Source organism: Pseudomonas sp. microsymbiont 2 (genome assembly GCF_054788395.1).
Genome location: NZ_CM139112.1, coordinates 171550 through 226483, shown reverse-complemented (window position 1 = coordinate 226483; position 54934 = coordinate 171550). Strand labels below are relative to the sequence as shown.

Below are 54934 nucleotides of genomic sequence, written 5' to 3'. Positions count from 1 at the left end.
TAACCCACGTGCCCGGTGCTATCCTCGCCGGCATGACTACATCACTCCCTCTCAGCCTGATCGCGGCGTTCGCCGAGAACCGTGTGATCGGCATCGACAACTCCATGCCCTGGCACCTGCCGGGGGACTTCAAGTACTTCAAGGCCACGACCCTGGGCAAGCCGATCATCATGGGGCGCAAGACCTGGGATTCGCTGGGCCGGCCACTGCCGGGGCGCCTGAACATCGTCGTCAGCCGCCAACCGGGCCTGGTCCTGGCCGGCGCCGAGGTGTTCGCCTCGCTGGAGGCCGCGCTGGCCCGCGCCGAGCAGTGGGCCCGCGAACAAGGTGTCGAAGAGCTGATGCTGATCGGCGGCGCGCAGTTGTACCGGCAGGCCCTGGAAAAAGACCTGGTGAGCCGCATGTACCTGACCCGGGTCGAGCTGTCCGTGCCAGGCGATGCGTGGTTCCCCGAGTTCGATCGGCAGCACTGGCGACTGGCCTCGAGTGAGCCGCAACCGGCGCAAGACGATAAGCCGGCCTACCACTTCGAGGTGTGGGAAAAGGTCTGAGACGACCGGGGTCGCATGGCAGGAATGCGCTGTTCATCGTGGCCCGCTGCGCTATGATCTGACTCGCCCCCCAGCACCGAGTCAGATGCATGGAGCCTATGACCATTCCGAGCGCCACCCTGGACACCAGCCAGCAACCCTCCCGCCTGCGCATCGTCGGCGACTGGACCCTGGCCCACTACGCCAGCCTCAAGCGCGAATGCGAGCGACTGCAGGGCCAGTACGGCAACGACACCCTCGCCGACCTCAGCCAGCTTGGCCGGCTGGACACCGCTGGCGCCTCGCTGCTGGCCGAGTTGCTGGGGGCCGAACGCCTGTCGCACTGCACCGACGCGCTCCCCGAGGCCGACCGCGCCCTGCTCTGCAACGTCTACCGCTCGGTGCAGGACTACTGCATTCCGCTGCGCGAACCCGAGCGTCCGGTGCTGATCCTGCTGCTGGCGCGCATCGGCTGCGCCGTCGACCAGCTGTGGCAGGACACCCGGCAGGTCCTGGGTTTCATCGGCCTGATCCTCGAAACCCTTTTGCTGCGCCTGTTCCAGCCGCACCGCTGGCGCATCACCCCGGTGGTCGCCCACCTCGAGCAGACCGGCCTGGATGCCGCGCCCATCGTCGCCTTGCTGACCTTCCTGGTAGGCGCGGTGGTGGCTTTCCTCGGCGCGACGGTGCTGGCCGACTTCGGCGCGACCATCTTCACCGTCGACCTGGTGGCGTTCTCCTTCCTGCGTGAGTTCGCCGTGCTGCTCACGGCCATCCTCATGGCCGGCCGCACCGCCAGCGCCTTCACCGCGCAGATCGGCTCGATGAAGGCCAACGAAGAGATCGACGCCATCCGCACCCTGGGCCTGAACCCCATCGAGCTGCTGGTGGTGCCAAGGGTGCTGGCGCTGCTGATCGCACTGCCGCTGCTGACGTTCATCGCGATGCTCTGCGGCATGATCGGCGGCGCGGTGGTCTGCGCCCTGACCCTGGATATCTCGCCGGCGATGTTCCTGTCGCTGCTGCAGAGCGACATCGGCGTGCAGCACTTCCTGGTGGGCATGGTCAAGGCGCCGTTCTTCGCCTTCCTGATCGCCACCATCGGCTGCCTGGAGGGTTTCAAGGTCAGCGGCAGCGCCGAATCGGTCGGCGCCCACACCACCTCCGCGGTGGTCCAGTCGATCTTCGTGGTGATCGTGCTGGATGCGGTAGCCGCGCTGTTCTTCATGGAGATGGGCTGGTGACCGGTCGGCAAGCGGTGATCGAGGCACGGGGCATCTGCAACCGTTTCGGCAGCCAGGTGGTACACGAGAACCTCGACCTGGACCTGTACCGTGGCGAGATCCTCGCCGTGGTCGGCGGCTCGGGCAGCGGCAAGTCGGTGCTGCTGCGCAGCATCATCGGTCTGCGCCGCCCCGACGAAGGCCAGGTCAAGGTCTTCGGCCAGGACCTGGCCACGCTCGACGAGGCGCAGCGCTCCAAGGTCGAACAGCGCTTCGGCGTGCTGTTCCAGAGGGGCGCGCTGTTCTCGTCGCTGACCGTCACCGAGAACGTCGCCCTGCCGCTGATCGAACACGCCGGGCTGTCGCGGGCCGACGCGGAACACCTGGCCGGGGTGAAGCTGGCCCTGGCCGGCCTGCCGATCAGCGCCGCCGACAAGTACCCGTCCTCACTGTCCGGCGGCATGATCAAGCGCGCCGCCCTGGCCCGGGCACTGGCGCTGGACCCGGACATCCTGTTCCTCGACGAGCCCACCGCCGGCCTCGATCCGATCGGCGCCGCCGCCTTCGACCAGTTGATCCTCACCCTGCGCGACGCCCTGGGCCTGTCGGTGTTCCTCATCACCCACGATCTGGACACGCTGTACACCATCACCGACCGGGTGGCAGTGCTGTCACAGAAGAAGGTGCTGGTGGCCGGCCCGCTCAGCGAAGTCGAGCGCACCGACGACCCCTGGATCCACGAATACTTTCACGGCCCGCGCGGCCGGGCGGCCGAAGACGCCGCCCTGCGCGCCCGCCAGGAGCGCTGAACGATGGAAACCCGAGCTCATCATGTCCTGATCGGCCTGGTCACCGTGCTGGTGGTGGCCGGTGCCATGCTGTTCGGCCTGTGGCTGGCCAAATCCAGCGTCGACGACGCCTTCAAGGACTACGAAGTGGTGTTCAACGAGGCCGTCTCGGGCCTGTCCCGAGGCAGCCCGGTGCAGTACAACGGCATCAAGGTCGGTGACGTCAGCAGCCTGCGCCTGGATCCGCAGGACCCGCGCCGGGTGCTGGCCCGGGTGCGCCTGAACGGCGACACGCCGGTCAAGGAGGACACCCAGGCCAAGCTCACCCTCGCCGGGGTGACCGGCAACTCGTTCATCCAGCTCAGCGGCGGCACTCCGCACAGCCCCGAGCTCAAGGGCAAGGGCGGCAAGCTGCCGGTGATCGTCGCCTCGCCCTCGCCGATCTCGCGCCTGCTCAACGACAGCAGCGACCTGGTGACCAACATCAACCTGCTGCTGCACAACGCCAACCAGATGTTCTCCGAGCGCAACATCGAGCACTTGAGCAACACCCTGGCCAACCTCGACCAGACCACCGGCGCCTTCGCCAGCCACAAGGGCGGGATCGCCGAGGCCATCGAACAGCTGTCCCTGGTCGGCAAGCAGGCCAATGCCACCCTCGCCGAAACCCAGGCGCTGATGCGCAACGCCAACGGCCTGCTCGGCAACCAGGGCAAGCAGGCCATCGGCAGTGCTGAGCAGGCCATGCAGTCGCTGGCCGAGAGCACCGCCACCATCAACAGTCTGCTGCAGGACAACCGTCAGTCCCTGGACGACGGCGCCCAGGGCCTGAACCAGATCGCCCCGGCGATCCGCGAACTGCGTGAGACCCTCAACTCGCTCAAGGGCATCTCCCGGCGCCTGGAAGCCGACCCCAGCGGCTACCTGCTGGGCCGCGACAACAACAAGGAGTTCCAGCCATGACCCCGTCGCTGCGCCTGACCTTCGCCGCCGCCACGCTGAGCCTGGTTTCGGCCTGTTCGATCCTGCCACAGAGCGAGCCTGTGGATATCTATCGCCTGCCCGTGAACCAGCCGGCCCGCGCCGCCGCGCCGCTGGACTGGTCGCTGCGCCTGAACAAGCCGCTGGCCAGCGAAGCCTTGGCCGGGCCGCGTATCGCGGTAGTCCCCCAGGGTGACGTGATCAGCAGCTACAAGGGCGCGCGCTGGAGCGACCCGGTGCCGATGCTGGTGCGCAACCGCCTGCTCGACGGCTTCCAGCGCGATGGCCGGGTGCCGCGCCTGAGCGCCGATGACAGCAACCTGCAGGCCGACTACGAACTGGGCGGCGAGCTACAGGCGTTCCAGAGCGAATACCGGACCGGTGGGGTGGTGGAGGTGGTGATCCGCTACGACGCCAGGCTGGTGCAGGGCCGCAGCCAGCGCATCCTCGCCAGCAAGCGCTTCGAGGTGCGCCAGCCATTGACCGAGCAGAAAGTGCCGGCGGTGGTCGCCGGCTTCGGCGCGGCCAGCGACCAGCTGGCGCGGCAGGTGATCGACTGGACCGTCAGCCAGGCTCAGGCGAAGAACCAGTAGCAGACCAGGATCGCCGCGATCACCCCGGCCAGCTCGGCCAGCAGGGCACAACCCACCGCGTGGCGCACGCGCTGGATGCCCACCGCGCCGAAGTACACCGCCAGCACGTAGAAGGTGGTCTCGGTGCTGCCCTGCACGGTCGCCGCCACCAGCGCCGGGAAGCTGTCCACGCCTTGGGTCTGCATGGTCTCGATCAGCATGGCCCGCGCCGCACTGCCGGAGAACGGCTTGACCAGCGCGGTGGGCAGGCCCTCGACGAAGCGGGTATCCAGGCCCATCCAGGTCACCGCGTGGCGAATGCCGTCCAGGGCCAGCTCCAGGGCGCCAGAGGCGCGCAGCACGCCGACCGCCACCAGCATCGCCACCAGGTAGGGCAGCAGCCCCTTGGCCACGTCGAAGCCCTCCTTGGCGCCCTCGACGAAGGCCTCGTACACCTGCACCCGCCTCAGCGCGCCGATCACCAGGAACAGCATGATCACGCCGAACAGCGTCAGGTTGCCGAGGATCGACGACAGGCTGGCCAGCGCGGCCGCCGACAGTGTGCCAAGGAAGGCCATGAAGCCACCCAGCAGCAGGGCGCCCGGAACCAGGTAGGCGAGCACCACCGGGTCCCACAGGCGCAGGCGCTGCATCACCGCCACCGACAGCAGGCCGACCAGGGTCGAGCAACTGGTGGCCAGCAGGATCGGCAGGAACACCATGGTCGGGTCCGGAGCGCCTTGCTGGGCGCGGTACATGAAGATGGTCACCGGCAGCAGGGTCAGCGACGAAGCGTTGAGCACCAGGAACAGGATCTGCGCGTTGCTCGCCGTGGTGCTGCTGGGGTTGAGCTCCTGCAGCGAGCGCATGGCCTTCAGGCCGATGGGCGTGGCGGCGTTGTCCAGGCCCAGGCCGTTGGCGGCGAAGTTCATGGTGATCAGGCCCAGGGCGGGGTGGCCGGGTGGCACTTCCGGCATCAGCCGGGCGAACAACGGGCCGAGCACCTTGGCCAGCCATTCGACGATGCCGGCCTTCTCGGCGATCTTGAGAAAACCCAGCCACAGGGTCAGGGTGCCGAACAGCAGGACCATGACCTCCACCGACAGCTTGGCCATGGCGAAGATGCTCTCGACCATCGCGGCGAAGATGCCAGCGTTGCCGCCAACCAGCCATTGGGCCAGGGCGGAGATGGCCGCCACCAGGAAAAAGCCGAGCCACAGGCCGTTGAGCATCCGTGTGTTCCCCCGTGAAAAATGCCCGAATGATAGCGCATGCCGGTGCCTGGCTGGAGGCCGCGCACCTGTAGGAGCGGCCTTGTGTCGCGATGGGGCGCGTAGCGGCCCCAGGATCTCAGCGCCAAGGCAGAAATAGCTGGGGCCGCTTTGCGGCCCTTTCCGACCGGTCCGACGCCTCGGCAAGGCCGCTCCTACAGGGGGCGTGGTCGCCTATAAAACAAAAAGCCCCGACAAGTCGGGGCTCTTCGTTCAGCTCAAGGCCTTACTGGTTGACGGTCTTGCCCGCCACCACGGCTTCTTTCTTGCCTTTGTCCAGCACCAGCGACTGGTAGTACGCCGCGCCTTTCTCGGCGTCGTACATGCCCTGCCACTTGGCGATGACCACCGCCGCCAGGGCGTTGCCCACCACGTTCAGCGCGGTACGGGCCATGTCCATGATGCGGTCGACACCGGCGATGAAGGCCAGGCCTTCCAGCGGAATGCCCACGCTGCCCAGGGTGGCCAGCAGCACCACGAAGGACACGCCCGGCACGCCGGCGATACCCTTGGAGGTGACCATCAGGGTCAGCACCAGCAGCAACTGCTGGCTCCAGGACAGGTCGATGCCGTACAGCTGGGCGATGAAGATCGCCGCGATGCTCTGGTACAGGGTCGAGCCGTCGAGGTTGAACGAGTAGCCGGTCGGCACCACGAACGAGCAGATCGACTTCGGCGCGCCGTACTTCTCCATCTTCTCGATCACGCGCGGCAGCACGGTCTCGGAGCTGGAGGTGGAGTAGGCGAGGATCAGCTCGTCCTTCATGATGCGCATGATCTTGATGATCGAGAAGCCGAACACGCGCGCCACCAGGCCCAGCACCATGAAGGCGAAGAAGGCGATGGCGAAGTACACCAGCAGCACCAGCTTGGCCAGCGGCAGCAGGGAGGCGAAGCCGAAGTTGGCGACGGTGGCGGCGATCAGGGCGAACACGCCGATCGGGGCGTAGTTCATGATCATGTGGGTGACCTTGAACATGGTCTCCGACACGCCCTGGAAGGTGCGCACCAGCGGCTCGCGCAGGTCGGCGTTGAGGCTCGACAGGCCCATGCCGAACATCACCGAGAAGAAGATGATCGGCAGCATCTCGCCACGCATCAACGCCGCGAAGATGTTCGACGGGATCAGGTTGAGCAGGGTCTCGATGAACGCGTGCTCATGCTGCACCTCGGCCGCGGTGGCCTGGTACTTGGAGATATCGACGGTGCCCAGGGTGCTCATGTCGATGCCGGCGCCCGGGTGGAACACGTTGGCCAGGACCAGGCCGACGACGATGGCGATGGTGGTCACCACCTCGAAGTAGATGATGGTCTTCAGGCCGATGCTGCCCAGTTTCTTCGCGTCGCCTACCCCGGCGATGCCCACGATCAGCGACGAAATCACGATCGGGACGACGATCATCTTGATCAGGCGAATGAAGATGTCGCCGGCGGGCTGGAGAACGTTGCTGATCCACCATGCCTTTTCTGCACTGAAATGATTCAGTAGCGCGCCGACTGCAACGCCCAGCAACAGACCGATGACGATCTGCCAGGCGAGGCTCAGTTTTGCCTTCTTCATGTCATTACCCTTTGTTGTAGTGGTCACGGGCGTCGACCGAAAAGGCGCATTCCAGAGCGGCTTGTAGCCATTCCGGTTGCGCCTGGTCCGTTCGACGTCCCACTGTAAGGACACCGCGAGCGAGCATTTCTGGCGCTCGGGCCGAGAAAAAAGGCGGCAACTATTGCGACGCGGGGAGGGGCAGTCTAATGCCGGAAACGACTACCCTATGCACAATCGGCATGAGAGCAAAAGCCAGAATCAGCCATCGGCAAGCCCTTGATTTTCAACGTTCGGATTTCCGAACATGGCCAAAGCGCCATTTTTCGGCAGATCTAGCAGGGGGACGGATGGGTGTTGGATGGCATGTTCGACAATCCGAATGGCTGAAATGCCACGCGAGCTGACCTGTCGGACAGGTAAAAATATTTCGATATACGGTCGCGACAAAATGTGTCCAGAAGGAAAGTCGCGCATATATAAGGAAGGATTCCCACATAAGGCGCTTCGGAAGCCAGATCGGTCACACGATTTCGAGCGAACCTGGCCGACCTGCAACTTCCGATGCCACCCTCTCCTGACCTGGCCCGTCGCGGAGGTACTCCCTGTACCCCTAGGCCACTCCGACCCTGCAACAGTCAGAACGGCCCGGCCCCCTGGTCATGCACGGCCCCTCCTCGGGGCCGCGCATCATAGAAGCCTGAAAGATAAAAAGGTTCAGCTTCTATTGCGTTACAGCGCGCGACCGTTGGTCAGTACCAGTTCGGGTCACGCTTGAGCTGCTCCTGCAGCAGGGCTTTCATGCCCTCGTCCGGCTTGCCCAGCCAGCGATAGTCCGCATGGCGGGTCGGCGACTTGTCGGCGGGCAGCCCCTCGGGCACCTCCACGAGCATGCCGTAGGCTTCGTCCTTGTCCCAACTGAACGCCACGATCAGGCGCTTGTAGGTGCAGTTGCCTTCGGACTCGCACAGCGGCCCGACAAGGTACTGGTCACCGTCCTCGGTCAGCGCCGACATCTGTTGCGCCGAGCTGCCGCTCAGGTTGATCACCCATTCAGGCAGTCGTTCTTCGTTCTTGATGGTCTTCTGCCAGGTTTCCCGGTACTGCGGGTCCGAGCCAAGCAACTGGTTGGCTCGGACCTGTCCGTCATTGGCAGCCATCGCCGTCGCGCCACTGCCCAGCAGCAGGGCAACGACCAAGGCCTTGGAGAGCATCCTGCTCATGGTCTTCAACCCCTGCCGCGTCCGAAGAAGAAGGAGGCAACGAACAGCACCAGGAAGATGATGAACAGAATCTTCGCGATACCCGTCGCTGCACCGGCGATACCACCGAAGCCCAGGACCGCAGCGATGATGGCGATGATCAGGAAGGTGATGGCCCAACTCAGCATGATGTTTCTCCTTTTCTCGTGCGAAATCGGTCGTGTGCTTCGGCGTCAGAACACCCAGCGCTCCTGGGGCACGGTACGCTCGAGCACGGCAGGGGCGGTGTCAGCGGACGGCAACGGCTCCGCCGCCTTTACCAACGTGCTGGCATGGCTCGTCCTCAATTGCGTCAACAGAGCGGTCTGTGCCGCCACCTGCTCGGCGAGGCGGGCGGTCTGCCAGCTGTAGTGGAACAGGCCGACCGCCAGGGTGAGCAGCAATGCCATGCCGAGGAACAGCAGCTGATGCACGGGCAAAACGGCGGACTGCGTGCGGTTGACGTGCTGGCGATTCATGCCGGTTCCTCCTGCTGTACTTGTTATGCAAACCTGGAGGGGCTGTTGCAGCCTGTGTGCCAGCATTTTTGATTCTAATTAATCGTTTAAAATCAATAACATACAAAAAACAAAAGGTTCTACGGGGACGCATACTGCACGATGCCTCGTGGATTACCGTGCGATTTGCACGATCAGGCCGGCTTCTTCGTCGGCTCCAGGCCAGTGAATCCTGGGAGGCTATCGCTGTCTGCCTTTCGGCTAGCATGCATCGCGTCGAATCAATCAGAATCAGCCATGCAACTTGCCCGATTTTTCCGACACTAATTGAGATTCACCCCAAAGGAGCGTAGGAAATGGAATCAGCCCCGGACAACCAAGGCCGCATTCTGCTGGTGGACGATGAGTCCGCCATCCTGCGCACCTTCCGCTACTGCCTCGAGGACGAAGGCTACAGCGTGGCCACCGCCAACAGCGCCACCCAGGCCGAGACCCTGCTGCAGCGCCAGGTGTTCGACCTGTGCTTCCTCGATCTGCGCCTGGGCGAGGACAATGGCCTGGACGTGCTGGCGCAGATGCGCATCCAGGCCCCCTGGATGCGGGTGGTGATCGTCACCGCCCACTCGGCGATCGATACCGCGGTGGACGCGATCCAGGCCGGCGCCGCCGATTACCTGGTCAAGCCCTGCAGCCCCGACCAACTGCGCCTGGCCACGGCCAAGCAGCTGGAAGTGCGCCAGCTGTCGGCGCGACTGGAAGCCCTCGAGGGCGAAGTGCGCAAGCCCAAGGACGGCCTGGACTCCCACAGCCCGGCAATGATGGCGGTACTGGAAACCGCCCGTCAGGTGGCCACCACCGACGCCAACATTCTCATCCTCGGCGAATCCGGCACCGGCAAGGGCGAGCTGGCGCGGGCCATCCACGGCTGGAGCAAGCGCGCGCGCAAGGCCTGCGTGACCATCAACTGCCCGTCGCTGAACGCCGAGCTGATGGAAAGCGAGCTGTTCGGTCATACCCGAGGCGCGTTCACCGGTGCCAGCGAAAGCACCTTGGGGCGCGTGAGCCAGGCGGACGGCGGCACGCTGTTTCTTGACGAGATCGGCGACTTTCCCCTCACGCTGCAACCAAAATTGCTGCGCTTCATCCAGGACAAGGAATACGAGCGGGTCGGCGATCCGATCACCCGCCGCGCCGATGTGCGCATTCTTGCGGCGACCAATCTCAACCTCGAGGAAATGGTCCGCGAAAACCGCTTCCGCGAAGACCTGCTGTATCGCCTCAACGTCATCACCCTGCACCTGCCGCCGCTGCGCGAACGCAGCGAGGACATCCTGACCCTGGCCGACCGCTTCCTGGCCCGCTTCGTCAAGGAGTACTCGCGGCCGGCCCGAGGCTTCAGCGACGAAGCCCGCACCGCGCTGCTCAACTATCGCTGGCCGGGCAACATCCGCGAACTGCGCAACGTGATCGAACGGGCCAGCATCATCTGCCCACAGGAACGGGTGGAAATCAGCCACCTGGGCATGACCGAAGCCCCGACCAGCAACGCCCCCAGGGTAGGCGCGGCGCTGAGCCTGGACGAGCTTGAGCGCGCCCACATCGCCGCGGTACTGGCCGCCAGCGACACCCTCGACCAAGCCGCCAAGACCCTCGGTATCGATGCCTCGACGCTGTATCGCAAGCGCAAGCAGTTCAACTTGTGAGGTGGCCGATGAAGCTGCGCACACGGTTGTTCCTCAGCATCTCGGCGCTGGTGACGGTGGCGCTGCTCGGCCTGTTGCTGGGGCTGATCAGCGTGCTGCAGATGGCAACGGTGCAGCAGCGCCTGGTGCAGGACACTTCCCACACCCTGGAGCTGGGCCTGAAGCTGCGACAGAACCTGGGCGAGCAACTGAACCTCATGCTCGACGATGGCACCGACCCGAAGAACCTGGTCACCCTGCAGAACCAGTTCCAAAGCCTGCTCAACCAGGGGCTGGAGCAAGGCGGTGAGCGCACCGGTTTCAGCAAGGCCAGCAGCAACTACCAGGCGTTCATTCAAGCGTATCGGGAGAGCCCGACACCGGCGCTGAGCATGGGCGTTGACCAGCCCCTGGGCGCCGCGTTCAACCAGGTCCGCACCGACCTGCTCGACTCTCACCGCCAGGCGCTGGAACACATCGTGCGCAGCGAAGAGCAATCCCGCCACCACGCCCTCATGGTCGGCGGCGTGCTCGGCCTGGTGGGCTTGGCCGTGCTGGTGCTGGGCTTCGTTACCGCGCACAACATCGCCCGGCGCCTCGGCCAACCGATCGAGGCGCTGGCCAAGGCCGCCGACCAGGTGGGCCAGGGCAATTTCGAGGTGACCTTGCCGATCACCCAGGCGACCGAGCTCAACCAGCTGACCCGCCGCTTCGGCCTGATGGCCGATGCCCTGCGCAAGCACCAAGCGACCAATGTCGACGAGTTGCTCGCGGGCCAGCAGCGCCTGCAGGCCGTGCTCGACAGCATCGACGACGGCCTGCTGATCATCGATCGCCAGGGCCGCCTGGAACACCTCAACCCGGTGGCCCAGCGTCAGTTGGGCTGGGACCCGAGCCGCCTCGGCGCAAGCCTGGCCGAGGCCCTGCAGCGCCCGGAACTCGAACAGCAGCTGCGCCAGGTCCTGCGCGGCGGCGGCCTGGACCGCCCGCCCGAAGACCTGAGTCTGGAGGTGGACGAGGAAACCCGCCTGCTGACCTACAGCCTGACCCCGGTCAGTCATCCCCAAGGCCCCATTCTTGGCGCGGTGATGGTGCTGCACGACGTCACCGAACAGCGCGCCTTCGAGCGGGTGCGCAGCGAGTTCGTGCTGCGCGCCTCCCACGAGCTGCGCACACCGGTCACCGGCATGCACATGGCCTTCGGCCTGTTGCGCGAGCGGATCAGCTTCCCGCCCGAAGCGCGGGAGAACGACCTGCTGGACACCATCGGCGAGGAAATGCAGCGCCTGACTCAGCTGATCAACGACCTGCTCAACTTCTCCCGCTACCAGAGTGGCCTGCAGAAGCTGGAGCTGGCGCCATGCGCGCTCGACGAGCTGTTCGAGCGCGCCGTGTCACGCTTCGCCGAGCAGGCGGCGGCCAAGCAGATCGAGCTGCTCAGTGAACTGGAGCCGCCGCTGCCGCGCATCCAGGCCGATGTTGCCCAGCTCGACCGGGTACTCGACAACCTGTTGCACAACGCCGTGCGCCATACCGCCAGCGGCGGGCACATCCGCCTGCATGCCCGGCGCCATGCCGAACGCGTGATCATCAGCGTCGAGGACAACGGCGAAGGCATCGCCTATGGGCAGCAGGGGCGGATCTTCGAGCCCTTCGTACAGGTGGGGCGCAAGAAAGGCGGGGCCGGTCTGGGCCTGGCGCTATGCAAGGAAATCGTGCAGTTGCACGGTGGGCGCATGGGCGTGTTCTCGCGTCCGGGGCAAGGCACTCAGTTCTACATGACATTGCCGGCCTGACGTCACGGGACAAGCCCTGCCTTCAGGGCTCGTCATCGATCCGTCGCCTCGACACCCGCCGCCCACGCGTGATCAGCTCGGCGAACTGACGGGCGTTCAGCGGGTGGGCGAACAACCAGCCCTGCCCGTAATTGACCCCTTCGGCATTGAGCAGCACGGCCTGGTCCTCGCATTCGATGCCCTCGGCGATCACCCGCAGGTGCAGGTCGTGGGCCATGCGGATGATGTGCGGCGCCACGCCGCTGCTGGCCGCGTCATGGCCCAGCGCGTCGATGAACGACTTGTCGATCTTCAGGCAGTCCACCGGCAGGGTCTGCAGGTACGCCAGGCTGCTGTAGCCCGTGCCGAAGTCGTCGATCAGCACCTGGTGCCCCACCGCCCGCAGCGCCTGCAGGTTGTCCCGGGCCACCACCACATCGATCAGGCCGCGCTCGGTCACCTCGAAGGCGATCTGGCTGGCAGCCACCCGATGGTGGGCGAGCAGACGCGCGGCCACCCGGCCGATACGCGGCGCCATCACGTCGCAGGCCGCCAGGTTCACCGAGATGTACAGCTGGCGGTTGGCCCGCAGCAGCGCCCCCAGTTGCTCCAGCACCCGCTGCAGGACGAAGTCGGTGATCTGGCGGATCTGCCCGGTGTTTTCCGCCAGTGGGATGAACAGCTCCGGGCTGGTCAGGCTGCCGTCCGGGCGACGCCAGCGCACCAGGGCCTCGGCACCGACACAGCGGCGGCTGTCCAGTTCGAAGATCGGCTGGTAGAGCACCTGCAACTCACCACGGCGCAGTGCCTGCTGCAGCTCCGAACTCATCGAGCGCCGTTGCAGGATCAGTTGCAACACCAGCCAGCCGATGCAGCAGGCCAGCACCAGGCTGCCCGGGAACAGCAGCCAGAGCATGCCGTTGAGCTTCAGCGGCAAGCTGGCACGGGGCGCGATCAGGACCAACTGGTAGTCCGGCGACTTGGTCGCCATGCGATAGACCAGCCGGTCAGGTAGTTCGATCAACGACTTGTGCGAAGGTGGCGGCCAATCGGTGACCGGGGGCCAGGCCTGAGTCGGCCCAAGTACCGGAATGGCCCGAGTGCCGCGATCCAACAGCACCAGCAAGCTGCCGCCGGGCGGCAGGTCGACCACATCACTGAGATGACCGCGGGACGTGGACACCAGGAAGTTGCCGCGCCCCAGCATCAGCGCCGCCAGGTTTTCATTGGGTTCAGTGGTGGTGTTGAGCCAGTAGCTGTAGGTCGGCCCCTGGATATCCGGGGCACGCAGCGGCTCGATGACCCGCCCGCCGCCACGATTTGAGCAGGCCAGCGTACCGTTCACGTAAGCCGCCTCGTAGATGAACCGCGATTTCAGGGCGACCTGCTGCAGCTCGGCCAGCATCGACGCGTCACAGCCACGCAAGGGTTGCGCCTGAAGCTGGTCGACCGCCTCGCGCAGCTGGCCGAAGACCTGCTCCAGTCGCTCGAGAAAGCGCTCGCCCTGGGCGTTCATCTGGTCGCTTTCGCTGTGTTTCATCTGCTGCAACGTCACGCCGACGCTGGCTGCGAGCAACAGCGAGGCGCTGGCCAGGGCCGCGATTGCGGCCATCAGCCAGGGACGGTGAAAAAATTGACGCAATGTAGCGAGCAGGGCAGACATGCGCGGCATCCAGTTGAATACAAAAGGTATAGCAACGGAATGAACGATTGGCGCGGCCGTTGGGCGCTAAAGCGCCCTGGGGCCTATACAGGGCTTAACCCTTGCGGTTGAGCACCTGCAGCATCGCGGCGGTCTGCGCATCCGGCATGCCGTCGAAGCGCTGAGGACGGAAACGCATCTGGAAGGCGCCAATCACATGCCGCGTGGCCACATCCAGCTCGCCGGTCTGCTCGATGGCATAGCCGAAGCGCGCCAGTTGCTGCTGATACCAGCTGATGGTAGGCGGGTTGACCTCGAAGTAGGCCTGCTGCCGCGCCACGGCGGCGGCATCCGGCCATATACCCAGCCCGGCGTCGGCCAGGCGCTTCCAGGGGAACAGCGGCCCCGGATCGAGCTTGCGCAATGGCGCGATGTCGCTATGGCCGATGATATGGCGCGGATCGATGTGGTTACGCTGGACGATGTCCCTGAGCAGGGCGATCAGCGCCTGGACCTGCGCTTCGCTGTAGGGATGCCAGACCCGGCCAGTCGGCGTGTCGGTATAGCCCGGGTTGACGATTTCGATGCCGATGGAGCTGGAGTTGAGCCAGGTACGGCCCTGCCATTGGCTGTCGCCGGCGTGCCAGGCGCGACGGCTTTCGTCCACCAGCTGGTAGACCGTGGCCGGTCCGTCGCCGATCAGGTAGTGGGCGCTGACCTCGCCGTGGGTCAGCAGCGCGAGCGACCGCTCGAGCGAAGCGTTGGTGTAATGCACGACGACGAACTGGATACGGCTGTCCTGGTTGGCCGAAGGGTGGCTGCGATCGATGCGCAAGCCACTGGAGCAACCAGCCAGGGCCAGCAGGAACAGGGCGGTGAGGAGTTTTTTCATTGCACAGAGCACGTCATTGAGTAGGCGACAACAGCGCTACAGTATAACGTGCTCTGGGCCTGTCGTTGACGATCGGCTATCGACTCAGCGCACGCACATCACCAGAAACTCCAGCGAGTTGTCGCCGCTCGGGCCTTTCTTGTCCACCAGCTGGGTCATCACGGTCACCTGCTCGGCCAGCGGCTTGCCGATCACCTTGGCCTGGCCGTGCATCTGCCGGTCGTAGCTGCTGGCATCGATCGGCGACACCGAGCAGAAGCCTGGATCCTGATGCACGATGCGGGGATTGAACTTCAGCTTGTACTGGGTGAAGTAGTTGGCCTGCGGTTGGCGCTCGACCTGGGCGATCCACTCAGGCCACTGGCGCAGCACGCTGCCATCGGCACTCACGTGGGCGGTGAGGATCATGTCCTTGGCCATTGCACTTGCCTGGAACGCCAGGCCCAGCAGCAGTGGCATGATCCACTTGGTCATTTTCATTCTGTAGCTCCTTTCAAGATCGATCTGTTGGCGATGCGCTGCGCAAGCAGCGCTCGCCATCAGTGTCGAGCCCTCGGGAGCCGAAGAGGCGGTAACTATTTATGCCTGCACGACGCGATTGCGCCCCTGGTCCTTGGCTCGGTACAGCGCCTCGTCCGCACGCTTGAGCACCTGATCACCACGCTCGCCGGAACGGAAGGCGCTGATGCCAATGGACGTGGTGATCACCACCCGTTCGCCCTTGAAGTGAAACGGACAAGCCTCGACCGCCGCGCGCAACGCTTCTGCCACCTGTGCCGCCGCGGGAGGCGAGGTCTGAGGCAGCAGCAGCACGAACTCCTCGCCGCCGAAACGGGCGATGAAGTCACGGCCACGCAGGCGCTTGCGCAGTTGCTCGGCGACGATCTTCAGCACCTTGTCGCCCGCCAGGTGACCGTAGCCATCGTTGATTCGCTTGAAATGGTCGAGGTCGAGGATGGCCATGGCCAGGTGGCCACCGTTCTCCTGCCAGTCGAGCATTTCGCGCTCGACCTGCTCGCTCCAGGCCGCACGGTTCGGCAACCCGGTCAGCGGGTCGATCATCGCCTTTTGCCGCTGTTCCTCGAGGTGCTCGCGGTAGCCAAGCGCCTCCTGCTCCATGCTCGCCACGCGGGCCGCTAGCCCCTGCAGGCGACCGGCCAGCTCCTGCTCGCGGCGGTCGCGCTCATGCTGGTGCTCGTCCATGGTCACCAGCAGGCCTTCGAGGCGGTTTTCCAGGATGTGCTTGAGGCTGTCCACATCGACGGCGCCCTGCACGCTGTTCTGCAGGCCATCGACCTGCTCGCGCAACTGGCTGTCGAGCTCGCGGGCGGCGGAGCTGTTGTCGGCGTGGCCGGCGCTGGCTTCGTGCAGGTGGCTCTGGAAGGTCTCCAGGCGCACGTTGAGCTGTTGCAGGTAGGCTTCGAACTCATGCTGGCCACTGTCGGTGATCGCCAGCATGAGCACGGCCAGGTCATCCAGCACCGGAATCAGTTCGTACCAGTTCAGGCCGCGGGCAACCCGCTCGCGCATTTCCAGGGCTTGGGCCTTGTGGCGCTCGGGCAGGCTGAGGTCGTCGAGCAGGCCGATCAGGGTTTGCTCGATATGGGCGGCGACCTGGCTGTAAGGCGGTTCGAGGGCGTCGGGGAGGGCGTAGGGGCCTTCTTCCTCGACAGCCACCACGGACTCGGGCTCCTGGAGATCCTGCAGGGCCTGCGTATCCTCGGTCATCGCCGCCAACTCAGGGGCGGTCTCGCTGTCCTCTTTCGGCACTGCCACGGGAGGCGCCTCAGGCAGCGGCTCAACGACGGGCAACGGAGTGGTATCGACCAGCGCCGGCCCCGGTGCTTCGACCTCAGGCGCTGATACGGCCTCGTCCACATGCCGGATCGGCTCATGCTCGGCCTGGGCAGCAGGGGCAGGCAATACCTGCAACTCGTCGGCATCCCGTGCCTCGGGCGCGCTGGCTTGCACGGCGGGTGCTTTCTGCGCTGGCGCAGGCGTCTCGTCGCCCACTGCCTCACCCTGGGGCTCGTCGCGCCCACCGAACAGGCGCTGCAGGAACCCTGGGCGGGCCTCCTCAGTGGGTCTGTGCAGTGAGCTCAAGGCTTGCCCCTGCAAGCCACTGAGCTCGCCCAGCAAGGGCGGAAGCTCCCGCGACTGACTGACGCCACCGTCGAGTTTCTTCGCCAGTTTCTTCAGGGGCCGCGATACATCGCCAGGCAAGGGCAAGGTCTGCAGCTGGGAGACCAGCGCAGTGAGCGCCTCGCTGACCTGGTTCATGCGGGTCTCACGGCGCTGCTCGGAGTCGAGCACGGCTTTTTCCAGGCGCGGAATCAGCCCGGCGAGGCCGGCGTCCATGTTGTCGCTGCGGATCACCTCGCGCATTTCCTTCATGCACTGATCGACGGTCTTGTCACTGCCCTCCGCCGCCAGGGTGCTGCGCACCAGGCCACGGCGCAGCAAGTCGAGGCGGGCTTCCCAGCGCCGCTCGAGCTTTTCCTGGCGCTCGATGCTCTTGAGGTATTTTTCTTTCCAGCGCTCGGCTTCTTCGGTCATGCCTGGATCCGCGACGGGTGATGGCATCTAGCCCTGTGATGACTGGGTTTCGGCGGAAAACTCGAACACTTGAGTGCCCGGTTCGCGCCAGCAGGCCTAGCTCAGGACCGGCAGCGTATCCACAGTCAGGGCGTCAGGCAATCGGATCTCGACGGCGACGGGGAGGTGGTCCGAGATTGGCTGGGCCAGCACCTCGACACGCTCCAGCGTCAGGCTCGGGCTGAGCAGGATATGGTCCAGGCAGCGCTGCGGACGCCAGCTGGGGAAGGTGGCCTCGACCTGCGGGGCGATCAGGCCAAGGTCGCGCAAGGGCGAGTGGTCGAGCAGGTCGGTGGCATGGGTGTTCATGTCGCCCATGAGGATCTGGTGGCGGTAACCACCGATGAGCTCGCGGATGTAGGCCAGTTGGCGGGCCCGGGTCTTGGCGCCAAGGGCCAGGTGCATCATGACCACGATCAGCGCGTCCTCGCCTTCGCCGAAGCGCACCAGGATCGCCCCACGACCGGACGGGCCGGGCAGCGGGTGGTCTTCCAGGCGCTGGGGCTTGAGGCGGCTGAGCACACCATTGCTGTGCTGGGCGAAACGCCCGAGGTTGCGGTTGAGCTGCTGGTACCAGTAAGGGAAGGCGCCCAGCTGGGCCAGGTGCTCCACCTGGTTGACGAAGCCCGAGCGCAGGCTGCCGCCATCGGCCTCCTGCAGGGCCACCAGATCGAAGTCGCCGAGCAAATCGCCGATCTTCTGCAAGTTGCCGGCACGCCCGTTGTGCGGCAGCAGGTGCTGCCAGCTGCGCGTCACATAGTGGCGGTAGCGCTCGGTGCTGATGCCGACCTGGATATTGAAGCTGAGCAGCCGCAGGCGACCATCTTCCGGCAGGCCGGGGGCCCGCAGGTGATGCTCGTTGACCTGCGGCTGGTGCAGGCCGATGCCTCGCGTGGCACGCAAGCGCATGGCGGTCGCCGCTTACTTAGCGGCGCGCTCCTTGGCGATCAGCTGGTCGGCGACGTTCAGCACGCCTTCCGGACCACCTGCGGTACCCAGGTCGAAGCGGTACTTGCCGTTGACCACCAGGCTTGGAACACCGGTGATTTCGTACTTCTTGGCGAGCTCCTTGGCCTGCTTGACCTGGCCCTGGATAGCGAAGGAGTTGTAGGTGGCCAGGAACTTGTCCTTGTCCACGCCCTGGGTGGCCAGGAAGTCGGCCATTTCCTCAGGCTCCATCAGCTTCATGCGCTTGTTCTGGATGGCGTCGAAAACGGCGTTGTGGACGTTGTGCTCGACACCCATGGCTTCCAGCGTCAGGAACATCTGACCGTGTTTATCCCACGGGCCGCCGAACATGGCAGGGACGCGCTTGAAGTTGACGTCCTTCGGCAGCTTCTCAGCCCAAGGGTTGATGGTCGGTTCGAAGTGGTAGCAGTGTGGGCAGCCGTACCAGAACAGCTCGACGACTTCGATCTTGCCTGGCACGGATACCGGGACGGGGTTGCTCAGCTCGATATATTCCTTGCCGGCGGTTGCAGGCTCTGCGGCCTGTACGGCGGCCATACCGAATACGCTGGCGGCGACCAGCGCAGCGCTGAGAATCAGTTTACGCATGCTTTACTCCTGAGCAGTCTTTGGTCGCCTCGACGCGACCTGCGTAGGACAGGCCGGGAAGGGCTCGAGTTCTGTAGTGTAACGGCTATGGACAGAAAAAAGGGCAGCCTGGGCTGCCCTTTTCATCTTTAGCGCTGATGCATTAACCGAGTGTTAACGCGTGGTGTTGCGGTGTTGGCGCGGGCCTCATCGCGGGGCAAGCCCGCTCCCACGGCTCAGTGCAGGCCCTGGATGTAGCTGGACAGGGCTTCGATGTCCTTGTTGCTCAGCTTGCCGGCGATGGTGCGCATGGTCATGGCATCGCCGTCGTTGGTGCGGTTGCCTTCGCGGAAGTCGGTCAGCTGCTTGCTGACGTACTGCGCGTGCTGGCCGCTCAGGTGCGGGAATTTCGCCAGGGCGATGCCCGCGCCGTTGGGCGAGTGGCAGCCGGTGCAGGCGGGCATGCCTTTCTCGAGGTTGCCGCCATTGAACAGGGCACGGCCGCGCTCGACCAGTTTCGGGTCGGCGGCGCCCACGCTGCCTTTCTGGCTGGCGAAGTAGGCGGCGATATCGGCCAGGTCCTGGTCGTTGAAGTTGGCCAGCATGCCGGTCATCTCCAGCACGGTACGCTTGCCGTCCTTGATGTCATGCAGTTGCTTGTTCAGGTAGGGCTCACCTTGGCCGGCGAGTTTCGGGAAGTTCGGTGCCAGGCTGTTGCCGTCAGGGTTGTGGCAGGCCCCACAGACAGCTGTTTTGGCCTGACCGGCAGCAGCATCGCCTTTGATCGGTCCCGCAGCACTTGCCGCACCTGCGACCCCCATGGTCAACAGCAGACTCACGAATAGTTTGTTCATCAGCTAATCCAACACGGCTAAGGGTGAAATGTTATGTATCGGGACTGCCGCTCATCCAAAGGATGACCAAACGGTAGTCCTCGGCACTGCAGTCCATGCACAATCCACGCGGCGGCATAGCCTTGAAACCCTGCGTCACATGCGTCACCAGCTGTTCCATGCCTTGCGCCAGCCTCGGTTCCCAGGCTGCCCGGTCACCGCTTCTGGGTGCCTGTGGCAACTGTCCGGCGTGACAGGCCGCACAGCTGCGGTTGTACAACGCCTCGGGATCCTGTGTAGCCTGTGCGCTGAAAAACGGTAGGAACAAACCGACAGCTAGTAGCCATTTCGCCATGCGGAACGACCTGACAGGGTTGGGGGCCGCGCTGCGTTCTGTTGCGCGAGCTATTGTTCGACACCCCATGCTCATGCTCCTTCGCTGGGAGAATGAGCACACAAAAACTGGGGCATTATATACTTCCGCCATCCAAACGGAAACGACACCGCTTGCCGCGCCTGGGCCAACCGTTCCAGTGCTGGGCAACACCCACATCGGATATCCCATGCAAGTCAAGAACCCCATCCTCGGCCTCTGCCAGAAAGCCAAATTCGCCCTCAGCGCCGCCAAGGTCGAACAATGCCCCGAAGACCAGGGTTACGAGGTGGCTTTCGCCGGCCGTTCCAACGCCGGCAAATCCAGCGCCCTCAACACCCTGACCCATGCCAGCCTGGCGCGTACCTCGAAGACTCCCGGCCGCACCCAGCTGCTGAATTTCTTCAGTCTGGACGATGAACGGCGTTTGGTCGACCTGCCGGGTTACGGATATGCAAAAGTCCCGATTCCGCTCAAGCAGCACTGGCAGAAGCACCTGGAGGCCTACCTGGGCAGCCGCGAGTGCCTGCGCGGGGTGATCCTGATGATGGACGTGCGCCACCCGATGACCGACTTCGACAAGATGATGCTCGACTGGGCCAAGGCCAGCGCCATGCCCATGCATATCCTGCTGACCAAGGCCGACAAGCTGACCCACGGCGCCGGCAAGAACACCCTGCTCAAGGTGCAGTCGGAAATCCGCAAGGGCTGGGGCGATGCGGCGACCATCCAGCTGTTCTCGGCGCCCAAGCGCCAGGGGCTGGAAGAGGCGTACCGGGTACTGGCGGATTGGATGGAGCTGGAAGACAAGCCAGCTGTCTGAAGGCCAAGGGATACTTTCGTGGGAGCGGGCTTGCCCCGCGATCAGTCGATCGCGGGGCAAGCCCGCTCCCACGGATTTCCCAGACTTCACGCCGAATTGCGGGCAAAAAAAACCCCGGACTTCGTATGGGGAGGGGGAAGTTCGGGGTTTAAGTCCGGACCGCTAGGGCGGGGTCCGGGTATCTGCCAACACTTAACACAACATAGGAGCATCGAAAGGCTTCACCAGCCATTCAGTACCTCTGAGTGGCGGTTCACCGGTTTAGTTCCGAGCCCCTCGAAACTATTTGCGATAGTTTCATGAAACTCTCGATCTAAGCACCGGATCCGCTACACCACGCCGCAGATCCTACACGGCTTTCCCGCGTCGTTTAGTGAGCTTCGTCCCAATTCGAGCCAACACCCACTTCCACCAGCAGCGGCACATCCAGCTGGGCGGCATTGCTCATGTGCGCGCGAATTTCATCCTTGACCTGTTCGACCAGGTCCTCGCGCACTTCCAGCACCAGTTCGTCATGGACCTGCAGGATCACCCGCGCATCCAGCCCGCTCTGGTTCAGCCAGTTGCCCACCGCGACCATGGCGCGCTTGATGATGTCCGCCGCCGTGCCCTGCATCGGCGCGTTGATCGCCGTACGCTCGGCGCCCTTGCGCAGGGCAGGGTTCTTGGCGTTGATGTCCGGCAGGTACAGACGCCGACCGAACAGGGTTTCGACGAAGCCCTGCTCGGCGGCCTGGGCACGGGTGCGCTCCATGTATGCCAGCACGCCGGGGTAGCGGGCGAAGTAGCGGTCGATGTAGTCCTGCGATTGCTTGCGATCGACGCCGATCTGCTTGGCCAGGCCGAACGCGCTCATGCCGTAGATCAGGCCGAAGTTGATCGCCTTGGCGCTGCGGCGCTGGTCGTTGGTGACATTCTCGAGGGCGACGCCGAACACTTCGGCGGCAGTGGCGCGGTGCACGTCGAGATCGTTGCGGAAGGCATGCAGCAGGCCTTCGTCCTTGGCCAAATGAGCCATGATACGCAGCTCGATCTGCGAGTAGTCCGCCGCCAGCAGCTTATAACCGGGGCTGGCGACGAAGGCCTGGCGAATACGGCGGCCTTCGGCGGTGCGAATCGGGATGTTCTGCAGGTTCGGGTCGCTGGACGACAGCCGGCCGGTGGCGGCCACGGCCTGCTGGTACGAGGTGTGGATACGTCCGGTGCGCGGGTTGATCTGCCCCGGCAGCTTGTCGGTATAGGTGCTCTTGAGCTTGCTCAGACTGCGGTACTGCATCAGCACCTTGGGCAGCGGGTAGCCTTGTTCGGCCAGGTCGTCGAGCACCGCCTCGGCGGTGGACGGCTGGCCCTTGGCGGTCTTGCTCAGCACCGGCATGCCCAGCTTGTCGTAGAGAATCGCGCCGAGCTGCTTGGGCGAGCCGAGGTTGAACTCCTCACCGGCCAGCGCGAACGCCTCGCGCTCCAGTTCGACCAGCTTGGCCCCCAGCTCGCCGCTCTGCACGCCCAGCAGCGCGGCATCGACCAGCGCGCCCTGGCGCTCGATCTTGGCCAGCACCGGCACCAGTGGCATTTCGATTTCCATCAGCACCGGCAGCACACTCGGTGTCTTCGCCAATCGCGCCTGCAGCGCCTGGTGCAGGCGCAGGGTGATGTCGGCGTCCTCGGCCGCGTAGGGGCCGGCCTTTTCCAGGGCGATCTGGTTGAAGGTCAGTTGCTTGGCGCCCTTGCCGGCGATGTCCTCGAAGCCGATGGTGGTGTGGTCCAGGTACTTCTGCGCCAGGCTGTCCATATCGTGACGGGTGGCGGTGGAGTCGAGCACGTAGGACTCGAGCATGGTGTCGTAGGCCACGCCGCGCATGTCGATGGCCGGGCTGCCGTTGGCCAGGATATTGATGTCGTACTTGGCGTTCTGGCCGATCTTGCCCTTGGCCGGGTCTTCCAGCAGAGGCTTCAGGGCCAGCAGCACGGCGTCGCGGTCCAGCTGGGCGGGGGCGCCTTCGTAGTCGTGGGCCAGCGGCACGTAGGCCGCCTCATGGGGCTCGACCGCGAACGACAGGCCGACCAGTTGCGCCTGCTGCGCGTCGAGGCCGGTGGTCTCGGTGTCGAAGGCGAACAGCGGCGCCTGGCGCAGCTTTTCCAGCCAGGCGTCGAAACGGGCCTGGTCGAGGATGGTCTCGTACTTCGGCTCGGCCTGGACGGCTGCAGGCGTGTCGCTGACCGCAACGCTGGCGCCCGCCTGGGCGGCATCGCGCTGCACGTCGGCGATCCAGCTCTTGAACTCCATCTCGGTGTACAGCGCCAGCAAGGTTTCACGGTCGGGCTCGCCGCAGACCAGCGCGTCGACCTCGACATCCAGCTCCACATCGCACTTGATGGTCGCTAGCTCGTAGGACAGGAAGGCCGCGTCGCGGTGCTCCTCCAGCTTGGCCGGCAGGGTCTTGGCACCGCGAATGGCCAGGCTCGGCACTTTGTCGAGGTTCTGGTACAGGTCGCTCAGGCCACCGCCGATGCCGGTCAGCAGACCGACGGCGGTCTTTTCGCCGACACCCGGCACGCCGGGGATGTTGTCGACCTTGTCACCCATCAGGGCGAGAAAATCGATGATGTGCTCTGGGCCGACGCCGAATTTCTCGTGCACGCCGGCAACGTCCAGCACGCTCCCGGTCATGGTGTTGACCAACGTGACGTGGCCATCCACCAACTGCGCCATGTCCTTGTCGCCAGTCGAGATGATCACCGGCCGACCGCTCGCCGCGCTGCTGCGCGCCAGGGTGCCGATGACGTCGTCGGCCTCCACGCCCTCGACGCACAGCAACGGGTAGCCCAGGGCACGGACGCTGGCGTGCAGCGGCTCGACCTGCACCCGCAGGTCGTCGGGCATGCTCGGGCGGTTGGCCTTGTATTCGGCGAACATGGCGTCGCGGAAGGTCCCGCCCTTGGCGTCGAAGACCACCGCGAACAGGCTGTCCGGGTACTGCTTGCGCAGGCTCTTGAGCATGTTCAGCACGCCCTTGACCGCGCCGGTGGGCAAGCCCTTGGAAGTGGTCAGCGGCGGCAGCGCGTGGAAGGCGCGGTAGAGGTAGGAGGAACCGTCCACCAGGACGAGGGGCGCTTGGCTCATGAGGAGAATCAACCTTTTCGGCGGGTCCGGCGCTAGAATAGCCGGATCAATGACGACAAAGGGACTAGGTTATCATGCGCACACTCAATCGCCTGTTACTGCTCGGTCTGCTGGCCACCATGCCAGTCGTCACCCTGGCGGCGGACGAAGCCCCATCGGCCGATCCCGATGTAACCATTCGCACGGAAGGCGACAAGACCATCCAGGAGTACCGGCAAAACGGCTTCCTGTATGCGATCAAGGTCACGCCGAAGGGCGGAAAGCCTTATTTCCTGGTACGCGCCGATGGCTCCGAAGGCAACTTCATTCGATCCGACCAGCCGGACATGCTGATTCCGTCGTGGAAGATCTTCGAGTGGTAATGCAATAGCGCGTATCGTTCTTATCAACCAGGCACTTCCCGGCGGAAGTGCCCGCATGGGCAACTTCTCAACATGTCAGTCTTCACCCCTGTGACCCGGCCTGAGCTGGAAACCTTTCTGGCGCCGTACGAGCTGGGCCGCCTGCTCGACTTCCAGGGCATCGCCGCCGGTACCGAAAACAGCAATTTCTTCGTCAGCCTGGAAAAAGGGGAGTTCGTCCTCACGCTGATCGAGCGCGGACCGGCCGAAGACATGCCGTTCTTCATCGAGCTGCTCGACGTGCTGCACGAGGCCGAGATGCCGGTGCCCTATGCCGTGCGCGATCGCGACGGTAACGGCCTGCGCGAGCTATGCGGCAAGCCGGCGCTGCTGCAACCAAGGCTGTCGGGCAAGCACGTCAAGCAGCCGAACAACCAGCACTGCGCCCAGGTCGGCGAGCTGCAGGCGCACATTCACCTGGCCACCCGCGAACGCATCATCGAGCGCCGCACCGACCGAGGCCTGGACTGGATGCTGCAATCGGGCGCCGAGCTGCTGCCGGGGCTGAACGCCGAACAGGCCGCGCTGCTGACTCCGGCGCTGGACGAAATCCGCGCGCACAAGGCGCAGATCCTCGCCCTGCCCAAGGCCAACCTGCACGCCGACCTGTTCCGCGACAACGTGATGTTCGAAGGCACTCACCTGGCCGGGCTGATCGACTTCTACAACGCCTGCTCCGGGCCGATGCTGTATGACATCGCCATCACCGTGAACGACTGGTGCCTGGACGAGCAGGGCGGTATCGACCTGCCGCACGCCCAGGCCCTGCTGGGCGCCTATGCGGCGCTGCGGCCGTTCACCGCCGCCGAGGCCGAGCTGTGGCCGGTGATGCTGCGGGTGGCCTGCGTGCGCTTCTGGTTGTCGCGGCTGATCGCGGCGCGGGATTTTGCCGGGATGGATGTGATGATCCATGACCCGAGCGAGTTCGAGGTGCGCCTGGCACAGCGCCAGCAGGTAGCGTTGCACCTGCCGTTCGCCTTGTAACCGCGCCGGCTTCTTCGCGGGTTTACCCGCGAAGAAGCCAGTCCAGGCGTTAGAGCTGTTCCAGGCAGCCGGTCAGGTCGCTGCCAAGCTTCTCCAGCAAGCGCTCATAGCCCCTGGCATCAACTGGATCGCTGCCCCCCAGCGCATCCAGCTCGGCCAGGCGCACCGGCAAGCCGGCAGTCAGCGTCTCGGCCAGGCGCGGGCGCAGCGGCGGCTCGCTGAACACACAGGTCTTGCCCACCGCCTGCAGGCGCTTGCGCATGGCGGCGACGTGCTGCGCGCCCGGTTGCACTTCCGAGGCGACGCTGAACACACCGGCGTGCTTCAGGCCATAGGCGGCCTCGAAGTAGTCGAAGGCTTCGTGGAACACGAAGTAAGGCTTGCCGGCGATCCCCGCCACCCGCTGCTTGATGCGCCCATCCAGGGCATCCATGCGCTCGACGAACAGCTTGAGGTTGGTCTGGTAGCGCGCCGCATTGGCCGGATCCGCAGCCGCCAGGTCACCGGCCATCTTCGTCGCGATCACCCGGGCATTCACCGACGACAGCCACAGGTGCGCATCGAGGCTGCCTGGACGGTGATCATGGTCGTGATCGTCATGGTCTTCTTCGTCGTGGGAATGGCTGTCCTCGCCGAAGTGACGCAACTGCAGGCCCGGCAGCGACTGCACGGCCACGGTCGGCTTGGCGCGGCTGTTCAGCACACGGGGCAGGAAGCCTTCCATGTCCGGGCCGATCCAGTACAGCAGGTCGGCATCGCCGACCTTGCGCACATCGGACGGGCGCAACGCGTAGTTGTGCGGGGAGGCGCCCGGCGGCAGCAGCACATCGGGGCTGCCGACACCGTTCTGGACGGCGGCGGCGATCTGTTGCAGGGGCTTGATGCTGGTCAGCACGCGCACGTCGGCGTGGGCCGAGAACGCGATGAAAGCGACAAAGAGGACAAGGAATCGGGACACGGTGGATACTCGGGTCGTCAGAAACAGGTAACATAATAACGTCTCCATCCTGAACCGTCGCTGCCCATGTCCATCACGCCGCTGGCCAACCGCCCCCACGATCATTCCCATTGCGTCCACAGCGCGCTGGCCGAGGCCGACGCGCTGTGCAACCGTCAGGGCCTGCGCCTGACCGCCCTGCGCCGCCGCGTGCTGGAGCTGGTGTGGCAGAGCCACAAGCCGCTGGGCGCCTACGACATCCTGGCCGTGCTCAGCGAGCAGGACGGCCGCCGCGCAGCGCCGCCCACCGTCTATCGGGCGCTGGACTTCCTGCTGGAAAACGGCCTGGTGCACCGCATCGCCTCGCTCAACGCCTTCATCGGCTGCAGCCACCCCGAGCATGCGCACCAGGGCCAGTTCCTGATCTGCCGGGCATGCCACGTGGCCATCGAGCTGGAGCAGAACAGCATCAGCGACGCCATCGTCAGCAGCGCCAAGGCCGTCGGCTTCGCCGTCGAGACGCAGACGGTCGAAGTGGTCGGCCTGTGCGGCAACTGCCGGGGCAAGGCATGAGCGAAGCCCTGATCCGCCTCGAGCAGGTCGGTGTCAGCTTCGCTGGCGAGGCGGTGCTCGACAACATCGACCTGTCGGTCGCGCCGGGCCAGATCGTCACCCTGATCGGCCCCAACGGCGCCGGCAAGACCACCCTGGTACGCGCCGTGCTCGGCCTGCTCAAGCCGCACCAGGGCAAGGTGTGGCGCAAGCCCAAGCTACGCATCGGCTACATGCCGCAGAAGATCCAGGTGGACGCCACGCTGCCGCTGTCGGTGCTGCGCTTCCTGCGCCTGGTGCCCGGGGTGGACCGCGCGGCGGCCTTGGCGGCGCTGCAGGAAGTCGGCGCCGAGCAGGTGATCGACAGCCCGATCCAGACCATCTCCGGCGGCGAGATGCAGCGCGTGCTGCTGGCCCGCGCGCTGCTGCGCGAACCCGAGCTGCTGGTGCTGGATGAGCCAGTGCAGGGTGTCGACGTGGTCGGTCAGACCGAGCTGTACAACCTGATCACCCGCCTGCGCGATCGCCATGGCTGCGGCGTGCTGATGGTCTCCCACGACCTGCACCTGGTGATGAGCGCCACCGACCAGGTGGTCTGCCTCAACCGTCACGTGTGCTGCTCGGGCCATCCGGAACAGGTCAGCAACGACCCGGCGTTCGTCGAGCTGTTCGGCCAGAACGCGCCGAGCCTGGCCATCTACCATCACCATCACGATCACAGCCACGACCTGCATGGCTCGGTGATCGCCCCGGGCACCCATGTTCACGGAGAGCACTGCAAGCATGGCTGATTTTCTTCTCTACGCCCTGCTTGCCGGCCTGTCGCTGGCGCTCGTCGCCGGCCCGCTGGGCTCCTTCGTGGTCTGGCGGCGCATGGCCTACTTCGGCGACACCCTGTCCCATGCCGCGCTGCTGGGCGTGGCCCTGGGCTTCGCCCTGGACGTCAGCCCGGCGCTGGCGGTGACCATCGGCTGCCTGCTGCTGGCGATCCTGCTGGTGACCCTGCAACAGCGCCAGCCGCTGGCCTCGGACACCCTGCTCGGCATCCTCGCCCCCAGCACCCTGTCGCTGGGCCTGGTGGTGCTGAGCTTCATGCACGATGTGCGCATCGACCTGATGGCCTACCTGTTCGGCGACCTGCTGGCGATCAGCACCACCGACCTTGCCTGGATCCTCGGCGGCAGCGCGCTGGTGCTGGTACTGCTGGCGATGTTCTGGCGACCGCTGCTGGCGGTCACCGTGCACGAGGAGCTGGCGATGGTCGAGGGCCTGCCGGTGACCGGCCTGCGCCTGGCGCTGATGCTGTTGATCGCCGTGGTGATCGCGGTGGCGATGAAGATCGTCGGCGTGCTGCTGATCACCTCGCTGCTGATCATCCCGGCAGCCGCGGCACAGCGTCACGCCCGCTCGCCGGAGCAGATGGCGCTGGGCGCCAGTTTGCTGGGCGTGACCGCGGTCTGCGGCGGGCTGGCCCTGTCCTGGTTCAAGGACACCCCGGCCGGGCCGTCGATCGTGGTCTGCGCGGCGGTGCTATTCTTGCTGAGCCTGGCGTTGCCGAAACGCTGAATTTTCAGGGTGCGCGCAGGCGCATCCTGCAACCTTTGCGTCGCTTTCGGGTCATAAAGGACCAGTTTTCGAGCGGGCGCCCCTGGGTGTAGACTTGCTCGCTTTTTGCGCAATTAGAGAGTCGCAGGAATGAAGCCGTTCGCCTCACGTTATCTGCTTGTTGCCGCGTTTTCCCTGTTCCTGGCCGCCTGCTCCGGCAAGCCGGTCGAGCAGCCGTCGGCGCCTGCCCAGCCGGACGCCTGGCAGCAACTGGAGCAAAGCATCGCCAGCAACGAGCTGGCCACCGCCGAGGACCAACTGGCCGCCTTGCAGGCCCAGGCGCCTGACGATGCACGGGTGGAAGCGCACCAGCGCCAACTCGCCGAAGCTTACCTGCGGCGCAGCCAGATCGTCCTGCAGAAGGGCGACGTGAATGCCGCCGCCACCGCCCTGGCCCGCGCCCGCGCACTGATGCCCCAGGCCCCGGCGCTGACCGGTGGCGATGCCATGGCCCAGGCGCGCAAGGCCGAGCTGGAAAAGGCCGAGGCGGCGCTGAAGGCGGCTGAAGCCAAGCCCAAGGCCCGGCTGATCGACCCGACCGCGCCGAATACCGTGGTGGCCTTGAAGACCACCGACAGCCGCGCCCTGCGCCGACAGCTCGATGACATCGCCGCCGACGTGGTCAATTACCAGTGTGAAGTGGTATTCCAGGTGCCGCGCACCCAGGACGCACCATGGCTCAAGACCCTGCTGGAGAAACGGGTGCGCAAGCTCGACAGCGGGTTCGCGCTACAGCAAAAGCATGAGATTCAGCGCGCGCTGCCGGCCCAGGTGGTACTGGTCCCCCATCAGCAGTGAACGATCGCGGGGCAAGCCCGCTCCCACGAAGCCGGGTAATGGCTCGTGGGAGCGGGCTTGCCCCGCGATGCATGGTTAGGCCGGTATCGCCTCGGCGGCCGCCTCCCGCGCCCATACCCGATGCGCCTCGACGGCCTTGAAAAAGGCATCGAAGACTTTCTGCGCATCCCCCAGCAGCACCCCCTCATCCTTCTTCAGCCCAAGCGTTTCCAGCAACGGTTTGCCGTCCTGACTCAGCCCAATGGGCTTGAGGTGCTTATAAGCCTCCAGCAGGAAGTGCCTGGCCACGCCGCTTTTCTCCAGCGCCTCCAGCGACGCCTTGCCCGCCGGCACCCACACCCCGTCGAACATCACCGACGGCATGCCTTCCATCGACGCATCCACCGCCAGTGGCTTGCCGTCGACAGTCTTCACCGGCGCCGAGGTCGGCCCCAGCAACATGGGCCGCGCGCGTTGTGCCTCCAGCGTCTTGACTACCTTGTCGACACTCCCGGCCTCCACGCCATCGGCCAGCAGAATGGCGACCTTGCGTCCGCTGATGCCGATCTCAGCGGAATGGTTCATCTGGCTCAAGGCTTTTGATTGCGCGGGTTTGCTGCCCTTGACCTTGACCGTGCCGGCCTTGGGCGCCGGCAGTCCGAGATTGGCCGCCACCGCCGCCGCCAGCTTCAGGTCGATGTTGGCGAGGATTTCGTCCACCTCCCGCGCCCGGATCGCCTCGCGCTCGACCTTGCCCAGCTCGAAACTGTAGGCCTTGACGATGTGCTGCTGTTCGCTGGGGCTCATGCTCTGGAAGAACAGCCGCGCCTGGGAGAAGTGGTCGCCGAACGACTCGCTGCGCTGACGAATCTTGTCCGCGTCAATGCGCTCCTGGTAGCTCTCGAAACCGCCGTCCCGCGCGGCCGGCGGCGTTTCCTTCGGCCAACCGCCATCGATAGAGTTGGGCTCGTACGCCGCACGCCCCTTGTCCAGAGTCATCCGGTGCATGGCATCGCGCTGGCTACTGTGATTGGGCGCCACGGGCCGGTTGATCGGGATCTCGTGGAAGTTCGGCCCGCCCAGGCGGCTGATCTGGGTATCGGTGTAGGAGAACAACCGCCCTTGCAGCAGCGGATCGTTGCTGAAATCGATGCCCGGCACGATATGCCCCGGACAGAAAGCAATCTGCTCCACCTCGGAGAAGAAGTTGTCCGGGTTGCGGTCGAGCACCATCCTGCCCAGCGGCGTGACCGGTACCAGTTCCTCGGGGATGAGCTTGGTCGGGTCGAGCAGGTCGAAGTCGAACTTGTGCTCATCGGCCTCGGGCACGACCTGCACACCCAGCTCCCACTCCGGGTAATGCCCGGTCTCGATGGCCTCCCACAGGTCGCGACGGTGGTAGTCGGCATCCTTGCCCGCCAGCTTCTGGGCTTCGTCCCACAGCAGCGAATGCACGCCCTGGCGCGGCTTCCAGTGGAACTTGACGAAGCTGGCCACGCCCTCGGCGTTGATCAGGCGGAAGGTGTGCACGCCGAAGCCTTCCATCATGCGCAAACTGCGTGGGATGGCGCGGTCGGACATGGCCCACATGACCATGTGCGCCGACTCCGGCACCAGCGAGACGAAGTCCCAGAAAGTGTCGTGGGCCGAGCCGCCGGTGGGCATCTCGTTGTGCGGCTCGGGCTTCACCGCGTGGACGAAATCGGGAAACTTGATCGCATCCTGAATGAAGAACACCGGCATGTTGTTGCCGACCAGGTCGAAGTTGCCTTCGTCGGTATAGAACTTCACCGCAAAGCCGCGCACATCGCGCACCGTGTCGCCCGAACCGCGCGGGCCTTGCACGGTGGAGAAGCGCACGAACACTGGGGTGACTTTCTCCGGGTCCTGCAGGAAGCCGGCCTTGGTCAGCCCGGCATGGCAGCCGTAGCTCTGGAAGTAGCCGTGCGCCCCGCACCCCCGGGCATGGACGATGCGTTCAGGGATGCGCTCATGGTCGAAGTGGGTGATCTTCTCGCGCATGATGAAGTCTTCGAGCAGCGACGGCCCGCGCGCACCGGCCTTGAGGCTGTTCTGGTTGTCGGCGATCTTCACTCCCTGGTTGGTGCGCAGCGCCTGGCCACTGGCGTCGCTGCGAAAGGTTTCCAAGCTCTGTAACTTGGCGTTGGTGTTGGCCTTGTCGGGGGTGTCGGTGCCGGCGACCGGGCTCGGCTGCGGCGCCTGGGGCTTGTTGCTGGGCATCTTCGGCTCTCCTCATCAGTCTTCAGGCTGCCCGTTGGGGCTTGTTCAACAAGTGACTGGGAGGCCGTCGCGAGCGTTCAATCGGGATTGCCGACCGTCGCGTTATGCCCATCGGATTGGACCCATACGAAATAAATGCTAAGAACCCTCAGGGGAAAAGGCTAAAATGCGCGACCCCGGCTAACAGCCAGCCCCAAATTCCATGCGCCCCACAAGGTTCGCTCAGTGATCGAGTTTCAAAACGTCCACAAGACCTACCGCGTCGCCGGTAGGGATATCCCGGCCCTGAACCCGACCAGCCTGACCATCGAAGATGGCCAGGTGTTCGGCCTGATCGGCCACTCCGGTGCCGGCAAGAGCACCATGCTGCGCCTGATCAACCGCCTCGAGGAGCCGTCCGGCGGCAAGATCATCGTCGACGGCGAAGACGTCACCGCCTTCGACGCCAACCAGTTGCGCCGCTTCCGCCAGCAGGTCGGGATGATCTTCCAGCACTTCAACCTGCTGGCCTCCAAGACCGTCGCCGACAACGTCGCCCTGCCGCTGGTGCTGGCCGGCGAGTTGTCCCGCGCCGCGATCGACAAGCGCGTCAGCGAGCTGCTGGCCCGTGTCGGCCTGGCCGAGCACGCGAAGAAGTACCCGGCCCAGCTGTCGGGCGGGCAGAAGCAGCGCGTCGGCATCGCCCGCGCCCTGGCCACCAACCCGAAGATCCTGCTGTGCGACGAGGCCACCAGCGCCCTCGACCCGCAGACCACCGCCTCGGTCCTGCAGCTGCTGGCCGAGATCAACCGCGAGCTGAAGCTGACCATCGTGCTGATCACCCACGAGATGGACGTGATCCGTCGGGTCTGCGACTGCGTGGCGGTGATGGACGCCGGGCAGATCGTCGAGCAGGGCCCGGTGGCCGACGTGTTCCTGCATCCGCAGCACGCCACCACCAAGCGTTTCGTCCAGGAAGACGAGCAGGTCGACGAGAACGAGCAACGTGACGACTTCGCCCACGTGCCGGGCCGCATCGTGCGCCTGACCTTCCAGGGCGACGCCACCTACGCGCCGCTGCTGGGCACCGTGGCCCGCGAGACCGGCGTGGACTACAGCATCCTCGCCGGGCGCATCGACCGCATCAAGGACGTCCCCTATGGCCAGCTCACCCTCGCCCTGATCGGCGGAGACATGGAAGCGGCGTTCGCCCGCTTCAAGGCAGCTGACGTACATATGGAGGTACTGCGTTGATGGACGCCCTGAATTTCTTCGCCAACGTCGACTGGGCCGAAATCTGGCTGGCCAGCGTCGACACCCTGATCATGCTGTTCGGCTCGCTGTTCTTCACCGTGCTGCTGGGCCTGCCGCTGGGCGTGCTGCTGTTCCTCTGCGGACCACGGCAGATGTTCGAGCAGAAGGGCGTGTACGCCTTGCTGTCGCTGCTGGTGAACATCCTGCGTTCGCTGCCGTTCATCATCCTGCTGATCGTGATGATCCCGGTCACCGTGCTGATCACCGGCACCTCGCTGGGCGTGGCCGGCGCCATTCCGCCGCTGGTGGTCGGTGCCACGCCGTTCTTCGCCCGCCTGGTGGAAACCGCCCTGCGCGAGGTGGACCGCGGCATCATCGAAGCCACCCAGTCGATGGGCGCCACCACGCGCCAGATCATCACCAATGCCTTGCTGCCGGAAGCCCGTCCGGGCATCTTCGCCGCCATCACCGTCACCGCCATCACCCTGGTCTCGTACACCGCCATGGCCGGCGTGGTCGGCGCGGGCGGCCTGGGCGACCTGGCCATCCGCTTCGGCTACCAGCGCTTCCAGACCGACGTGATGGTGGTCACCGTGGTCCTGTTGCTGGTGCTGGTGCAAGTGCTGCAAAGCGTCGGCGACAAGCTGGTCGTGCATTTTTCCCGTAAGTAACCCCAATGGGGTCGGCCCGGCCGACCCGTTCGGGGGCCGTCGCGGCCCTCACAAGGAGTGATCAATGAAGAAGCTGCTTGCTGTTGTCGCCGCCGTCGCGGCCTTCTCGGCCAACGCCGCCGAGACCCTGACCGTCGCCGCCACCCCGGTGCCGCACGCCGAGATCCTCAACTTCGTCAAGCCGCAACTGGCCAAGGAAGGCGTGGAGCTGAAGGTCAAGGAATTCACCGATTACATCCAGCCCAACGTGCAGGTAGCCGAAAAGCGCCTGGACGCCAACTTCTTCCAGCACCAGCCGTACCTGGATGAGTTCAACAAGGCCAAGGGCACGCACCTGGTGAGCGTGGCCGGCGTGCATGTGGAGCCTTTGGGCGTGTACTCGGCCAAGATCAAGAAGCTCGAAGAGCTGCCGTCCGGCGCCACCGTGGTCATCCCCAACGACGCCACCAATGGCGGTCGTGCCCTGCTGCTGCTGGACAAGGCCGGCGTGATCAAGCTCAAGGACAACAAGAACATCCTCGCCACCGTGAAAGACGTGGCCGAGAATCCGAAGAACGTGAAGTTCCGCGAGCTGGAAGCGGCCACCATTCCACGCGTGCTGACCCAGGTCGACGCGGCGCTGATCAACACCAACTATGCGCTCGAAGCCAAGCTCAATCCTGAAAAGGACGCCCTGGCCATCGAGGGCAGCGACTCGCCGTACGTGAACATCCTGGTGACCCGCGAGGACAACAAGGATGCCGACGCGGTGAAGAAGCTGGTCCAGGCGCTGCACTCGCCCGAGGTGAAGCAGTTCATCACCGAGAAGTACAAGGGTGCCGTGGTTCCGGCGTTCTAAGCCCGCCAGCAACACAATCGCGGGGCAAGCCCGCTCCCACGCCAGATAGCGCTCTGGCGTGGGAGCGGGCTTGCCCCGCGATTCATTTCAACGGTCAGTCGCGCTTGACCAGTCCCGGCAATTGCGCCACCAGCTTCTGGTTGTTGAACGGCGCACGGATGAACCCACGCTGGCGCCCATCCGGGCCGACAATGGCCAGGTTGCCGCTGTGGTCCACGGTGTATCCCGGCTTGCTGGTATCCGCTGGAATGAACGGGATGCTCAAGGCATTGGCCAGCTTCTGGGTATCGGCGATCGACCCCGCCACCCCGACGAAATCCTTGTCGAAATAGCCCAGGTACTGCTTGAGCTGATTCGGCGTGTCGCGGTTCGGGTCGACGCTCACCAGCACCACCTGCAGTCGCTCGATGGCCTCCTTGGGCAGCTCGCTCTTGACCTGGCGCAGTTGGGCCAGGGTCGTCGGGCAGATGTCCGGGCAGTAGGTGTAGCCGAAGAACAGCAGCGACCACTTGCCCTTGAGCTGGTCCAGCACCAGCGGCTGGCCGTTCTGGTCGGTCATGCTCACGTCCGGCACGGTGCGGCTCTGCGGCAGCAGGATGATGCCGGCGTCGATCAGTTCGGTGGGGTTCAGCTGACCACGGTCGCTGAGCACCTTGTTGACGGTCAGGCCCATGATCAGCGCGACCAGGGCAACGAGGATGAAGACGGTTTTCTGGGTTCGGGTCATAGGTTCAGCAACAGGTAGTGATCAACGAGCAGCGCGATGAACAAGGCGAACAGGTAGCCGATAGAGTACTTGAACGTCTTGATCGCCGCGTGCGGCCGGGTGCCACGGTACAACACCCAGGCCCAGTGCAGGAAGCGCAGGCCGAGGCCCAGGGCGCAGGCCAGGTACAGCGGGCCGCTCATGTGAATGGCATAGGGCAGCAGGCTCACGGCCAACAGGATCAAGGTGTAGAGCAGGATGTGCAGGGCCGTGTAGCGCTCGCCGTGGGTCACCGGCAGCATGGGAATATCAGCTTTTGCGTACTCCTCCTTCCGGTGAATCGCCAGGGCCCAGAAGTGCGGCGGCGTCCAGGCGAAGATGATCAGCACCAGCAGCAGCGGCTCGGCACTGACATGGCCGCTGACCGCCACCCAGCCCAGCAACGGCGGCGCGGCGCCGGCCAGGCCGCCGATCACGATGTTCTGCGGCGTGGCTCGCTTGAGAAAGCCGGTGTAGAGCACCGCATAGCCCAGCAACGAGGCCAGCGTGAGCCAGGCGGTGAGGGGGTTGGTGAACACCAGCAGCACTGTCATCCCGGCCACGGCCAGCAGTAGCGCGAACAGCAGGGCCGGTAGCGGCGCCACCCGGCCCTGGGCCAACGGCCGCTTGTGGGTACGGGCCATGAGCGCATCGATCCGTCGGTCCAGCACATGGTTGACCACCGCCGCGGCGCCTGCGCACAAGGCAATCCCGAGGTTGCCGAACAGCAGCACGCTCCAGGCCACACCGGCGCGCGTGGCGAGGAACATGCCCACCAGCGAGGTGATCAGCATCAGCACCACCACCTTCGGCTTGGTCAGTTCCATGTAGTCGCGCCAGCCGGCGCGCAGGCGTTCCGTGCTCAGAAGCGTCGCCACGAATCGTTCCTCATGTGATGGGAGAGGCCCACGCCGGTCACCGGCGTCAGGCGCCAGCCATGGCCGACGCGAACCTTGTCGACCACGCGGATGCGGTAGTTCACCAGCACCATGGTCAGCAGCAGCAAGGCGCCACCGGCGTTGTGCGCGACGGCCACGCCCAGGGGCAGGTGGAACAGCACGTTGCTGATGCCCAGGCTCAATTGCAGCGCCAGCGCCAGCAGCACCAGGCGCGCCAGGCCGGTGAGGCCGTTGCGGTGCAGCTTCCAGCTGAGCATCAGCAGCACCGCCAGCACCATCAGCGCACCGAGCCGATGACTGATATGGATCGCCGTGCGCGCGTCGCTGTCCAGCTGCCCGCCCAGGTAGTTGGGGCCGACATGCTGAGTCAGGTGGAAACCATTGCTGAAGTCCGCCGCCGGCCACCACTGGCCGTGGCAGGTGGGCAGGTCGATGCAGGCCACCGCCGCGTAGTTGGCGCTGACCCAGCCGCCCAGGGCGATCTGGCCGATCACCACCAGCAACGCCAGCGCGGCGATGCGGCGCAGACTCAGCGGCAGTTTCGGCAATGGCGCAAAGGCCCGGGACAGACGCAGCGACAGCAGGAACAGCAGGCTCAGCGTGGTGAACCCACCGAGCAGGTGCGCGGTGACCACCTGCGGCCACAGCTTCAGGGTCACCGTCCACATGCCGAACGCCGCCTGGGCCAGCACCACGCCAAGCAGCAGCACCGGCAGCCGATAGGGCTGACCGTCGCGGGCATGCCGACGCACGGCCTGGAAGGCGAGCAGGGCGATCACCAGCGCCAGGGTGCCGGCAAAGTAGCGGTGGACCATTTCGGCCCAGCCCTTGGCCGCCTCCACCGGGTGCTCAGGGAAGTGCAGCTCGGCGTGGGCCAGCTGGGCGTCGGTCTTGGGCACGCTGATAAAGCCGTAGCAGCCCGGCCAGTCGGGGCAGCCGAGGCCAGCGTGGGTCAGCCGGGTATAGGCGCCGAGCAGCACGACCAGCAGCGCCAGCAGGGTGGCGAATACAGCGAGGCGGAATCCGGGTCTGGCCATGGCGGCCTCCTAGCCGATGTTGGACAGCTTGAGCAGGTGACGCAGATCGTCCAGCACATGCTTGCCGTTGACCTTGCCGTCATAGCGCAGCACCAGGTTGCCGTGGGGGTCGACGATCCATAGCCGCGGGCCAGATTCACCGACCTTCTGCAAGTAGCGCTGTGCGTCCAGCGGGTAGCGCTGCAACTGGGGATACTCGCGCGCCAGCTGCGCCTGGTAGTCCGCCGCCAGCGGCTGGGCCACGGCCAGGGCATGGCTGGCACGGCTGGCGTCACGGCCCAGGCCGATCTGGATCTGCCGGGCCAGGTACACCAACTGCCGGCAGTCCTCGGCGCAGGCTTCGGGGGCGCTGACCAGCAGCTGCCAGCGTTGGTCCTGGGCGTCGATGCCGATGTCGGCGCGGCCCTCGCCGTTGCCGATCATCAGGCCGTGATAGCTGCGGCCCTCCGGCACCCAGAACTTGAGCTTGTACATGCTGGTGGCAAGGATCATCGGCCCGAGCACGACGAACAGGATCAGCAACAACTGCAATCGCCCGCGTGCCTTGCGGCCTTCAGGTGCGTGCAGCGGACTCGTGGCGGCGGCCATGGCGGTTCTCCTTGTCGTTGTGATGCCAGCCGAAATACAGGTAGAGCAGCACCAGCGCGGTGGCCAGGGCGAACCACTGCACGGCGTAGCCCAGGTGTTTCTCCGGGCCCATGGCGACCACCGGCCAGTCCAGGCGGTAGGTCGCCGGGCCAGGCTGCAGGCGCAGCTCGTGGGCGAAACCTTCGCGGCCCAGCTGCTGCCACAACGCCCGTGGGTCGATAGCCGTCAGCAGGCGTGGCCACGGGCCCTCGCTGGCGTCCGGGTGCAGCTGGAACGTCTTGCCGGGCGCGACATAGACCGACGCTTGCAGCACGAGCGATTGCTCGGGGGTGTCGAAGCGCACTGGCACGCGGCGATCGGGCCAGGGCAACCAGCCGCGGTTGACCAGCAGCCATTGCCCGCTGGCCTGGTCGAGGAACGGTTGCAGCAGCTCGACACCGGGCCTGCCGTCACGCATCTGGTTATCCAGCAGCAGGCTGTGCTCGGCGTCGAAGCGGCCCTGCAGATGCACGGGATAGAACGCCGGATCCGGCAACTGCGCCAGCGCGGCAGCGGCCACCGGGGTCTCGATCTGGCGTTCGCTGTAGGCGGCGAGCAGGTCGCGCTTCTCGTCGGCCCGGCGCAGCTGCCAGCAACCGAGCGCGATCAGCCCCGGCAGCAGCGCGAGCACCACCAGGGTCGGTACCAGGCCTGGGCGAAACGGCTTCACCGCGGCCTCGCCAGGTCGAGCGCTATACTTGTTGCCATCACCGCATCCCCCCGGAGTTTCGCCATGCTCAAGGCCGCGATAGTCCTGATGCTGCTGGCCACCATCGCCAGCCTGTTCAGTGGCCTGGTATTTCTGGTCAAGGACGACGACCAGTCGACCCGCCTGCTCAAGGCCCTTACCGTGCGCGTCGTTCTCGCCACCCTGACCATCGCGCTGGTGGCCTGGGGCTTCATCAGTGGGCAGCTGGTTTCCCACGCGCCGTTCTAAACTGTTTCCGTCCCTGTAGGACCGCGCCACCCGTCAAAGCACATACACGAATATGAACAGCCCCACCCACACCACATCGACGAAGTGCCAGTACCAGCTCGCCGCCTCGAAACCGAAGTGCTTGTCCGGCTCGAAGTGCCCGCGCAGCACCCGGCAGAACATCACGAACAGGATCAGCGTGCCCAAGGTCACGTGCGCGCCGTGGAACCCGGTGAGCATGAAGAACGTCGCGCCGTAGATCCCCGAGCCCAGCGTCAGCCCCAGCTTGTTGTAGGCCTCGTGGTACTCGTAGGCCTGCAGCGCGAGGAACGCCAGGCCCAGCAGGATGGTCAGCCCCAGCCACAGTTTCAGCGTGCCGCGATGCCCCTTGCGCAGCGCATGGTGGGCGATGGTCACGGTCACGCTCGAGCTCACCAGCAGGATGGTGTTGATCAGCGGCAGGTGCCACGGGTCGATCACCTCCTTGGGCGGCGGGAACAGTTTCGGGTCGGGCGTGTGCAGCAACGGCCAGGCGAACTCGAAGTTGGGCCACAGCATGTGCGCCACGCCCTTGGCTCCATCGCCCCCCAGCCACGGCCCGGCCAGCACGCGCACGTAGAACAGCGCGCCGAAGAAGGCCAGGAAGAACATCACCTCGGAGAAGATGAACCAGCTCATGCCCCAGCGGAACGAGCGGTCCATCTGCGCGCTGTACAGCCCGGCATGGCTCTCCTTGATCACCGCGCCGAACCAGCCGAACAGCATGTACGCCAGGAACAGCCCGCCGACGAAGAAGATCAGTGGCCCGTGGGACTCCGGGTGGCCGGCCTTGAGGTCGTTGAACCAGGTGCCCAGGCCGAACACGGTGATGAACATGCCGATCGTGGCGATGATCGGCCACTTGCTCTGCGCCGGGACATAGTAGTGCTCGTGGCTTGCCATGGTTGATCTCCTTCCCTCAACGGGCGGCCTCGGTCGCGGCATGGGCGACCGGCGGGTGGCGAGCGGTGATGTCGAACAGGGTGTAGGCCAGGGTCAGGTGCTTGACCGAGGCCGGCAGGTCGCGGTCGACGATGAAGCGCACCGGCATCTCGATGCGCTCGCCCGGTTGCAGCACCTGCTGGGTGAAGCAGAAGCACTCGGTCTTGTGAAAATACGCCGCGGCCTCGGCCGGAGTGATGCTGGGGATGGCCTGGGCGCTCATCGGCTGCTTGGTCGGGTTGCGGGCGATGAAGATCATCTGGTTCACCGCGCCCGGATTGACCTCGATCTGGTCGGCGGTGGAGTGGAATTCCCAGCTCATGTCGCCGGCATTGGTGGACATGAACTGCACCCGCACCGAACGCGTCGGGTCGCTGACCTGGCTGCCCTCGTACTGCCCGCCGGTCTTGCCGTTGATGCCGAAGGCCCGGCACATCACGTCGTAGATCGGCACCAGGGCAAAGCCGAAGGCGAACATCACCACGGTCAGCATCAGCAGGCGGGTGACCAGGCGTCTGAGCGACAGGCCGTCCATGTCCGCGCTCCTACTTCACGTCCGGAGGTGTCTGGAAGGTGTGGTAGGGCGCCGGCGACGGCACCGTCCACTCCAGCCCGTCGGCGCCGTCCCAGGGTTTGGCCGGGGCCGGCGCGCCACCGCGGATGCACTTGATGACGATGAACAGGAAGAACACCTGGGTCGCGCCGAAGATGAACGCGCCGATCGACGAGACCATGTTGAAGTCGGCGAATTGCAGGTTGTAGTCGGGGATGCGGCGCGGCATGCCGGCCAGGCCGACGAAGTGCATGGGGAAGAAGGCCAGGTTCATGCCGATGAACGACAGCCAGAAGTGCAGCTTGGCCAGGGTCTCGTCGTACATGTGTCCGGTCCACTTCGGCAGCCAGTAGTAGGCGGAGGCGAAGATGCCGAAGATCGCCCCTGGCACCAGCACGTAGTGGAAGTGCGCCACCACGAAGTAGGTGTCGTGGTACTGGAAGTCCGCCGGGGCGATGGCCAGCATCAGCCCGGAGAAGCCGCCGATGGTGAACAGGATGACGAAGGCGATGGCGAACAGCATCGGCGTCTCGAAGGTCAGCGAACCTTCCCACATGGTGCTCACCCAGTTGAACACCTTCACCCCGGTGGGCACGGCGATCAGCATGGTCGCGTACATGAAGAACAGCTCGCCGACCACCGGAATGCCGACCACGAACATGTGGTGCGCCCAGACGATGAACGACAGGAAGGCGATCGCCCCGGTGGCGTAGACCATCGAGGTGTAGCCGAACAGCGGCTTGCGCGAGAACGCCGGGATGATCGAGCTGACCGCGCCGAAGGCGGGCAGGATCATGATGTACACCTCGGGATGGCCGAAGAACCAGAACACGTGCTGGAACAGGACCGGGTCGCCACCGCCGGCGGCGCTGAAGAAGCTGGTGCCGAAGTGGATGTCCATCAACATCATGGTCACCACGCCCGCCAGCACCGGCATCACCGCGATCAGCAGGAACGCGGTGATCAGCCAGGTCCAGACGAACAGCGGCATCTTCATCAGGGTCATGCCCGGGGCGCGCAGGTTGAGGATGGTGGCGATCACGTTGATCGCGCCCATGATCGAGCTGATGCCCATCAGGTGAATGGCGAAGATGAAGAAGGTCACGCTGGCCGGGGCGTAGGTGGTCGACAGCGGGGCATAGAAGGTCCAGCCGAAGTTCGGCCCGCCGCCTGGGCTGAACAGGGTCGAGACCAGCAGCAGGAACGCCGCCGGCAACAGCCAGAAGCTGAAGTTGTTCATCCGCGGCAGGGCCATGTCGGGCGCGCCGATCATCAGCGGGATCATCCAGTTGGCCAGGCCGACGAAGGCCGGCATCACCGCGCCGAACACCATGATCAGCCCGTGCATGGTGGTCATCTGGTTGAAGAACTCGGGCTGCACGATCTGCAGGCCGGGCTGGAACAGCTCGGCGCGGATCACCATGGCGAACGAGCCGCCGAGCAGGAACATGCTGAAGGCGAACCACAGGTACATCGTGCCGATGTCCTTGTGGTTGGTGGTCAGCACCCAGCGCATCAGGCCCTTGGCCGGGCCGTGGGCGTGTTCATGGCCGTGGCCGTGGTCGTCGATCACTGCACTCATGTCCTGTCTCCTGCAATCGGCTGCTTGCCGCGAGTGAGCCGGTTCATTGGGCTTCGGCCTGCTTGAGCGCCAGCACGTCCTTCGGCGTCACCATGTCGCCCTTGTTGTTGCCCCAGGCGTTGCGCTCGTAGGTGACCACGGCGGCGATGTCGACTTCCGACAGCTGCTTGCCGAACGCCGCCATGGCGGTGCCGGGCTTGCCATGGAAGACGATGCCCAGGTGATCTGCCTTCGGCCCGGTGGCGATCTTCGAGCCCTTGAGCGCCGGGAACATCGGCGGCAGGCCCTGGCCTTCGGCCTGGTGACAGGCCACGCAGGTGGTGTGGTAGACCTTGTCGCCGCGCGCGACCAGTTCTTCGAGCGTCCACTCCTTGCTGGTCAGCTCCTTGAGCTTGGCCGCCTCGGCCTTGCGCTCGCCGAGCCAGGTGTCGTAGTCGGCCTTGGACTTGACCTCGACCACCACCGGCATGAAGCCATGGTCCTTGCCGCACAGCTCGGTGCACTGGCCACGGTAGATGCCGGGCTTCTCGACCCGGGTCCAGGCCTCGTTGACGAAGCCGGGGATGGCGTCACGCTTGACCGCGAAGGCCGGCACCCACCAGGAATGGATGACGTCGGCGGCGGTCACCAGGAAGCGCACCTTGGCGCCCACCGGCAGCACCAGCGGCTGGTCGACCTCGAGCAGGTAGTGCTCGTCCTTCGGCGACTTGTTGTGGATCTGCTCGGTCGGGGTGGCCAGGTTGCTGAAGAACTCGACGTCCTGGCCCAGGTACTTGTAGTGCCATTTCCACTGGTAGCCGGTGACCTGGATATCGATGTCCGAATCGCTGGCGTCGTAGATGTCGATCAGGGTCTTGGTGGCCGGAATGGCCATGACCACGAGGATGAGGAAGGGCACGACGGTCCAGAGGATCTCGACCCAGGTGTGCTCGTGGAAGTGCGCCGGTTGCTGCCCGGTCGAGCGGCGGTGGATGACCATCGACCAGAACATCGCGCCGAATACCACGATGCCGATGATCACGCAGATCCAGAAGATGGTCATGTGCAGGTCGAACACCGCGTGGGAGACTTCCGTCGCCCCGGGCGCCATGTTCACCGTCCATGCGGCCTGTGCCTGACCAAATACCGACCACAGCAACAGGCCCATCCAGACATGTGGATGTCGCATCATTGCGGGTTCCCCTTATCGTTCTTGTAGTCCCGGAGGCGTGGACGACCTGCATACGACAAAGGAGGGAACGGTGGCCAAGACTGCCTGGCTTCGACGACCGAGCCCCCTGCTTAAGGCAGTCGGGCCTCATCAACGAATCACGTTTCATCCGGAGTATAGACACCGACCAATGGTGCGCAACGCAGGGGGTGAAATGATCTTCATCAGACCAAACGTTTGCGCTGAAAGCCGCGTGGATACTGGCCCGGGACACAATAATGGCACTTTGATATAGCCAATTTCCTACACGTGTCTCAGCGATATAACAAATGCGTCTTAGCCATTCTCCTAAGCAAGCTAACTTAGTGTCTTCCGTTTGTAACGCCATGTCCCTGGAGTTGTCATGAACATCGCTGCTGTACGCGAGCAGATCGAAAATGCCCATCAACACGAGCGCCGTACCGGCCAACTGAAACACCGCCTGGAACAGCAACTGCCACACCTGCATCCGTCGATCCAACTGCCTGAGCAGGATGCCCAGGGCACGCTGGCGCGCTTTGTCGGCGCCTACATCAACGAGGTTCCCGAACTGCTCGAGGCGGCACACAACGTGGCCCTCGAAGCCGGCATCGAGTCGCAGATCAAGCCGGTGCTGAAGATTGCCGAAGCCTATTTCCTGCAGCCGCCGAGCGTGATGACCGGGCAGGCCGGGCTGGACTGCCTGCTGGACGAAGCCTACCTGGCGCATCGCCTGGTCGAGGAGGTCAACGACCTGTATATCCGCCACTTCCAGCAGCCGCTGATTCCGGTGGATACCACGGTCGCCAACCTGATCGCCCACCAGTTGATCGGCGAGACGTTTGCCAACCAGCTGGATGAGGTGGTGCATCATTCGGTGGATGAGATGCTCGATGACGAGAGTTTCGCCGCGGAGTCGGTGGAGGCTTACCGCGACAAGCTGTCGAGCCCGGCAACTGGTGCTGCGTGGAAACGCTGGCCGTGCCTGTCGCGCCAGCTTGGTGTGGAGTTGGGGCAGTCAGCCTGAGCAACGTTCGAAATCGCCGGGGCTGCTGCGCAGCCCTTTCCGACCGGTCCGACGATTCGGCAAGGCCGCTCCTACAAGGGAACGCGATCTCTTGTAGGAGCGGCCTTGTGTCGCGAAAGGGCCGCAAAGCGGCCCCAGCAATCTCCCAGGCTAAACCCCAACCCCCGCCGTAGTCCGCAACCTTCCCTCGACCCGTCGCTTCAGACGCCGCTGCTCCAGCACCAGCCGCGAGCCCTGGGCCGCGCCACTGCGCCCCCAGTCCTCCAGCAGCTCCAGGCAGGAATGGTCGATATAGCTCAGGTTGCCCAGCGGCACATGCAAGGTGGTTCCCTCCGGCACGGTATCCAGCACCTGGGTCAACGCCGGCACCTTGAGAAAGGTCGCCGCACCGCTCAGGCGCAGCTCCATGTGCCCCGGCTTCGCCAGCGCCACCAGGTTGATCTTCAGCCGCGCCGCCTTCAGCGCCAGCTTCAGCAAGGTCAAGGCAAAGCCCAGCAACACGCCGGTCAACAGGTCGGTGAAGACGATCGCCAAGGCCGTCGCGGCATAGGTGAACATCGGCATCCGCCCATAGCGGCCCAGGGCACGGAAGGCCTTGAAGTCCACCAGCTTGACGCCGGTATAGACCAGCACCCCAGCCAGGCTGGCCACCGGAATCTGCTGTAGCACAGTGCTCAGCGCCACCACGAAGGCCAGCAACCAGATCCCATGGAAGATCGCCGAGGCCCGTGTCCGGGCGCCGGCCTGGACGTTGGCCGAGCTGCGCACGATCACCCCCGTCATCGGCAACGCCCCCAACACACCGCAGAGCATGTTGCCGATTCCTTGCGCCGACAGCTCACGGTCGAAGTCCGAACGCTGGCCGCTGTGCATGCGGTCCACCGCGGCAGCCGACAGCAGCGTCTCGGCACTGGCGATGAAGGCCAGGGCGAAGGCGGCCACCAGCAAGGTGGGGTCGGCCAGCTTGAGCAGATCGTCCGGGCGCAGCCAGTCGATGGCCTCGGACAGGTCGGCCGGCACCTGCACCCGATTGACAGGCAGCGCCAACCACAGGCTGATGGCGGTCATCGCCGCCACCCCGAGCAATGCCCCCGGAATGAAACGCAGGCGGCGCGGACGAAAGCGCTCCCAGCCCCACATGACGGCGATGGTGCCCAGGCCGAGCGCACCGGCCTGCCAGCCGTTGCCCGCACTTTCCAAGGGCAGGGCGGATGCCAGGGTCGCCGGGAAGCCCAGCAGGTTGTCCACGCCCGATGGCTGCGGCGCCGTATCGAACATCACATGCACCTGGGACAGCACGATCAGCACGCCGATGCCCGCGAGCATGCCGTACACCACCGCTGGCGCGGTGACCCGGAACCAGCAGCCCAAGCGCAGGCGCCCGGCCAGCAACTGCAGCAACCCCGCCAGCAACAGGATCGGCCCGAGCATGGCCATGCCATGCTGGCGCACCAGCTCGAAAACCAGCACCGCCAGGCCCGCGGCCGGGCCGCTGACCTGCAGCGGCGAGCCAGCCAGAAAGCCCACCACGATGCCGCCGATGATCCCGGTGATCAACCCCTTGGCCGGCGGCATGCCGGAGGCGATGGCAATGCCCATGCACAAGGGCAGGGCCACCAGGAACACCACTACCGAAGCCAGCAACTCGCGCGGCAGTGCCGCTTTGATCTGTGTCTTGTTCACCATGACGCTCCTTTCTCAAGTTCACGGCCATTCCTCTGGCCGCAGGCACGGGGCTCCCCGAATCGCGCGCAGGCGCGGGCCGCCAGCGGGCTTGCCGGCAAGGCATTCGGGGAAATTCAAGGCAGGCGAAGGCCGCGCCGCACCCGTGGGGTGCAGCCGGCTATCAAGGTCTGTTCAGCGTGGTCGGGTCGCTTAGTAGCGGCCTCTCGGAGTGGCGCTCGGGATCGGCTGGCCTGCGGTCAGCGGCAGGAAACTGTCGCTGGCGGCATCGTAGGCTTCGATCTGGCTGGTCTCGATGTCATACAGCCAGCCATGGATGTGCAATTGGCCTGCGGCCAGGCGCGAGGCCACCGATGGGTGGGTGCGCAGGTGGTGCAGCTGGGCGATGACGTTTTCCTTGGTCACCAGTTGCATGCTTTCGTGCGGGGTGCCGCAGGAGCAGTTGTCCTCAACCACGGTACGTGCCACCTCGGCGTGACGCAGCCAGGCCGCGACAGTCGGCATCTTGTCCAGCGAGTGTGGGTTGAGCACCGCGCGCATGGCGCCGCAGTCGGAGTGGCCGCAGACGATGATGTGATGCACGCCCAGGGCCAGCACGGCGTACTCGATGGCACTGGACACGCCACCGTTCATCTGGCCGTACGGCGGCACGACGTTGCCGACGTTACGGGTGACGAACAGATCGCCCGGCGAGCTCTGGGTGATCAGCTCGGGGACGATGCGCGAGTCGGCGCAGGTGATGAACATGGCACGCGGCTTCTGCGCGGTGGCCAGCTTCTTGAACAGCTCCTGCTGCTCGGGAAAGACCTCGGTATGGAACCGCAGGAAGCCGTCGACGATATGCTTCAGGGCAGCTTCGGCGCTTTCGGCGGGCGCAGCCGGGACGACCTTGGATGGGTCCTTGACGGGCATGATTCATCCTCTAGACGGTTTGAAGGTAGGTGCCATGTTACTGGGGAAAGATCAGGGCTATGCGGGATTTAGATGACACGCACAGAAAATTGATCACAGTCCCGGTGGGCTGATTCCTACGCTAGCGGAGAAAACTTAACTGAAACTTAATTGCGGAGGCTCTAGAACGGGCGTTCCAGATATTTTTGGCGGGCATCCGATAATAGCAAAAAAGCATCAGATGCCAATACCCAAGCCTGATTTTAGTACCTTGCATTAGCGACGCTAGGTATAGCGTTCGCGTGGGCAGCGCATACCTTGTGGGGGCAACTGTCTTGTTCGGATTCCTCAACCCGGCTCCCACAGGAATTGCGCAAGGTTCAGCCAGCGTGAATGCTTTCAGAACAACGCCATCTGCCCGCCCGGAGGGCAGAACGCGCTGCAGTCCAGCGACAACTGTTCCCGTCCTTCGAACCCCAGCCGCCTGGCCGCCTTGCGAAAACGCTGCGCCAGCAAATCAGCGAACACGCCCTCACCACGCATCCGCGTTCCGAACCGGCTGTCATACAGCTCACCACCCCGACTCTGGCGAATCAGGCTCAACACGTGGGCGGCACGCTGCGGGTAGTGATCGTGCAGCCATTGCTCGAACAGCGGCGCCACTTCCAACGGCAGGCGCAGCATCATGTACGCCGCGCTCTGCGCGCCGGCCTCTTGCGCCGCCTCCAGCAGGTGCTCCAGCTCGCTGTCGTTGATCATCGGGATCATCGGCGAACACAGCACGCCCACCGGCACGCCAGCCTCGCGCAGCACGCGGATCGCTCGCAGCCGTGCCTTCGGCGCTGCCGCGCGTGGTTCGAGGGTGCGCTTGAGTTCATCGTCCAGGGTGGTGAGGCTGATCATCACCCGCACCAGGCGCTGGCTGGCCAGTTCGCTGATGAGATCAAGGTCGCGCAGTACCAGCGAGCCCTTGGTGACGATGGTCACCGGATGGCGGTACCGCAGCAGCACGTCGAGCAGGCGCCGGGTGAGCTGTTGCTCACGCTCGATGGGCTGGTAGGGATCGGTGTTGGAACCGAGGTTGATCGGCGCGCAGACGTAACCCGGCTTGCTCAGTTGCTGCTCGAGCACCTCGGCGGCGTTGGTCTTGGCGATCAGCTTGGTTTCGAAATCCAGGCCCGGTGAAAGGTCCCAATAGGCGTGGCTGGGGCGGGCATAGCAGTAGATGCAACCATGCTCGCAGCCGCGATAGGGGTTGATGGAGCGGTCGAAGGGCAGGTCGGGGGAGGTGTTGCGGGCGATGATGGTCTTGGCCGTCTCGATCCGCACCTCGGTGCCCTGGGTGAGCGGGACTTCCTGGTACCAGCCATCGTCCTCGGCCACGGATACGTTCGGGGCGAAGCGGTTGTGAGGATTGTCGGCGGTGCCGCGACCACGGATGGGGGCTGGTTTCATGATGACAAACCAAGATAACTGTATATGCGTACAGTAATCTGGTTTTCGAAGTGATGCCAGTACCGCCTGGCCCATTCGCGGGTAAACCCGCTCCCACAGGAATATCACAGGCCTGTGGGAGCGGGTTTACCCGCGAATGGCCGCAGCGACGTACGAAACCGGGTTACTCCGGCTTCTTGAGCTTCGGATTGGGGAAGAACTGCACGGTCTGCACCTTGGCCGGCGCCGCCTTGGGCGCCAGGGTATTGACCCGCGTGCCGAGCTCCTTGGGTACCGACAGGCCCTGTTCATTCAGGGTGTCGGTGAACCCGCAGGCCACGCACTCGCGGTGCGGCACGCCGTCCTCGTTCCACATCATCAGCTTGTCCATCTCGCTGCACGCCGGGCATACCGCCCCGGCGATGAAGCGTCTCTTGGTCTTGCTCACGGCTACCTCGCTCATGCCGCCGCGTCCTCGGTGAGGCCACTGTGGCGCAGCAATGCATCGATGGAAGGCTCACGGCCCCGGAAGTCGACGAACAGCACCATCGGCTCGCGGGAACCGCCACGGGCCAGGATGGCTTCGCGGAAGGCGCGGCCGGTCTCGGCGTTCAGCACACCTTCTTCCTCGAAACGCGAGAAGGCGTCGGCCGACAGCACTTCGGCCCACTTGTAGCTGTAGTAGCCCGCCGCGTAACCACCGGCGAAGATATGCGCGAAGCTGTTGGGGAAGCGGTTGTAGGCCGGCGGACGCATCACCGAAACCTCGTCGCGCACGCCTTCGAGCACCTGCAGCACGCTGCGGCCGTCGCCGTGGGTGGCGTGCAGCTCGAAGTCGAACAGCGAGAACTCCAGCTGGCGCACCATCATCATGCCGGACTGGAAGTTCTTCGCCGCCAGCATCTTGTCCAGCAGGTCCTGGGGCAGGGGCTCGCCGGTCTCGTAGTGGCCGGAGATCAGCGCCAGGCCTTCTGGCTCCCAGCACCAGTTCTCCATGAACTGGCTCGGCAGCTCCACCGCGTCCCAGGCCACGCCGTTGATGCCGGACACGCCGGCGTGCTCGATGCGGGTCAGCAGGTGGTGCAGGCCATGGCCGAACTCGTGGAACAGGGTGGTGACTTCGTCGTGGGTCAGCAGCGCTGGCTTGCCGGGCGTGGCCGGGGTGAAGTTGCACACCAGGTTGGCCACCGGGCTCTGCAGCGAGCCTGCGGCGGTGCGGCGATGATCGCGGGCACCGTCCATCCAGGCACCGCCACGCTTGTTGGCGCGGGCATAGAGGTCGAAGAAGAAGCGACCGACATGCTGGCCGTTTTCCTTGATCTCGAACAGGCGCACGTCCGGATGCCAGCTGTCGAAGCCCTTGAGCTCGGCGATCTCGATGCCGTACAGGCGCTGGACAATGGCGAACAGGCCGGACAGCACCTTGTCGATCGGGAAGTAGGCGCGCAGGGCTTCCTGCGACACGCTGTAGCGCTGCTCGCGCAGCTTCTCGCCGAAGTAGCCGGCGTCCCAGCTGGCCAGCTCAGGTGTGCCCTGCTCGGCGGCGTAGGCCTTGAGCTGCTCCAGGTCCTGGGCGGCGAACGGCTTGGAACGCTTGGCCAGGTCGCGCAGGAAGCTCAGCACCTGATCGCTGGACTCGGCCATCTTGGTGGCCAGGCTCAGTTCGGCGAAGTTCGGGTAGCCCAGCAGCCCGGCCAGTTCCTGGCGCAGGTCGAGGATCTCTTGCATCACCGGGCCGTTGTCGAATTGGCCAGCGTTCGGCCCCTGGTCGGAGGCGCGGGTGCAGTAGGCGGCGTACAGCTCTTCGCGCAGGGCGCGGTCGGCGGCGTAGGTCATCACCGCGTAGTAGCTGGGGAATTCCAGGGTGATCAGCCAGCCGTCGAGGCCCTTGGCCTGGGCGGCGGCGGCCATCTGCGCCTTGGCCGAATCGGTCAGGCCGGCGAGGGCAGCTTCGTCGGTGACGTGCTTGGTCCAGGCCTGGGTGGCGTCGAGCAGCTGGTTGGAGAAGCGGCTGCCCAGCTCGCTGAGCTTGCTCTGCACTTCGGCATAGCGCTGCTGCTTGTCGGCCGGCAGGTCGATGCCCGACAGCCGGAAGTCGCGCAGGGCGTGGTCGATGATGGTCTTCTGCGCCACGTCGAAACCGGCGGCCTCGGGGCTGGCGGCCAGGGCTTCATAGGCTTCGAACAGGGCACGGTTCTGGCCCAGTTCGGTGGAATAGGCGCTCAGGGCCGGCAGGCACGACTCGTAGGCCTCGCGCAGCTCCTGGCTGTTGCACACCGCATTGAGGTGGCTGACCGGGCTCCAGGCGGCGCCCAGGCGGTCGTTGAGTTCGTCCATCGCCAGCACCAGGCCGGCCCAGGTCGGGTTCTTGCCCTGCTTTTCGAGGATCTCGGCGATGGCCTTGCGGTTGTCGGCGAGGATCTGCTCGATCGCCGGCAGCACATGCTCGGCGCGGATTGCCGAGAAGGGCGGCAGATCATGGGACTGCAGCAGCGGGTTGTTCGCACTCACGGTTCGGGTACCTTGGCAGGAGAAACACGGGACCATCTTAATTACAATCGACGCCGACCGCAGCAGGCAGCCTGCCTATCGGCATTGCAGAGGAACACTATCATGGCCCTCCGGACCTTCCAGCAACACGCGCCGAAAGTGGGAGCACGGGCCTTCGTCGACCGCTCGGCGGTGGTCATCGGCGACGTCGAGATCGGCGAGGACAGCTCGATCTGGCCGCTGACCGTGGTGCGCGGCGACATGCACCGCATCCGCATCGGCGCGCGCACCAGCGTGCAGGACGGCAGCGTGTTGCACATCACCCACGCCGGGCCATTCAACCCCGACGGTTTTCCGCTGATCATCGGCGACGAGGTGACCATCGGTCACAAAGTCATGCTGCACGGCTGTACCCTGGGCAACCGCATCCTGGTTGGCATGGGCAGCACCATCATGGACGGCGCCATCGTCGAGGACGAGGTGATCATCGGCGCCGGCAGCCTGGTGCCGCCGGGCAAGCGTCTGGTCAGCGGCTACCTGTACATGGGCAGCCCGGTGAAGCAGGTGCGCCTGCTGAGTGAGCAGGAGCACGCGTTCTTCCCGTACAGCGCAGGCAACTACGTGAAGCTCAAGGACCAGCACCTGGCCGAAGGCTACGACCAACCGGAATGACCCCATCGCGGGGCAAGCCCGCTCCCACGACCTTCGCAGGGCCTACGTGGGAGCGGGCTTGCCCCGCGATGGCGTCCTGATGAACACCAAAGTGGACAGTCCCATGCACCAACAGAACATCCTTTTCGACCTCGACGGCACCCTGACCGACCCGCGCTCAGGGATCACCCGCTCGATCCAGTACGCCCTGGCCAAGCTGGGCATCGACGAGCCAGACCTGACCCGCCTCGAGCACTTCATCGGCCCACCTCTGTTGCAAGCCTTCATGCAGTTCTATGGCTTCGACGAGGCCAAGGCCTGGGACGCGGTGAACTTCTACCGCGAGCGCTTCAAGGTCACCGGGCTGTACGAGAACCTGGTGTTCGATGGTGTGCCGCAGCTGCTGCAAGCGCTCAACGGCCAGGGCCGCACCCTGTATATCGCCACGTCCAAGCCATGGGTCTATGCCCGCGAGATCGCCCGGCACTTCGAGTTCGACCACCACTTCAAGGTGATCTACGGCAGCGAGCTGGACGGCACCCGCACCAACAAGGTCGAACTGATTCGCCACCTGCTGGACGAAGAAGGGTTGGACCCGGCGCAAACGCTGATGATCGGCGACCGCAAGCATGACCTGATCGGTGCCCGCAGCAATGGCTTGCAGGCCGTCGCCGTGGGTTATGGGTTCGGTAGCCGGGAGGAACTGGAAGCCGAGGCGCCAGCATTCCATTTCGAGACCCTGGCCGAGATGCACCAGGCGTTCGCTCGCTGATTCAAACCTCATCGCGGGGCAAGCCCGCTCCCACGCTGTGACATGCCCCCAAGAGTTGGCTTGGTGTCCAACGGCTTTGGGAGCAGTCCACGTATCAGATCGTGGGAGCGGGCTTGCCCCGCGATGAGGCCAGCTCTGCCAACGCCAATTTGCGCTGCTCGATCGGCAGCCTCCCAAGCGCCTCCACCCGTTGATAAAACCGCAACCAATCCCCACCAACATCCTTGAACAACTGCGAAAACGCCGGAACCCACTGGTCATAAAGCCCAAAAGGCAGCAGCTTGGCATTGTTCAACGGCGCAAAGACCCAGGCATCGAACCGCCGATCCCCGCCCCAGTCCCGATCCCGCACCTCGCGGTATTCCCGGCGCAACCGCTCGAACTCGGCCTGCTTGGCCGCCCGCTTGCCCACCTCATCCAGCGGCCCGGTATAAATCACCTGCAACCGCTCGCGACTGGCCAGTACCAAGCGGGTGAACTGCTCGCGCTGCCTGGCGCCAGCATCCTCGATGGCTGCCAACCCACGCGCAGCACGCCATTGCCGCGTGCCCTCCTGTTCAACGAACGAGGCGAACGACTCGTTGAACTCGGTATCGTCCTGCACGTAGAAGCGCTGGTGCGCCAGCTCATGGAAGATCACCGTGGCCAGGCGCTCGTCGCCCCAGCCGGCCATGGTCGAAAGAATCGGATCGTCGAACCAGCCCAAGGTGGAGTACGCCTCCACGCCTCCCACATAGACATCCAGGCCCTCCTGACGCATCAACGCCGCCGCGCCGCGGGCCGCGCCCTGCCGGTAATAGCCGCGATAGGCCACGCAGCCGGCGATGGGGAAGCAATGGGTCACTGGCTGCAACGACAGCTCCGGGGTCGCGAACACATTCCACACCACATAAGGGCGCCCTAGGTCGGCGTACACCCGGTAACTGCCATTGTCCGGTAGCTTGAGGTGCTCGCTGGCGAACACCCGGGCCTTTTCGGCGAACAACAGGCGCTGGCGCAGCACCGGGCTGGTGGCCGGATCCTCGATCACCCGGTCCAGCGGCTGGCGCGCCTGCAACAGTTGCCACTGTCCCTCTGCCAGCTGGCCGTAATAGCTCACGCTGGAGCAACCGCTCAGCAGGACGCCCAGCGCCACGGGAACCAACCGAGTGAAAACGCGGTCGAGAGCCCGACGGCTGCAGCGCATGAAAAGAAAAAGTCCAAACATCGAGGCTGTCTATCTCGCTCGTCGGCCGAATGCGACCAAGACTATCTCGCCAAGGGGAAGCTTCGCTATGCGTACTCTGCTGTTTGCCGCCGGCACGCTCGTGCTGCTGTCCGGCTGTGCCTCCTTCCTGCCCAGCCCCGACCCGAACCAGGCCTGGATCGATCTGGCCCCGGGTGACAACGACTCGCTGCACGCCCTTCAGGTCGACGAGCGCGACTGGGCCGATACCCGCTATTTCGAGGTGCAGCCCGGCAATCACGAGCTGACCGTGCGCTACCAGTTCGCCGTGACGCCCAGCAACATCGGCCCGGTGGACGAGCCGCTGTGGCGCGACTGCCAGCTCAATCTCACCTACAAGGACTTCATCGCCGGGCAACGCTATCAGATGCAGGCGGGCAGCATCGGCTTCCGCCCCTGGATCAAGCTCTACGACCAGCAGCAGAAACTGCTCGGCCAGGGCGAACCGGCAGGCTGCCAGCGCACCTGAACGGCGCTATGCTTGTTACCTGTGATCCGCGAGCGGGAGTTTCACCATGCGCCAGCCCATGATGCTGATGGCCCTCAGTGCCCTGGGGGCTTGCGCCAGCCCCTTGCCGCCGGTCGATCCGAACAAGGCCTGGGTCGATCTCTACACCATCACCCCCGGCAGAACCATCATGGCCGACCGTCTGGACGGCCAGCGCCTGAACGACGGGCGCTACTTCCAGGTGACGCCCGGCAAGCATGAGCTGGTGGTGCGCTTCGACTTCGAGGTGTATTCCGGCGGTTTCACCACCGACCCCACCGAACGAACCTGCTACCTGACCGTGCGCTTCAACGACTTCAAGGCCGGCGAGCGCTACCGGCTGGAAGCGCGGGCACCAGTGATGCAGCCGCAGGTGCTGCTGTACGACGCCAGCCGCCAGGTGGTGGTGGACGAGCCTAGCGAAGTGTTCTGCATCCCGTGAGGCCATTGGCCGGCTAGCGCCGCCTCCTGCAGGAGGCGGCGTCTTACCGGTCGTTCTTCTGGTAGATGATCTTCTTGGTGCCACCATCGCAGCTGCCCACGACCATGTTCTGGTCCTGGACTTCGCTGTTGGGCACGATCTCCAGCGTGTAGGAAGTCACCCCGCGCGCCTGGATCTTCGCCTCGATCTCGGCCTTCAGTTCTTCGCACGGCTTGGGCGCGGCCAGTGCGGTCGTGGCCAGCAGCGATGCCAGCACGGCGATTGCAACGCGGATCATGGAACGGCTCCTGACAGGGCAGACACGCTGCCAACGCTGGTTAGACTACAGGAAACCAGCGCCGTTGCGCCGCCGTGCAAAAGCCTGTCGCCCATTGAATCCTTCGAAAGTGCCCATACAGAGTCTCAAAGGCCCTTGGCCCACCACCTGTTACGGAGGCTCCGATGACGCACCTGCGAGACCTGAAGATTTCCACCCTCGACCTGGTGCCCGTGCGCGCCGACGGCGGCCCGGCGCAAGCGCTGCGCAATTCGCTGGACCTGGCCCAACACGTCGAGCGCTTCGGCTACAACCGCTTCTGGGTCGCCGAACACCACAACATGGACGGTATCGCCAGTTCGGCCACCGCCGTGCTGATCGGCTACCTGGCTGGCGGCACTTCGACCATCCGCGTCGGCTCCGGCGGGGTGATGCTGCCCAACCACGCGCCGCTGGTGGTCGCCGAGCAGTTCGGTACCCTGGCCAGCCTGTACCCGGGCCGTATCGACCTGGGTCTGGGCCGCGCCCCGGGCTCCGACCAGATGACCGCCCGCGCCCTGCGCCGTGAACGCTCCGGCAGTGCCGACGACTTCCCCGACGATGTCGAGGAACTGTCGCGCTACCTGGGCCCGCGCACCGACGATCAAAAGGTGATCGCCGTGCCCGGCCACGACACCGAAGTACCGATGTGGCTGCTTGGCTCCAGCCTGTTCAGCGCCCAGCTGGCCGGCATGCGCGGCATGCCGTACGCCTTCGCCTCGCACTTCGCGCCGCGCTACATGCACGAGGCGATCCGCATCTACCGCGACCATTTCAAGCCGTCCACCACGCTGGACAAACCTTACGTGATGCTCGGCATTCCGATGGTAGTGGCCGAGACCGACGAGAAGGCCGAATACCTGGCGACTTCGGTGTACCAGCGCATCCTGGCGCTGATTCGTGGCCAGAGCCTG

Annotated in this window: 56 protein-coding genes (1 of these 56 cut by a window edge); 24 read left to right on the top strand and 32 right to left on the bottom strand. The window is 65.0% G+C overall.

The features are described 5' to 3' along the window. Positions 1-32 precede the first annotated feature (32 nt). The 5 genes from ACYUME_RS01075 to ACYUME_RS01055 all read left to right on the top strand — a co-directional run bounded on the left by ACYUME_RS01075 (position 33) and on the right by ACYUME_RS01055 (position 4115). A complete protein-coding gene (locus tag ACYUME_RS01075; RefSeq protein ID WP_460417818.1) occupies positions 33-551 on the top strand; it encodes a dihydrofolate reductase in 519 nt (172 codons plus the stop codon). An 89-nt stretch (positions 552-640) separates the two neighbouring features. After that, a complete protein-coding gene (locus ACYUME_RS01070) occupies positions 641-1774 on the top strand; it encodes an ABC transporter permease (RefSeq protein WP_279884598.1) in 1134 nt (377 codons plus the stop codon). Next, on the top strand, positions 1771-2562 hold the full coding sequence (locus tag ACYUME_RS01065; RefSeq protein WP_279884600.1) for an ABC transporter ATP-binding protein: 792 nt from the start codon (positions 1771-1773) through the stop codon (positions 2560-2562). The genes ACYUME_RS01070 and ACYUME_RS01065 overlap by 4 nt, the downstream gene beginning before the upstream one ends. A gap of 3 nt (positions 2563-2565) precedes the next feature. Continuing rightward, the gene (locus tag ACYUME_RS01060) at positions 2566-3504 is read left to right on the top strand and encodes an MlaD family protein (RefSeq protein ID WP_460417816.1); all 939 of its coding nucleotides are present in this window, start codon (positions 2566-2568) and stop codon (positions 3502-3504) included. After that, positions 3501-4115 carry an ABC-type transport auxiliary lipoprotein family protein gene (locus ACYUME_RS01055; protein ID WP_460417814.1) on the top strand — a complete coding sequence of 205 codons (615 nt, stop codon included), beginning with the start codon at positions 3501-3503 and terminating at the stop codon, positions 4113-4115. Before ACYUME_RS01060 ends, ACYUME_RS01055 begins: the two co-directional genes overlap by 4 nt. On the opposite strand, the gene ACYUME_RS01050 is transcribed toward ACYUME_RS01055, so the two are convergent. The 5 genes from ACYUME_RS01050 to ACYUME_RS01030 all read right to left on the bottom strand — a co-directional run bounded on the left by ACYUME_RS01050 (position 4097) and on the right by ACYUME_RS01030 (position 8625). Next, complete coding sequence (locus ACYUME_RS01050; RefSeq protein ID WP_460417812.1) at positions 4097-5326, bottom strand: nucleoside recognition domain-containing protein; 1230 nt, start codon at positions 5324-5326, stop codon at positions 4097-4099. The genes ACYUME_RS01055 and ACYUME_RS01050 overlap by 19 nt on opposite strands. A gap of 265 nt (positions 5327-5591) precedes the next feature. Further along, on the bottom strand, positions 5592-6926 hold the full coding sequence (gene gltP / locus ACYUME_RS01045; protein ID WP_186732102.1) for a glutamate/aspartate:proton symporter GltP: 1335 nt from the start codon (positions 6924-6926) through the stop codon (positions 5592-5594). A 731-nt stretch (positions 6927-7657) separates the two neighbouring features. Next, positions 7658-8128: an inhibitor of vertebrate lysozyme family protein gene (locus ACYUME_RS01040; protein ID WP_460417810.1), complete on the bottom strand. Its 471-nt coding sequence runs from the start codon at positions 8126-8128 to the stop codon at positions 7658-7660. A 5-nt stretch (positions 8129-8133) separates the two neighbouring features. Continuing rightward, positions 8134-8295, bottom strand: coding sequence for a DUF1328 domain-containing protein (locus ACYUME_RS01035; protein ID WP_028688664.1), 162 nt, complete (start codon positions 8293-8295; stop codon positions 8134-8136). 45 nt (positions 8296-8340) lie between these two features. Next, positions 8341-8625 (bottom strand): hypothetical protein, encoded by a 285-nt coding sequence (locus tag ACYUME_RS01030; protein WP_460417808.1) that lies wholly within the window; start codon positions 8623-8625, stop codon positions 8341-8343. Positions 8626-8960: 335 nt separating this feature from the next. On the opposite strand from ACYUME_RS01030, the gene algB reads away from it, so the two are divergent. Together algB and ACYUME_RS01020 are read left to right on the top strand one after the other, a co-directional pair. After that, complete coding sequence (gene algB / locus ACYUME_RS01025) at positions 8961-10307, top strand: sigma-54-dependent response regulator transcription factor AlgB (RefSeq protein WP_279884611.1); 1347 nt, start codon at positions 8961-8963, stop codon at positions 10305-10307. Between the two features lie 8 nt (positions 10308-10315). Then, on the top strand, positions 10316-12082 hold the full coding sequence (locus ACYUME_RS01020) for a KinB sensor domain-containing domain (RefSeq protein WP_279884614.1): 1767 nt from the start codon (positions 10316-10318) through the stop codon (positions 12080-12082). Between the two features lie 22 nt (positions 12083-12104). Here ACYUME_RS01020 and ACYUME_RS01015 read toward each other — a convergent pair whose 3' ends face one another. The 8 genes from ACYUME_RS01015 to ACYUME_RS00980 all read right to left on the bottom strand — a co-directional run bounded on the left by ACYUME_RS01015 (position 12105) and on the right by ACYUME_RS00980 (position 19914). Next, positions 12105-13724, bottom strand: coding sequence for an EAL domain-containing protein (locus tag ACYUME_RS01015; protein ID WP_279884616.1), 1620 nt, complete (start codon positions 13722-13724; stop codon positions 12105-12107). Between the two features lie 94 nt (positions 13725-13818). Continuing rightward, on the bottom strand, positions 13819-14595 hold the full coding sequence (locus tag ACYUME_RS01010; RefSeq protein WP_460417806.1) for an N-acetylmuramoyl-L-alanine amidase: 777 nt from the start codon (positions 14593-14595) through the stop codon (positions 13819-13821). 84 nt (positions 14596-14679) lie between these two features. Further along, entirely contained in the window at positions 14680-15075 is a 396-nt protein-coding gene (locus tag ACYUME_RS01005; RefSeq protein WP_460417805.1) for a hypothetical protein, read from the bottom strand. 99 nt (positions 15076-15174) lie between these two features. Beyond that, positions 15175-17151 (bottom strand): GGDEF domain-containing protein, encoded by a 1977-nt coding sequence (locus ACYUME_RS01000; RefSeq protein WP_460417803.1) that lies wholly within the window; start codon positions 17149-17151, stop codon positions 15175-15177. Positions 17152-17247: 96 nt separating this feature from the next. Next, entirely contained in the window at positions 17248-18099 is an 852-nt protein-coding gene (locus ACYUME_RS00995) for an endonuclease/exonuclease/phosphatase family protein (protein WP_460417801.1), read from the bottom strand. Between the two features lie 12 nt (positions 18100-18111). Next, positions 18112-18747 carry a thiol:disulfide interchange protein DsbA gene (gene dsbA, locus ACYUME_RS00990; protein WP_011531535.1) on the bottom strand — a complete coding sequence of 212 codons (636 nt, stop codon included), beginning with the start codon at positions 18745-18747 and terminating at the stop codon, positions 18112-18114. Positions 18748-18962: 215 nt separating this feature from the next. After that, positions 18963-19580: a c-type cytochrome gene (locus ACYUME_RS00985; RefSeq protein ID WP_279884631.1), complete on the bottom strand. Its 618-nt coding sequence runs from the start codon at positions 19578-19580 to the stop codon at positions 18963-18965. A 31-nt stretch (positions 19581-19611) separates the two neighbouring features. Next, positions 19612-19914, bottom strand: a complete 303-nt coding sequence (locus ACYUME_RS00980; RefSeq protein WP_460417798.1) for a c-type cytochrome — start codon at positions 19912-19914, stop codon at positions 19612-19614. Between the two features lie 208 nt (positions 19915-20122). On the opposite strand from ACYUME_RS00980, the gene yihA reads away from it, so the two are divergent. Beyond that, positions 20123-20755 (top strand): ribosome biogenesis GTP-binding protein YihA/YsxC, encoded by a 633-nt coding sequence (gene yihA, locus ACYUME_RS00975; RefSeq protein ID WP_460417797.1) that lies wholly within the window; start codon positions 20123-20125, stop codon positions 20753-20755. Between the two features lie 370 nt (positions 20756-21125). On the opposite strand, the gene polA is transcribed toward yihA, so the two are convergent. Continuing rightward, complete coding sequence (gene polA / locus ACYUME_RS00970) at positions 21126-23876, bottom strand: DNA polymerase I (RefSeq protein ID WP_460417795.1); 2751 nt, start codon at positions 23874-23876, stop codon at positions 21126-21128. Positions 23877-23950: 74 nt separating this feature from the next. Here polA and ACYUME_RS00965 point away from each other — a divergent pair, with 74 nt between their 5' ends. After that, positions 23951-24238: a DUF2782 domain-containing protein gene (locus ACYUME_RS00965; RefSeq protein ID WP_279884637.1), complete on the top strand. Its 288-nt coding sequence runs from the start codon at positions 23951-23953 to the stop codon at positions 24236-24238. Between the two features lie 72 nt (positions 24239-24310). After that, the gene (locus tag ACYUME_RS00960) at positions 24311-25261 is read left to right on the top strand and encodes a homoserine kinase (RefSeq protein ID WP_460417794.1); all 951 of its coding nucleotides are present in this window, start codon (positions 24311-24313) and stop codon (positions 25259-25261) included. Between the two features lie 49 nt (positions 25262-25310). Here ACYUME_RS00960 and ACYUME_RS00955 read toward each other — a convergent pair whose 3' ends face one another. Beyond that, positions 25311-26267 (bottom strand): zinc ABC transporter substrate-binding protein, encoded by a 957-nt coding sequence (locus ACYUME_RS00955; protein WP_460417792.1) that lies wholly within the window; start codon positions 26265-26267, stop codon positions 25311-25313. An 18-nt stretch (positions 26268-26285) separates the two neighbouring features. Between ACYUME_RS00955 and zur the strand changes: the two genes are divergently transcribed. The 4 genes from zur (at position 26286) to ACYUME_RS00935 (ending at position 29153) form a co-directional block, all read left to right on the top strand. Continuing rightward, on the top strand, positions 26286-26771 hold the full coding sequence (gene zur, locus ACYUME_RS00950; protein WP_279884645.1) for a zinc uptake transcriptional repressor Zur: 486 nt from the start codon (positions 26286-26288) through the stop codon (positions 26769-26771). Next, positions 26768-27541: a zinc ABC transporter ATP-binding protein ZnuC gene (gene znuC, locus ACYUME_RS00945; RefSeq protein WP_279884647.1), complete on the top strand. Its 774-nt coding sequence runs from the start codon at positions 26768-26770 to the stop codon at positions 27539-27541. Before zur ends, znuC begins: the two co-directional genes overlap by 4 nt. Next, positions 27534-28316 carry a zinc ABC transporter permease subunit ZnuB gene (znuB, locus tag ACYUME_RS00940; RefSeq protein WP_279884649.1) on the top strand — a complete coding sequence of 261 codons (783 nt, stop codon included), beginning with the start codon at positions 27534-27536 and terminating at the stop codon, positions 28314-28316. The genes znuC and znuB overlap by 8 nt, the downstream gene beginning before the upstream one ends. A gap of 129 nt (positions 28317-28445) precedes the next feature. Then, on the top strand, positions 28446-29153 hold the full coding sequence (locus tag ACYUME_RS00935) for a PA5502 family lipoprotein (protein WP_279884652.1): 708 nt from the start codon (positions 28446-28448) through the stop codon (positions 29151-29153). A 75-nt stretch (positions 29154-29228) separates the two neighbouring features. Here the strand turns inward: ACYUME_RS00935 and katE are convergent, their stop codons facing one another. After that, positions 29229-31373, bottom strand: a complete 2145-nt coding sequence (katE, locus tag ACYUME_RS00930; RefSeq protein WP_460417789.1) for a catalase HPII — start codon at positions 31371-31373, stop codon at positions 29229-29231. Positions 31374-31598: 225 nt separating this feature from the next. On the opposite strand from katE, the gene ACYUME_RS00925 reads away from it, so the two are divergent. The 3 genes from ACYUME_RS00925 to ACYUME_RS00915 all read left to right on the top strand — a co-directional run bounded on the left by ACYUME_RS00925 (position 31599) and on the right by ACYUME_RS00915 (position 34115). Continuing rightward, entirely contained in the window at positions 31599-32606 is a 1008-nt protein-coding gene (locus ACYUME_RS00925; protein ID WP_279884657.1) for a methionine ABC transporter ATP-binding protein, read from the top strand. After that, the gene (locus ACYUME_RS00920) at positions 32606-33277 is read left to right on the top strand and encodes a methionine ABC transporter permease (RefSeq protein WP_279884659.1); all 672 of its coding nucleotides are present in this window, start codon (positions 32606-32608) and stop codon (positions 33275-33277) included. Before ACYUME_RS00925 ends, ACYUME_RS00920 begins: the two co-directional genes overlap by 1 nt. A 64-nt stretch (positions 33278-33341) precedes the next feature. Beyond that, complete coding sequence (locus ACYUME_RS00915; protein WP_460417786.1) at positions 33342-34115, top strand: MetQ/NlpA family ABC transporter substrate-binding protein; 774 nt, start codon at positions 33342-33344, stop codon at positions 34113-34115. Between the two features lie 94 nt (positions 34116-34209). On the opposite strand, the gene ACYUME_RS00910 is transcribed toward ACYUME_RS00915, so the two are convergent. Genes ACYUME_RS00910 through ACYUME_RS00890 form a run of 5 tightly spaced genes read right to left on the bottom strand, consistent with a single transcriptional unit; the run spans position 34210 to position 38093 of the window. After that, on the bottom strand, positions 34210-34842 hold the full coding sequence (locus tag ACYUME_RS00910) for an SCO family protein (RefSeq protein ID WP_279911635.1): 633 nt from the start codon (positions 34840-34842) through the stop codon (positions 34210-34212). Next, complete coding sequence (gene cyoE / locus ACYUME_RS00905) at positions 34839-35687, bottom strand: heme o synthase (RefSeq protein WP_460419461.1); 849 nt, start codon at positions 35685-35687, stop codon at positions 34839-34841. The genes ACYUME_RS00910 and cyoE overlap by 4 nt, the downstream gene beginning before the upstream one ends. Positions 35688-35722: 35 nt before the next feature. Continuing rightward, positions 35723-36796: a COX15/CtaA family protein gene (locus tag ACYUME_RS00900; RefSeq protein WP_279888958.1), complete on the bottom strand. Its 1074-nt coding sequence runs from the start codon at positions 36794-36796 to the stop codon at positions 35723-35725. A gap of 9 nt (positions 36797-36805) precedes the next feature. Then, complete coding sequence (locus ACYUME_RS00895; RefSeq protein WP_460417784.1) at positions 36806-37384, bottom strand: hypothetical protein; 579 nt, start codon at positions 37382-37384, stop codon at positions 36806-36808. Then, complete coding sequence (locus tag ACYUME_RS00890; protein ID WP_460417782.1) at positions 37350-38093, bottom strand: SURF1 family protein; 744 nt, start codon at positions 38091-38093, stop codon at positions 37350-37352. The genes ACYUME_RS00895 and ACYUME_RS00890 overlap by 35 nt, the downstream gene beginning before the upstream one ends. 63 nt (positions 38094-38156) lie before the next feature. Between ACYUME_RS00890 and ACYUME_RS00885 the strand changes: the two genes are divergently transcribed. Then, on the top strand, positions 38157-38360 hold the full coding sequence (locus tag ACYUME_RS00885; protein WP_279888955.1) for a twin transmembrane helix small protein: 204 nt from the start codon (positions 38157-38159) through the stop codon (positions 38358-38360). 33 nt (positions 38361-38393) lie between these two features. Here the strand turns inward: ACYUME_RS00885 and ACYUME_RS00880 are convergent, their stop codons facing one another. From ACYUME_RS00880 to coxB, 4 genes are read right to left on the bottom strand one after another with little or no spacing between them, the layout of a single operon-like run. Beyond that, positions 38394-39281 (bottom strand): cytochrome c oxidase subunit 3, encoded by an 888-nt coding sequence (locus tag ACYUME_RS00880; protein WP_279911594.1) that lies wholly within the window; start codon positions 39279-39281, stop codon positions 38394-38396. Positions 39282-39297: 16 nt separating this feature from the next. Further along, a complete protein-coding gene (locus ACYUME_RS00875; protein ID WP_279887682.1) occupies positions 39298-39855 on the bottom strand; it encodes a cytochrome c oxidase assembly protein in 558 nt (185 codons plus the stop codon). A gap of 10 nt (positions 39856-39865) precedes the next feature. Next, positions 39866-41455 carry a cytochrome c oxidase subunit I gene (ctaD, locus tag ACYUME_RS00870; RefSeq protein WP_279887681.1) on the bottom strand — a complete coding sequence of 530 codons (1590 nt, stop codon included), beginning with the start codon at positions 41453-41455 and terminating at the stop codon, positions 39866-39868. Between the two features lie 43 nt (positions 41456-41498). Continuing rightward, entirely contained in the window at positions 41499-42626 is a 1128-nt protein-coding gene (gene coxB, locus ACYUME_RS00865; RefSeq protein ID WP_460417779.1) for a cytochrome c oxidase subunit II, read from the bottom strand. Positions 42627-43008: 382 nt separating this feature from the next. Between coxB and ACYUME_RS00860 the strand changes: the two genes are divergently transcribed. Continuing rightward, positions 43009-43650, top strand: coding sequence for a hypothetical protein (locus ACYUME_RS00860; protein WP_279887679.1), 642 nt, complete (start codon positions 43009-43011; stop codon positions 43648-43650). A 150-nt stretch (positions 43651-43800) separates the two neighbouring features. On the opposite strand, the gene ACYUME_RS00855 is transcribed toward ACYUME_RS00860, so the two are convergent. The 5 genes from ACYUME_RS00855 to prlC all read right to left on the bottom strand — a co-directional run bounded on the left by ACYUME_RS00855 (position 43801) and on the right by prlC (position 50205). Further along, positions 43801-45336, bottom strand: coding sequence for a SulP family inorganic anion transporter (locus ACYUME_RS00855; protein ID WP_279887678.1), 1536 nt, complete (start codon positions 45334-45336; stop codon positions 43801-43803). A gap of 189 nt (positions 45337-45525) precedes the next feature. Beyond that, positions 45526-46245: a carbonic anhydrase gene (locus tag ACYUME_RS00850; RefSeq protein ID WP_460417778.1), complete on the bottom strand. Its 720-nt coding sequence runs from the start codon at positions 46243-46245 to the stop codon at positions 45526-45528. A 378-nt stretch (positions 46246-46623) separates the two neighbouring features. Beyond that, a complete protein-coding gene (locus tag ACYUME_RS00845; protein ID WP_460417776.1) occupies positions 46624-47679 on the bottom strand; it encodes a PA0069 family radical SAM protein in 1056 nt (351 codons plus the stop codon). A 163-nt stretch (positions 47680-47842) separates the two neighbouring features. Further along, positions 47843-48121 carry a YheV family putative zinc ribbon protein gene (locus tag ACYUME_RS00840; RefSeq protein ID WP_460417775.1) on the bottom strand — a complete coding sequence of 93 codons (279 nt, stop codon included), beginning with the start codon at positions 48119-48121 and terminating at the stop codon, positions 47843-47845. Then, positions 48118-50205, bottom strand: coding sequence for an oligopeptidase A (prlC, locus tag ACYUME_RS00835; protein WP_460417773.1), 2088 nt, complete (start codon positions 50203-50205; stop codon positions 48118-48120). The genes ACYUME_RS00840 and prlC overlap by 4 nt, the downstream gene beginning before the upstream one ends. Before the next feature lie 66 nt (positions 50206-50271). Here prlC and ACYUME_RS00830 point away from each other — a divergent pair, with 66 nt between their 5' ends. Beyond that, positions 50272-50820, top strand: a complete 549-nt coding sequence (locus ACYUME_RS00830) for a gamma carbonic anhydrase family protein (RefSeq protein WP_460417771.1) — start codon at positions 50272-50274, stop codon at positions 50818-50820. A gap of 103 nt (positions 50821-50923) precedes the next feature. Beyond that, positions 50924-51571, top strand: coding sequence for an HAD family hydrolase (locus ACYUME_RS00825; protein ID WP_460417769.1), 648 nt, complete (start codon positions 50924-50926; stop codon positions 51569-51571). A gap of 94 nt (positions 51572-51665) precedes the next feature. Here the strand turns inward: ACYUME_RS00825 and ACYUME_RS00820 are convergent, their stop codons facing one another. Beyond that, positions 51666-52757: an aminopeptidase gene (locus tag ACYUME_RS00820; RefSeq protein ID WP_460417767.1), complete on the bottom strand. Its 1092-nt coding sequence runs from the start codon at positions 52755-52757 to the stop codon at positions 51666-51668. A gap of 88 nt (positions 52758-52845) precedes the next feature. On the opposite strand from ACYUME_RS00820, the gene ACYUME_RS00815 reads away from it, so the two are divergent. Both ACYUME_RS00815 and ACYUME_RS00810 read left to right on the top strand, forming a co-directional pair. Beyond that, the gene (locus tag ACYUME_RS00815) at positions 52846-53265 is read left to right on the top strand and encodes a PA0061/PA0062 family lipoprotein (RefSeq protein ID WP_460417765.1); all 420 of its coding nucleotides are present in this window, start codon (positions 52846-52848) and stop codon (positions 53263-53265) included. A gap of 46 nt (positions 53266-53311) precedes the next feature. Next, the gene (locus tag ACYUME_RS00810) at positions 53312-53725 is read left to right on the top strand and encodes a PA0061/PA0062 family lipoprotein (protein ID WP_279887670.1); all 414 of its coding nucleotides are present in this window, start codon (positions 53312-53314) and stop codon (positions 53723-53725) included. A gap of 43 nt (positions 53726-53768) precedes the next feature. On the opposite strand, the gene ACYUME_RS00805 is transcribed toward ACYUME_RS00810, so the two are convergent. Further along, complete coding sequence (locus tag ACYUME_RS00805; RefSeq protein ID WP_279887669.1) at positions 53769-54002, bottom strand: DUF1161 domain-containing protein; 234 nt, start codon at positions 54000-54002, stop codon at positions 53769-53771. 164 nt (positions 54003-54166) lie between these two features. Between ACYUME_RS00805 and ACYUME_RS00800 the strand changes: the two genes are divergently transcribed. Beyond that, on the top strand, positions 54167-54934 hold the 5' portion of the coding sequence (locus ACYUME_RS00800; protein WP_279887668.1) for an LLM class flavin-dependent oxidoreductase. 237 nt of this gene lie beyond the right edge of the window; the window shows 768 of its 1005 coding nt (coding positions 1-768); it begins with the start codon at positions 54167-54169; its stop codon lies beyond the right edge, outside the window.

Excerpts from the sequence above, each read along its gene's own strand:
- ACYUME_RS00840 (WP_460417775.1), bottom strand. The coding sequence starts at position 48,121 with ATGAGCGAGGTAGCCGTGAGCAAGACCAAGAGACGCTTCATCGCCGGG.
- ACYUME_RS01040 (WP_460417810.1), bottom strand. The coding sequence starts at position 8,128 with ATGAGCAGGATGCTCTCCAAGGCCTTGGTCGTTGCCCTGCTGCTGGGC.
- ACYUME_RS00910 (WP_279911635.1), bottom strand. The coding sequence starts at position 34,842 with ATGACCCGAACCCAGAAAACCGTCTTCATCCTCGTTGCCCTGGTCGCG.
- znuB (WP_279884649.1), top strand. The coding sequence starts at position 27,534 with ATGGCTGATTTTCTTCTCTACGCCCTGCTTGCCGGCCTGTCGCTGGCG.
- ACYUME_RS01015 (WP_279884616.1), bottom strand. The coding sequence starts at position 13,724 with ATGTCTGCCCTGCTCGCTACATTGCGTCAATTTTTTCACCGTCCCTGG.
- ACYUME_RS00960 (WP_460417794.1), top strand. The coding sequence starts at position 24,311 with ATGTCAGTCTTCACCCCTGTGACCCGGCCTGAGCTGGAAACCTTTCTG.
- ACYUME_RS00855 (WP_279887678.1), bottom strand. The coding sequence starts at position 45,336 with ATGGTGAACAAGACACAGATCAAAGCGGCACTGCCGCGCGAGTTGCTG.
- ctaD (WP_279887681.1), bottom strand. The coding sequence starts at position 41,455 with ATGAGTGCAGTGATCGACGACCACGGCCACGGCCATGAACACGCCCAC.
- ACYUME_RS00885 (WP_279888955.1), top strand. The coding sequence starts at position 38,157 with ATGCTCAAGGCCGCGATAGTCCTGATGCTGCTGGCCACCATCGCCAGC.
- ACYUME_RS00955 (WP_460417792.1), bottom strand. The coding sequence starts at position 26,267 with ATGGAGACGTTATTATGTTACCTGTTTCTGACGACCCGAGTATCCACC.
- ACYUME_RS01035 (WP_028688664.1), bottom strand. The coding sequence starts at position 8,295 with ATGCTGAGTTGGGCCATCACCTTCCTGATCATCGCCATCATCGCTGCG.
- ACYUME_RS00810 (WP_279887670.1), top strand. The coding sequence starts at position 53,312 with ATGCGCCAGCCCATGATGCTGATGGCCCTCAGTGCCCTGGGGGCTTGC.
- ACYUME_RS00895 (WP_460417784.1), bottom strand. The coding sequence starts at position 37,384 with ATGGCCGCCGCCACGAGTCCGCTGCACGCACCTGAAGGCCGCAAGGCA.
- ACYUME_RS00820 (WP_460417767.1), bottom strand. The coding sequence starts at position 52,757 with ATGCGCTGCAGCCGTCGGGCTCTCGACCGCGTTTTCACTCGGTTGGTT.
- ACYUME_RS01010 (WP_460417806.1), bottom strand. The coding sequence starts at position 14,595 with ATGAAAAAACTCCTCACCGCCCTGTTCCTGCTGGCCCTGGCTGGTTGC.
- ACYUME_RS01070 (WP_279884598.1), top strand. The coding sequence starts at position 641 with ATGGAGCCTATGACCATTCCGAGCGCCACCCTGGACACCAGCCAGCAA.
- ACYUME_RS00825 (WP_460417769.1), top strand. The coding sequence starts at position 50,924 with ATGCACCAACAGAACATCCTTTTCGACCTCGACGGCACCCTGACCGAC.
- ACYUME_RS00850 (WP_460417778.1), bottom strand. The coding sequence starts at position 46,245 with ATGCCCGTCAAGGACCCATCCAAGGTCGTCCCGGCTGCGCCCGCCGAA.
- ACYUME_RS01060 (WP_460417816.1), top strand. The coding sequence starts at position 2,566 with ATGGAAACCCGAGCTCATCATGTCCTGATCGGCCTGGTCACCGTGCTG.
- ACYUME_RS00815 (WP_460417765.1), top strand. The coding sequence starts at position 52,846 with ATGCGTACTCTGCTGTTTGCCGCCGGCACGCTCGTGCTGCTGTCCGGC.
- ACYUME_RS00830 (WP_460417771.1), top strand. The coding sequence starts at position 50,272 with ATGGCCCTCCGGACCTTCCAGCAACACGCGCCGAAAGTGGGAGCACGG.
- ACYUME_RS00805 (WP_279887669.1), bottom strand. The coding sequence starts at position 54,002 with ATGATCCGCGTTGCAATCGCCGTGCTGGCATCGCTGCTGGCCACGACC.
- ACYUME_RS00980 (WP_460417798.1), bottom strand. The coding sequence starts at position 19,914 with ATGGCGAAATGGCTACTAGCTGTCGGTTTGTTCCTACCGTTTTTCAGC.
- ACYUME_RS01000 (WP_460417803.1), bottom strand. The coding sequence starts at position 17,151 with ATGACCGAAGAAGCCGAGCGCTGGAAAGAAAAATACCTCAAGAGCATC.
- ACYUME_RS01020 (WP_279884614.1), top strand. The coding sequence starts at position 10,316 with ATGAAGCTGCGCACACGGTTGTTCCTCAGCATCTCGGCGCTGGTGACG.
- ACYUME_RS01050 (WP_460417812.1), bottom strand. The coding sequence starts at position 5,326 with ATGCTCAACGGCCTGTGGCTCGGCTTTTTCCTGGTGGCGGCCATCTCC.
- ACYUME_RS00965 (WP_279884637.1), top strand. The coding sequence starts at position 23,951 with ATGCGCACACTCAATCGCCTGTTACTGCTCGGTCTGCTGGCCACCATG.
- ACYUME_RS00915 (WP_460417786.1), top strand. The coding sequence starts at position 33,342 with ATGAAGAAGCTGCTTGCTGTTGTCGCCGCCGTCGCGGCCTTCTCGGCC.
- cyoE (WP_460419461.1), bottom strand. The coding sequence starts at position 35,687 with ATGGAACTGACCAAGCCGAAGGTGGTGGTGCTGATGCTGATCACCTCG.
- ACYUME_RS00875 (WP_279887682.1), bottom strand. The coding sequence starts at position 39,855 with ATGGACGGCCTGTCGCTCAGACGCCTGGTCACCCGCCTGCTGATGCTG.
- ACYUME_RS00880 (WP_279911594.1), bottom strand. The coding sequence starts at position 39,281 with ATGGCAAGCCACGAGCACTACTATGTCCCGGCGCAGAGCAAGTGGCCG.
- ACYUME_RS00920 (WP_279884659.1), top strand. The coding sequence starts at position 32,606 with ATGGACGCCCTGAATTTCTTCGCCAACGTCGACTGGGCCGAAATCTGG.
- ACYUME_RS01075 (WP_460417818.1), top strand. The coding sequence starts at position 33 with ATGACTACATCACTCCCTCTCAGCCTGATCGCGGCGTTCGCCGAGAAC.
- gltP (WP_186732102.1), bottom strand. The coding sequence starts at position 6,926 with ATGAAGAAGGCAAAACTGAGCCTCGCCTGGCAGATCGTCATCGGTCTG.
- ACYUME_RS00845 (WP_460417776.1), bottom strand. The coding sequence starts at position 47,679 with ATGAAACCAGCCCCCATCCGTGGTCGCGGCACCGCCGACAATCCTCAC.
- ACYUME_RS00935 (WP_279884652.1), top strand. The coding sequence starts at position 28,446 with ATGAAGCCGTTCGCCTCACGTTATCTGCTTGTTGCCGCGTTTTCCCTG.
- ACYUME_RS01005 (WP_460417805.1), bottom strand. The coding sequence starts at position 15,075 with ATGAAAATGACCAAGTGGATCATGCCACTGCTGCTGGGCCTGGCGTTC.
- ACYUME_RS00900 (WP_279888958.1), bottom strand. The coding sequence starts at position 36,796 with ATGGCCAGACCCGGATTCCGCCTCGCTGTATTCGCCACCCTGCTGGCG.
- polA (WP_460417795.1), bottom strand. The coding sequence starts at position 23,876 with ATGAGCCAAGCGCCCCTCGTCCTGGTGGACGGTTCCTCCTACCTCTAC.
- ACYUME_RS00860 (WP_279887679.1), top strand. The coding sequence starts at position 43,009 with ATGAACATCGCTGCTGTACGCGAGCAGATCGAAAATGCCCATCAACAC.
- prlC (WP_460417773.1), bottom strand. The coding sequence starts at position 50,205 with ATGGTCCCGTGTTTCTCCTGCCAAGGTACCCGAACCGTGAGTGCGAAC.
- coxB (WP_460417779.1), bottom strand. The coding sequence starts at position 42,626 with ATGATGCGACATCCACATGTCTGGATGGGCCTGTTGCTGTGGTCGGTA.
- algB (WP_279884611.1), top strand. The coding sequence starts at position 8,961 with ATGGAATCAGCCCCGGACAACCAAGGCCGCATTCTGCTGGTGGACGAT.
- ACYUME_RS01030 (WP_460417808.1), bottom strand. The coding sequence starts at position 8,625 with ATGAATCGCCAGCACGTCAACCGCACGCAGTCCGCCGTTTTGCCCGTG.
- ACYUME_RS01055 (WP_460417814.1), top strand. The coding sequence starts at position 3,501 with ATGACCCCGTCGCTGCGCCTGACCTTCGCCGCCGCCACGCTGAGCCTG.
- ACYUME_RS00985 (WP_279884631.1), bottom strand. The coding sequence starts at position 19,580 with ATGAACAAACTATTCGTGAGTCTGCTGTTGACCATGGGGGTCGCAGGT.
- katE (WP_460417789.1), bottom strand. The coding sequence starts at position 31,373 with ATGCCCAGCAACAAGCCCCAGGCGCCGCAGCCGAGCCCGGTCGCCGGC.
- yihA (WP_460417797.1), top strand. The coding sequence starts at position 20,123 with ATGCAAGTCAAGAACCCCATCCTCGGCCTCTGCCAGAAAGCCAAATTC.
- dsbA (WP_011531535.1), bottom strand. The coding sequence starts at position 18,747 with ATGCGTAAACTGATTCTCAGCGCTGCGCTGGTCGCCGCCAGCGTATTC.
- ACYUME_RS00995 (WP_460417801.1), bottom strand. The coding sequence starts at position 18,099 with ATGCGCTTGCGTGCCACGCGAGGCATCGGCCTGCACCAGCCGCAGGTC.
- znuC (WP_279884647.1), top strand. The coding sequence starts at position 26,768 with ATGAGCGAAGCCCTGATCCGCCTCGAGCAGGTCGGTGTCAGCTTCGCT.
- zur (WP_279884645.1), top strand. The coding sequence starts at position 26,286 with ATGTCCATCACGCCGCTGGCCAACCGCCCCCACGATCATTCCCATTGC.